The sequence below is a fragment of the Terriglobales bacterium genome (genome assembly GCA_035651655.1).
In the GTDB taxonomy this organism is placed as follows: domain Bacteria; phylum Acidobacteriota; class Terriglobia; order Terriglobales; family Acidobacteriaceae; genus DASRFG01.
Genome location: DASRFG010000003.1, coordinates 1 through 57671, shown reverse-complemented (window position 1 = coordinate 57671; position 57671 = coordinate 1). Strand labels below are relative to the sequence as shown.

Annotated in this window: 54 protein-coding genes and 2 pseudogenes; 28 read left to right on the top strand and 28 right to left on the bottom strand. The window is 57.5% G+C overall.

The window, feature by feature from the left end:
• Nucleotides 1-131 precede the first annotated feature (131 nt).
• The gene (locus VFA76_02590; protein ID HZR30727.1) at nt 132-2786 is read right to left on the bottom strand and encodes a diguanylate cyclase; all 2655 of its coding nucleotides are present in this window, start codon (nt 2784-2786) and stop codon (nt 132-134) included.
• Between the two features lie 142 nt (nt 2787-2928).
• Here VFA76_02590 and VFA76_02585 point away from each other — a divergent pair, with 142 nt between their 5' ends.
• The 5 genes from VFA76_02585 to lexA all read left to right on the top strand — a co-directional run bounded on the left by VFA76_02585 (nt 2929) and on the right by lexA (nt 8146).
• On the top strand, nt 2929-4311 hold the full coding sequence (locus VFA76_02585; GenBank protein HZR30726.1) for an amino acid permease: 1383 nt from the start codon (nt 2929-2931) through the stop codon (nt 4309-4311).
• Nucleotides 4308-5501, top strand: a complete 1194-nt coding sequence (locus tag VFA76_02580) for an aminotransferase class V-fold PLP-dependent enzyme (protein HZR30725.1) — start codon at nt 4308-4310, stop codon at nt 5499-5501. The genes VFA76_02585 and VFA76_02580 overlap by 4 nt, the downstream gene beginning before the upstream one ends.
• A 99-nt stretch (nt 5502-5600) precedes the next feature.
• Nucleotides 5601-6851 carry a GIDE domain-containing protein gene (locus VFA76_02575; protein ID HZR30724.1) on the top strand — a complete coding sequence of 417 codons (1251 nt, stop codon included), beginning with the start codon at nt 5601-5603 and terminating at the stop codon, nt 6849-6851.
• A 17-nt stretch (nt 6852-6868) separates the two neighbouring features.
• Nucleotides 6869-7441 carry a LemA family protein gene (locus VFA76_02570; protein HZR30723.1) on the top strand — a complete coding sequence of 191 codons (573 nt, stop codon included), beginning with the start codon at nt 6869-6871 and terminating at the stop codon, nt 7439-7441.
• A 48-nt stretch (nt 7442-7489) separates the two neighbouring features.
• A complete protein-coding gene (gene lexA / locus VFA76_02565) occupies nt 7490-8146 on the top strand; it encodes a transcriptional repressor LexA (GenBank protein HZR30722.1) in 657 nt (218 codons plus the stop codon).
• 62 nt (nt 8147-8208) lie between these two features.
• Here the strand turns inward: lexA and trxA are convergent, their stop codons facing one another.
• The 3 genes from trxA to VFA76_02550 form a co-directional block, all read right to left on the bottom strand.
• Nucleotides 8209-8541 carry a thioredoxin gene (gene trxA, locus VFA76_02560; protein ID HZR30721.1) on the bottom strand — a complete coding sequence of 111 codons (333 nt, stop codon included), beginning with the start codon at nt 8539-8541 and terminating at the stop codon, nt 8209-8211.
• Nucleotides 8542-8861: 320 nt separating this feature from the next.
• The gene (locus VFA76_02555; GenBank protein HZR30720.1) at nt 8862-9266 is read right to left on the bottom strand and encodes a DUF4870 domain-containing protein; all 405 of its coding nucleotides are present in this window, start codon (nt 9264-9266) and stop codon (nt 8862-8864) included.
• Between the two features lie 250 nt (nt 9267-9516).
• The gene (locus VFA76_02550; protein ID HZR30719.1) at nt 9517-9732 is read right to left on the bottom strand and encodes a hypothetical protein; all 216 of its coding nucleotides are present in this window, start codon (nt 9730-9732) and stop codon (nt 9517-9519) included.
• Between the two features lie 22 nt (nt 9733-9754).
• On the opposite strand from VFA76_02550, the gene VFA76_02545 reads away from it, so the two are divergent.
• Complete coding sequence (locus VFA76_02545) at nt 9755-10573, top strand: FliA/WhiG family RNA polymerase sigma factor (protein HZR30718.1); 819 nt, start codon at nt 9755-9757, stop codon at nt 10571-10573.
• 1746 nt (nt 10574-12319) lie between these two features.
• Nucleotides 12320-12742, top strand: coding sequence for a hypothetical protein (locus tag VFA76_02540; protein ID HZR30717.1), 423 nt, complete (start codon nt 12320-12322; stop codon nt 12740-12742).
• 52 nt (nt 12743-12794) lie between these two features.
• Here VFA76_02540 and VFA76_02535 read toward each other — a convergent pair whose 3' ends face one another.
• From VFA76_02535 to VFA76_02505, 7 genes and pseudogenes are all read right to left on the bottom strand, one after another.
• The gene (locus tag VFA76_02535) at nt 12795-13049 is read right to left on the bottom strand and encodes a glutaredoxin family protein (protein HZR30716.1); all 255 of its coding nucleotides are present in this window, start codon (nt 13047-13049) and stop codon (nt 12795-12797) included.
• Nucleotides 13050-13114: 65 nt separating this feature from the next.
• Nucleotides 13115-14149, bottom strand: a pseudogene (gene ada / locus VFA76_02530) (bifunctional DNA-binding transcriptional regulator/O6-methylguanine-DNA methyltransferase Ada).
• Between the two features lie 641 nt (nt 14150-14790).
• Nucleotides 14791-17235: an ATP-dependent Clp protease ATP-binding subunit gene (locus VFA76_02525; protein HZR30715.1), complete on the bottom strand. Its 2445-nt coding sequence runs from the start codon at nt 17233-17235 to the stop codon at nt 14791-14793.
• 248 nt (nt 17236-17483) lie between these two features.
• The gene (locus VFA76_02520) at nt 17484-18197 is read right to left on the bottom strand and encodes an ABC transporter ATP-binding protein (protein HZR30714.1); all 714 of its coding nucleotides are present in this window, start codon (nt 18195-18197) and stop codon (nt 17484-17486) included.
• A gap of 222 nt (nt 18198-18419) precedes the next feature.
• Complete coding sequence (locus tag VFA76_02515; protein HZR30713.1) at nt 18420-19733, bottom strand: FtsX-like permease family protein; 1314 nt, start codon at nt 19731-19733, stop codon at nt 18420-18422.
• A gap of 51 nt (nt 19734-19784) precedes the next feature.
• A complete protein-coding gene (locus VFA76_02510; GenBank protein HZR30712.1) occupies nt 19785-21659 on the bottom strand; it encodes a chloride channel protein in 1875 nt (624 codons plus the stop codon).
• 3 nt (nt 21660-21662) lie between these two features.
• Complete coding sequence (locus tag VFA76_02505; GenBank protein HZR30711.1) at nt 21663-22124, bottom strand: MarR family winged helix-turn-helix transcriptional regulator; 462 nt, start codon at nt 22122-22124, stop codon at nt 21663-21665.
• Between the two features lie 197 nt (nt 22125-22321).
• Here VFA76_02505 and purB point away from each other — a divergent pair, with 197 nt between their 5' ends.
• The gene (gene purB, locus VFA76_02500) at nt 22322-23659 is read left to right on the top strand and encodes an adenylosuccinate lyase (GenBank protein ID HZR30710.1); all 1338 of its coding nucleotides are present in this window, start codon (nt 22322-22324) and stop codon (nt 23657-23659) included.
• A 6-nt stretch (nt 23660-23665) separates the two neighbouring features.
• On the opposite strand, the gene VFA76_02495 is transcribed toward purB, so the two are convergent.
• From VFA76_02495 to VFA76_02480, 4 genes are all read right to left on the bottom strand, one after another.
• Nucleotides 23666-24583 carry a GAF domain-containing protein gene (locus VFA76_02495; GenBank protein HZR30709.1) on the bottom strand — a complete coding sequence of 306 codons (918 nt, stop codon included), beginning with the start codon at nt 24581-24583 and terminating at the stop codon, nt 23666-23668.
• A 50-nt stretch (nt 24584-24633) separates the two neighbouring features.
• Entirely contained in the window at nt 24634-25050 is a 417-nt protein-coding gene (locus VFA76_02490; GenBank protein ID HZR30708.1) for a hypothetical protein, read from the bottom strand.
• Between the two features lie 128 nt (nt 25051-25178).
• Nucleotides 25179-26156 (bottom strand): threonine/serine dehydratase, encoded by a 978-nt coding sequence (locus VFA76_02485; protein ID HZR30707.1) that lies wholly within the window; start codon nt 26154-26156, stop codon nt 25179-25181.
• Between the two features lie 8 nt (nt 26157-26164).
• Nucleotides 26165-27697 (bottom strand): ATP-binding protein, encoded by a 1533-nt coding sequence (locus VFA76_02480; protein ID HZR30706.1) that lies wholly within the window; start codon nt 27695-27697, stop codon nt 26165-26167.
• A gap of 478 nt (nt 27698-28175) precedes the next feature.
• Here VFA76_02480 and VFA76_02475 point away from each other — a divergent pair, with 478 nt between their 5' ends.
• Nucleotides 28176-28340 (top strand): hypothetical protein, encoded by a 165-nt coding sequence (locus tag VFA76_02475; GenBank protein ID HZR30705.1) that lies wholly within the window; start codon nt 28176-28178, stop codon nt 28338-28340.
• 265 nt (nt 28341-28605) lie between these two features.
• Here VFA76_02475 and larB read toward each other — a convergent pair whose 3' ends face one another.
• Together larB and VFA76_02465 are read right to left on the bottom strand one after the other, a co-directional pair.
• The gene (larB, locus tag VFA76_02470) at nt 28606-29352 is read right to left on the bottom strand and encodes a nickel pincer cofactor biosynthesis protein LarB (protein HZR30704.1); all 747 of its coding nucleotides are present in this window, start codon (nt 29350-29352) and stop codon (nt 28606-28608) included.
• A gap of 105 nt (nt 29353-29457) precedes the next feature.
• The gene (locus VFA76_02465; protein HZR30703.1) at nt 29458-31188 is read right to left on the bottom strand and encodes a ChaN family lipoprotein; all 1731 of its coding nucleotides are present in this window, start codon (nt 31186-31188) and stop codon (nt 29458-29460) included.
• Between the two features lie 135 nt (nt 31189-31323).
• On the opposite strand from VFA76_02465, the gene VFA76_02460 reads away from it, so the two are divergent.
• The 8 genes from VFA76_02460 to VFA76_02425 all read left to right on the top strand — a co-directional run bounded on the left by VFA76_02460 (nt 31324) and on the right by VFA76_02425 (nt 36505).
• Nucleotides 31324-31929 (top strand): UbiX family flavin prenyltransferase, encoded by a 606-nt coding sequence (locus tag VFA76_02460; protein HZR30702.1) that lies wholly within the window; start codon nt 31324-31326, stop codon nt 31927-31929.
• Between the two features lie 300 nt (nt 31930-32229).
• Nucleotides 32230-32811 carry a hypothetical protein gene (locus tag VFA76_02455; protein HZR30701.1) on the top strand — a complete coding sequence of 194 codons (582 nt, stop codon included), beginning with the start codon at nt 32230-32232 and terminating at the stop codon, nt 32809-32811.
• A 165-nt stretch (nt 32812-32976) separates the two neighbouring features.
• On the top strand, nt 32977-33450 hold the full coding sequence (locus tag VFA76_02450; protein HZR30700.1) for a helix-turn-helix domain-containing protein: 474 nt from the start codon (nt 32977-32979) through the stop codon (nt 33448-33450).
• Between the two features lie 94 nt (nt 33451-33544).
• The gene (locus tag VFA76_02445; protein HZR30699.1) at nt 33545-34147 is read left to right on the top strand and encodes a DinB family protein; all 603 of its coding nucleotides are present in this window, start codon (nt 33545-33547) and stop codon (nt 34145-34147) included.
• Between the two features lie 43 nt (nt 34148-34190).
• Nucleotides 34191-34625: a DoxX family protein gene (locus tag VFA76_02440; protein ID HZR30698.1), complete on the top strand. Its 435-nt coding sequence runs from the start codon at nt 34191-34193 to the stop codon at nt 34623-34625.
• Between the two features lie 25 nt (nt 34626-34650).
• Nucleotides 34651-35832, top strand: a complete 1182-nt coding sequence (locus VFA76_02435) for an exo-alpha-sialidase (protein HZR30697.1) — start codon at nt 34651-34653, stop codon at nt 35830-35832.
• Between the two features lie 24 nt (nt 35833-35856).
• The gene (locus VFA76_02430; protein ID HZR30696.1) at nt 35857-36156 is read left to right on the top strand and encodes a MoaD/ThiS family protein; all 300 of its coding nucleotides are present in this window, start codon (nt 35857-35859) and stop codon (nt 36154-36156) included.
• 115 nt (nt 36157-36271) lie between these two features.
• Nucleotides 36272-36505 (top strand): hypothetical protein, encoded by a 234-nt coding sequence (locus VFA76_02425; protein HZR30695.1) that lies wholly within the window; start codon nt 36272-36274, stop codon nt 36503-36505.
• Nucleotides 36506-36529: 24 nt separating this feature from the next.
• Here VFA76_02425 and VFA76_02420 read toward each other — a convergent pair whose 3' ends face one another.
• The 3 genes from VFA76_02420 to VFA76_02410 all read right to left on the bottom strand — a co-directional run bounded on the left by VFA76_02420 (nt 36530) and on the right by VFA76_02410 (nt 38388).
• Nucleotides 36530-37018: a YciI family protein gene (locus tag VFA76_02420; protein HZR30694.1), complete on the bottom strand. Its 489-nt coding sequence runs from the start codon at nt 37016-37018 to the stop codon at nt 36530-36532.
• Between the two features lie 474 nt (nt 37019-37492).
• Complete coding sequence (locus VFA76_02415; GenBank protein ID HZR30693.1) at nt 37493-37918, bottom strand: NUDIX hydrolase; 426 nt, start codon at nt 37916-37918, stop codon at nt 37493-37495.
• Nucleotides 37915-38388: a hypothetical protein gene (locus tag VFA76_02410; protein ID HZR30692.1), complete on the bottom strand. Its 474-nt coding sequence runs from the start codon at nt 38386-38388 to the stop codon at nt 37915-37917. Before VFA76_02410 ends, VFA76_02415 begins: the two co-directional genes overlap by 4 nt.
• A 208-nt stretch (nt 38389-38596) precedes the next feature.
• Between VFA76_02410 and VFA76_02405 the strand changes: the two genes are divergently transcribed.
• Nucleotides 38597-38923 carry an antibiotic biosynthesis monooxygenase family protein gene (locus tag VFA76_02405; GenBank protein HZR30691.1) on the top strand — a complete coding sequence of 109 codons (327 nt, stop codon included), beginning with the start codon at nt 38597-38599 and terminating at the stop codon, nt 38921-38923.
• Nucleotides 38924-39051: 128 nt separating this feature from the next.
• Complete coding sequence (gene ligD / locus VFA76_02400; GenBank protein ID HZR30690.1) at nt 39052-40938, top strand: non-homologous end-joining DNA ligase; 1887 nt, start codon at nt 39052-39054, stop codon at nt 40936-40938.
• Between the two features lie 14 nt (nt 40939-40952).
• On the opposite strand, the gene VFA76_02395 is transcribed toward ligD, so the two are convergent.
• Entirely contained in the window at nt 40953-41969 is a 1017-nt protein-coding gene (locus tag VFA76_02395) for a hypothetical protein (protein HZR30689.1), read from the bottom strand.
• 256 nt (nt 41970-42225) lie between these two features.
• Here VFA76_02395 and VFA76_02390 point away from each other — a divergent pair, with 256 nt between their 5' ends.
• Entirely contained in the window at nt 42226-43050 is an 825-nt protein-coding gene (locus VFA76_02390) for a hypothetical protein (GenBank protein ID HZR30688.1), read from the top strand.
• 265 nt (nt 43051-43315) lie between these two features.
• On the opposite strand, the gene VFA76_02385 is transcribed toward VFA76_02390, so the two are convergent.
• On the bottom strand, nt 43316-43537 hold the full coding sequence (locus VFA76_02385; GenBank protein ID HZR30687.1) for a hypothetical protein: 222 nt from the start codon (nt 43535-43537) through the stop codon (nt 43316-43318).
• Between the two features lie 173 nt (nt 43538-43710).
• Between VFA76_02385 and uvrA the strand changes: the two genes are divergently transcribed.
• The gene (gene uvrA / locus VFA76_02380; protein ID HZR30686.1) at nt 43711-46533 is read left to right on the top strand and encodes an excinuclease ABC subunit UvrA; all 2823 of its coding nucleotides are present in this window, start codon (nt 43711-43713) and stop codon (nt 46531-46533) included.
• Nucleotides 46534-46665: 132 nt separating this feature from the next.
• Here the strand turns inward: uvrA and VFA76_02375 are convergent, their stop codons facing one another.
• Nucleotides 46666-47088 carry a hypothetical protein gene (locus VFA76_02375; GenBank protein HZR30685.1) on the bottom strand — a complete coding sequence of 141 codons (423 nt, stop codon included), beginning with the start codon at nt 47086-47088 and terminating at the stop codon, nt 46666-46668.
• Between the two features lie 232 nt (nt 47089-47320).
• Here VFA76_02375 and VFA76_02370 point away from each other — a divergent pair, with 232 nt between their 5' ends.
• Complete coding sequence (locus VFA76_02370) at nt 47321-48064, top strand: PhoU domain-containing protein (protein HZR30684.1); 744 nt, start codon at nt 47321-47323, stop codon at nt 48062-48064.
• A gap of 18 nt (nt 48065-48082) precedes the next feature.
• On the opposite strand, the gene VFA76_02365 is transcribed toward VFA76_02370, so the two are convergent.
• From VFA76_02365 to VFA76_02355, 3 genes are all read right to left on the bottom strand, one after another.
• Nucleotides 48083-48823, bottom strand: coding sequence for a class I SAM-dependent methyltransferase (locus VFA76_02365; protein HZR30683.1), 741 nt, complete (start codon nt 48821-48823; stop codon nt 48083-48085).
• A 68-nt stretch (nt 48824-48891) separates the two neighbouring features.
• Complete coding sequence (locus tag VFA76_02360) at nt 48892-49938, bottom strand: SIS domain-containing protein (GenBank protein ID HZR30682.1); 1047 nt, start codon at nt 49936-49938, stop codon at nt 48892-48894.
• Nucleotides 49935-50867 carry an ROK family protein gene (locus VFA76_02355; GenBank protein HZR30681.1) on the bottom strand — a complete coding sequence of 311 codons (933 nt, stop codon included), beginning with the start codon at nt 50865-50867 and terminating at the stop codon, nt 49935-49937. The genes VFA76_02360 and VFA76_02355 overlap by 4 nt, the downstream gene beginning before the upstream one ends.
• A 268-nt stretch (nt 50868-51135) precedes the next feature.
• Here VFA76_02355 and VFA76_02350 point away from each other — a divergent pair, with 268 nt between their 5' ends.
• Nucleotides 51136-52239: a hypothetical protein gene (locus VFA76_02350; GenBank protein ID HZR30680.1), complete on the top strand. Its 1104-nt coding sequence runs from the start codon at nt 51136-51138 to the stop codon at nt 52237-52239.
• A gap of 15 nt (nt 52240-52254) precedes the next feature.
• Here the strand turns inward: VFA76_02350 and VFA76_02345 are convergent, their stop codons facing one another.
• Both VFA76_02345 and VFA76_02340 read right to left on the bottom strand, forming a co-directional pair.
• On the bottom strand, nt 52255-52971 hold the full coding sequence (locus VFA76_02345; GenBank protein ID HZR30679.1) for a PilZ domain-containing protein: 717 nt from the start codon (nt 52969-52971) through the stop codon (nt 52255-52257).
• Nucleotides 52972-53134: 163 nt separating this feature from the next.
• Nucleotides 53135-53848: a lipid-binding SYLF domain-containing protein gene (locus tag VFA76_02340; GenBank protein ID HZR30678.1), complete on the bottom strand. Its 714-nt coding sequence runs from the start codon at nt 53846-53848 to the stop codon at nt 53135-53137.
• 184 nt (nt 53849-54032) lie between these two features.
• Between VFA76_02340 and VFA76_02335 the strand changes: the two genes are divergently transcribed.
• The 5 genes and pseudogenes from VFA76_02335 to VFA76_02315 form a co-directional block, all read left to right on the top strand.
• On the top strand, nt 54033-55046 hold the full coding sequence (locus VFA76_02335; GenBank protein ID HZR30677.1) for a VWA domain-containing protein: 1014 nt from the start codon (nt 54033-54035) through the stop codon (nt 55044-55046).
• A gap of 204 nt (nt 55047-55250) precedes the next feature.
• Nucleotides 55251-55730, top strand: a complete 480-nt coding sequence (locus VFA76_02330) for a hypothetical protein (protein ID HZR30676.1) — start codon at nt 55251-55253, stop codon at nt 55728-55730.
• Nucleotides 55702-56220, top strand: a complete 519-nt coding sequence (locus tag VFA76_02325; GenBank protein HZR30675.1) for a L,D-transpeptidase family protein — start codon at nt 55702-55704, stop codon at nt 56218-56220. Before VFA76_02330 ends, VFA76_02325 begins: the two co-directional genes overlap by 29 nt.
• Before the next feature lie 39 nt (nt 56221-56259).
• Nucleotides 56260-56910: pseudogene (locus VFA76_02320) on the top strand (RHS repeat-associated core domain-containing protein).
• Between the two features lie 6 nt (nt 56911-56916).
• Nucleotides 56917-57671: RHS repeat-associated core domain-containing protein (locus tag VFA76_02315; protein ID HZR30674.1), on the top strand; the 755-nt coding region annotated here is incomplete at its 3' end.

The window sequence follows — 57671 nt, the reverse complement described above, 5'->3', positions numbered from 1 at the left end:
CCAGCGACTCGGCTTTAGCCGCCGAGGTCAACAACCGGAGCACCCGCCACCGTGGAAGCCCACGGCTTCAGCCGTGGGAATCGAAGCGTCAGTATGTGGGCTTTAGCCCCTGGGAAATCAGAATCGCCAGCTTATGCCACCGCGCTCACATCAAAGGCGCAGGCCAGAGCACAAACCTTTTTCTCCGCGTTGCTGCGAGCACCCTCGAGTGCGGCTTCCACTCGATTGATCGCCTCGGTCACGATGTCGCATGGGTCGAACTGTGGCCTGACAACCAGTTCAGCAATACCGGCGCTGATCGGCGGCAGCGTGTCACGGCCCGGCAGATGAATGTCGTCCAGCAGCTTGCGCAGCTTGTCCAGCGCCATCATCGCGCCCTTCTCCGGAGTGTCGGCAAGAATGAGTGCGATGGTAGTCAGGTCGTAGAGCACACCCACGTCCGCTTGCCGGATGTGGGTGGAAATGATCTGTCCAACCTGACGCATCATGGTTTCAACCGCGGGCTGTCCGAACTCCCGCACCATGGACGATCCACGCCCGAATTCCATCAGCATTAAGCAAGTCGGTGAATTCTGTTGTGTGGCGCGCTTTACTTCCGAGAGCAGCACATCAATGTACGAGGAGCGTTTGAGCAGTCCCGACTTCTCATCAGTAACCGACAAATTACGCACCAGGCGGCGCAGCCGGGCATTGTGCAGCGCCAGAACAATCTGTTCGCTCAAACTGCGCAGCACCAGAACGTCGCTGGAGCGCCACGCGGACGCATCTTCCGCCTGCAGAATCAGGACACCAACATGCTCCTGGCCGTCCAGAAGAGGCAGTGCGAGGAATGATCCCCCGCCCAGCGTCTTTACCACATCTTTAATCTCGGCCATCTCGGGTGCGTTTTTCGAATCTGCTACAACCATGGGCCCACGCAAAATCGAAGCATCGTGAAGCGCCGACATTAACTTCACTCTCTCCGGCAGTTCCGAGGCATTCACCCCCGGAGCTACATACTCCAACACCAGGGTTGGCGGCTTACCGGGCGCGCGCAGGCCGGCAATGGCGCGCACCGTATTCCACTGCGTGCCAATTTCGTTCACCGCCACCGTCAGCACGGATTTAACGTTCGCCTGCTGGTAAAGACTGCGGGTGATCTCAGTTACGCGGGCAAGATTCTTTACTTCGGAGTCGTCGCGTGGCCCCGCAGCGCTGGTTTCAAAGATCGAAGCTTGCGGCGCGGCAGACCTTGACACGTTCTCCGCCGGTTTTGCCGGAGGTAGTGTCGCGGCGGCCGGAGCTGCAGCAGCGGCCGCGGCCTTGGCTTTGCCCGCCGGGGCGTCCGGATAATGGGGCACCAGCCCAACATTCATGTAGAGACGCTGCAGTTCCTCGTTGCGCTCTTCCTCATGCGGAAACAGTTGCTGAATTCTTTCCAGCCGCTCCAATGCTTTGGAGCGCATGCCATACTGCACCAGTATTTCCGCCTGCAGCATTAGGTCCTGCAGCATGCTGGGCTCATCAGGTTCGTCGCGTTTGGCCGGCTGTTGCTGTATCTCTTTGGCTTTGTTGACTACGCTGAACCGAGTGGCAATGGCATTGAGTCTCTGCTCATCAATTTTTCCGCGCAGCATTTCCAGCCGCTTTTGATGTCCGGGCTCATACGCGTCCACTTCCGCGGCGCGATCTAAACAGTCCCCTGCTTTGTAGAAGTTCCCCGCGGCGTAATACAAATCGAAGAGTTTAATCAGCGTCTCGCAATAGTCGTGCTCGCGGTTGGCGGCGTTAAAAAGCTCAACCAGATATTCCAAGAGTTCCGAAGAGCTGGGCCGGAACTTCTCAACTACATCCTTCATCAGGCCGATGAACTCGCGCCGATTGCCTTTGCGACGCTGGTGCTGTTCCAGTTTGCGGGCCAGCGCTACCGCCTCTCCATCCTGCTTGGCTTCCAGGAATGCGGCGATCAGTTCGACCATTTCCGTCATCCGCGCGGAGTTCTGTTCGAACAGTTCCCACAGCACCGGCTCGGCTTGAACTAATTGCCCGGTGTACCAGAGCGCGTGGCCGTAAAGATCTTTCACTTCCGGGGTTGCAGTGGCGCCTCCCGTTGCCAGTGGCTTGAGGACTTCCAAGGCTTCAGCAGCGCGGCTTTCAAAGATGAGGCTTTGTCCATAGGCCACAGCCGCGGCGGTGCTTGCCGGGTCGGCATGGAAGGCACGTTCGTACCAGGGGGAGCTCTTTCCCCCGGACTGCGCTTCCAGCGCTCCTACTTTCAAAAAGAATTGGCTAGCTCTTGCGTTGTCTCCCAGTTCGGAGGCTAATTCCGCGGCCCGCCAGTAGTTCTGTCCGGAGGGATCAAGCGCGATTATGTGTTCCAGGACGGCCAGCGACTTCTTGCTGTTGTGCAGCGCGCCATATCCGGTGAGCGCCGCCTCGAAGGCCTCTAATGCTTCCTTCTTATTACTGGCTTCTATGAATTGCCCATAACGGAAGCTCTGTTCGCAGGTCGGACTGCCGAAGCGCACCAGCTTCTTATACGTAACAATTGCCTTAGCGCTGTCTTTGGCTTCCGCCTGGCGTTGGAATAAATCTCCCAGCAGCGCGGCCGCCTCCTTGGGACAATTGCTGGAAGCGTATAGCTCCGCGGCCGTTTGGCGGATAGCGTCATTGTCTGGATCTTCTTGCAAAATCGCGAGATATTCCTCCAGCGCAGCGCTGGTCTTCCCTTTTTGCAGGAATTTTTCAGCGCGTTCGCGGCGTTTCGCGGTATCGACTTTTTCGGGACGGCGGCCGAGGTCCAGCATGGGTGCCCTGATGTTAGGGGAGACAACTGATTTTGGCAGATGCGACGGCCAGCGGCAATGCACTCAGACACCCATCACGTTACCAAAGTGTGGATCGCTCTTCATTTTGGAATCGGCCCGCGCTTCTGATATATGTCCCTGAATGGCAAGCACCTACGGAGCTTCCTCCCCGCGACAGGAGCCTGAAAAGGAAGCCGGGCTCAGGCACCAGCTCAGCGCCGCGCAGATGACCATGGTGGGGGTAGGGGGCTCAATCGGTACGGGGTTGCTGCTGGGTTCGGGCGCCGCCATCAAAATCGCCGGTCCGGCGGTCATCATTAGCTTTATCGTCGCCGGCCTGATCACCTGGACGGTGACCATGGCTTTAGGTGAGATGGCCAGCCGGCACCCCGGCGCAGGCTCCTTCGGCCTCTACGCCGAGCTGTACCTGAATCACTGGGCCGGCTTTGTTTCCCGCTACGCATATTGGATCGGAATCGCAATTGCCGTGGGTGGTGAACTGGTCGCCTCGGCCACCTACATGGGTTATTGGTTCCCTGGCGTGCGTGCCACGGTTTGGGTGATTGTGTTCGCCGCCGTGCTGCTGTTGATCAATCTTCGCCAGGTCGGCGATTACGGTTGGTTTGAGTTTTGGTTCGCCATGGTCAAGCTGATGACCATCATTGCCTTTATTGTAATCGGCGGCGCTTTCTTGCTCACGGGACGCGTGGCCGCTCAATACACCGCCCATGGTGGGTTCTTTCCGAATGGGAAGCTGGCACCCGCATTGGCCATGGGATTCGCGCTGTTCACCTTTGCCGGCATTGAGATGGTCGCGATTTCCTCGGGGGAATCGAAATCGGTGAAAGAAATTCCGCGTGCCGTGCGCAGCACCTTTGGCCTTCTGACGTTCGTTTACATGTGCGCCATCGTGATTCTGGTCGGCGTCATGCCCTGGAATGGCGCCGGGGTCACAGAAAGCCCGTTTGTATCTGTCTTTCGCCTGGCCAGACTTCCAGCTGCGTCCCACGTGATGAATTTCGTGGTCCTCTCAGCGGCGTTGTCGGCAGCGAATGCCAGCCTCTATGTTGATTCGCGAATGCTGTTCTCCCTGGCTCGCGACGGCTACGCGCCCGCCGCATTTGGCCGGCTCACCGGCGCCGGATCACCACTGCTCGCGCTTTTGGTCTCTGCCGTTGGAATCCTCATTGCAGCGGGCATGGAAAAATGGGCTCCCGACTCGGCATACATTTATCTGATTTCCGCTGCTTTATTTGGGATAATCCTGACCTGGTGGATCGTTCTTGCAGCGCACATCTCGTTTCGGCGGCGGCTTTCTTCCGCGGACTTGAATGCGCTTCCTATGCGTTCACCGGGCGGAAGTGCGCTTTCAGCGGCAGGTTTCGTGGCCATGATCGCCGTGATGGTCGGCACCTGGTGGACCACGCGGCTGATCGTCATCAGCGGAGTTCTCTACGTCGTAGTACTTTCCGCGGCCTTTCTCCTGGTGAAGAAAGGCCTCCAGGAAAGTAGAATGAAGAAATGAGCGCGGACCATAAAAACCGCGATGGGCGTAGCGACGACCTGCTGCGCTATCGTCCCGAGTTCCCTATTCTCGACCGCACTACTTACCTGATCAGCAACTCGTTAGGCGCCATGCCTCGCGGCGTCTATGATGCACTCCAAAATTACGCTGACACCTGGGCGACACAGGGCGTGCGCGCCTGGGACACCTGGTGGATGAAGGCCGCCGAAATCGGCGATCAAATCGGCACACTGATGAACGCTCTTCCCGGCAATATCGCCATTCACCAGAACGTCACTACCTGCCAGGCAGTGATCGCGTCGTGCTTTGATTTTTCCGGTCGCCGCAACAAAGTCGTTTACAGCGACTTGAACTTTCCTTCGGTTATGTATTTCTGGGAAGCTCAGCGCGAGCGGGGCGCCCGGGTCCAGATGGTCCCGACTGACGACGGTATTCATGTGCCTACCGAGCGTCTTCTGGAAGCCATTGACGAGAACACATTGCTGGTGCCGATTTCCCATGTTATTTTTCGCAGCGCTTATATCAACGATGCGCGCGCCATCATCGAGCGTGCCCACCGCGTGGGAGCCCACGTTGTTCTTGATACCTTCCAATCACTGGGCACAGTGCCGGTAGATATCCAAGCTCTCAATGCGGACTTTGCGTGCGGCGGAGTGCTGAAATGGCTGTGTGGCGGCCCCGGCGTGGCGTACCTGTACGTGCGCCCGGATCTTGGGAAGAAGTTAGAGCCCAAATTCACCGGGTGGATGGCCCACCAGCAGCCTTTCGCCTTCGAGATCGGGCCCATCCGCTACACCGATCCGCCGTATCGTTTTGTGAATGGCACTCCTAACATTCCGGCTCTCGCCGCCGCAGCACCTGGCTTGAAGATCATCGCCGAGGTCGGAGTCGAGAAGATCCGCCAAAAATCTCAGCGGCAGACCGCGCGACTCATCGAACTTGCCGATGAGCACGGCTGGAAGGTGAACACACCTCGTGATCCCGCGCAGCGCGGCGGCACAGTTTCCATTGACATGCCCGACTCCAAAGAGGTCTGCGCCGAACTGCTAAAGCGTGACATTCTTGTGGACTGGCGACCCAAGGCGGGCGTCCGTATGTCGACGCACTTCTACAATACTGATACCGAACTCGAAGCCGCCATCTCCGCGGTTGAGCAAATTCTGCAGTCGCGTTCTGCACTGGCGCGTTAGCGTTCTCCACCTCTGCGGACAACCACGTTACGAAAGTCAGGTTCGACGCGCCCTTGGTGCGTGCATTCAAATTGAATCTCGCGCACCATGGGGCGGTAAATGTGTGCTCCGTTCAACCTCGCGATGCTGTATACCAGCGGCTTCGACCCGATTCTCTATGCGGGGGTTGGCGCTCCGCTCGGCGTATATCTCTTCTACCGTGGTTTTCGCATGCTACAGCGCAAGCGTCTCATCATGAACACACCGCAATGCAAGATCCGCAGTGCTGCCATGGGCCTGGTCGAGGTAAGCGGCCTGGCTACCGGGCCTTACACCATCACCGCGCCGGTCACGCAGCATTCCTGCTTCTACTATCGGACGCTGGTTTGGGAGTTGAAAGAATCGGGCAAGAGCAACAGCTGGCAAAAAGCGCACGACGAGAGCCTGCACACTCCGTTTTTTCTCGATGACAATACCGGGAAGCTATTGGTGGATCCCACCGGAGCTGACATGGAACTGCACTGCGACTTTAAAGAGGAGTTTCGCCACTCGCTCCTCGCTGATGACGCCATCCCGGCTTCCGTCGCTCGCTTCCTAGTGTCCCGCGCGATCATTACTCAACGTCCGCTCAAGGTTGAAGAATACTGTCTGAAACCCAAAAATGCGGTCTTTGCTCTGGGAACACTGGCACAAAATCCAGGAATCGAAGTCAGCATCAGGGTTTCCGAAGCTAATGGGGCTGGCCAATTCCCAGTCACGTCAAACGCCAGTGAATTAGCCGGTGCGCAGCAACGCAATCCGGCTGAGAACGTTCCCATCAATGCCAGGAGCACTGCAGACGGCCTAACATTCAACAACACGCACGGCCAGAAGCCACCTCGTCCCGAACCCCCAGTTGACGACGCCGAACGGCGGCGCCGTGAGCTCTTTACCGCCGGCTTATTGGGAGTGCCCGGCCCGGTTCATGCCCCGCAGCCCACACCTCCACGGCCGGCAGACGAAGCCGAAAAGCACCGTCGTGAGCTAGTAATGGCGTCCTTGTTCGGCGTCCCCATGGCAACCGGCACAGCGGCGGTTACCACAGCACCTGCGGGTACGGGCACAGCAGCGGCGCCCGCAAAAGAAGCACTGCCCGCGGAACTGCAATCACCGCTGAGTACAGCCTTGGCTTCCGGCCACCAAGAATTTGACCTCTACCCGCCGGTAGTGCTTATGAAGGGCAAGCACAACCCGCATTTCTTCATTTCCTGGCGAAGCGAGCGCGAGGTAATCTCGGAATTGGGATGGAAGTCCGCGTTGTACATCTGGGGTGGGCCGGCCCTGACCCTGGCTTGCGTTGCCTTGGTGCTGATGCATTTGGGTTTGCTGTGAGAATTTAGGAGGACCGGATGAATCTAGTAATCGTGCTGGCGATGTTGTTCGCCGCCATTGGAGTCGGATGGTATGTGGTCACCATCTACAACGGCTTAATTGAACTGAAGAACGATATTGATAAGGCCTGGTCGAACATTGACGTCATGCTTAAGCAACGGCATGACGAACTCACCAAGCTGATCGAAGTCTGCAAGGGCTACATGGAATTTGAGCGCGATACCTTCCAGAAAATTGCCCAGGCACGCTCGCTGTTCGCACAGGCTGCCACGGTGGACCAGAAGGCCCAAGCCGACCAGAGCATGACGTCAGCACTGCGCGGTCTTTTCGCGGTCGCTGAAAATTATCCTGATCTCAAGGCCAACAATAACTTTCTGCAGTTGCAATCACGCATAACCCAGCTCGAAAGCCAAATTGCCGACCGGCGCGAGTTCTACAACGACTCCGTAAACACCTACAACATCCGTATTCAGCAGGTGCCGGACACGTTCGTGGCAGGCTTCCTCACCATGAAACCGCGGACTATGTTCAAGGCCGAAGGAGCCGACAAGGCCGACGCGCCCTTGACGTTCGGAGCCACCGCTAAATAGGCCTGCCTGTAGCGGACGGCAGCCCCTTGCCCACATCGTGGATGGTTGTTGACATTCGCCTTTTATTCGCTCACAATACGGGCAATGTCACTCACCCGCAAACAGCGAGAGGTCTACGAATTCATAGACCACTTTGTGCAGGAGCACCAGCACTCGCCTTCCTTCGAGGAAATCGGTAGAGGCCTGAAGCTGAGCTCGTTGGCCACGGTGCACAAACACATCAGCAACCTGGAAAAAAAGGGGCTCCTAAAGCGCGATTACAACCGCAGCCGGTCCATTGAACTGCTGGCGCCCCGTGGTGGGTTGAAGCACGTGTTGGGTTGGAACTCGGGTTCCGTGCTGCCGCTCGTGGGCCGCATCGCCGCCGGCCGGCCGCTTGAGGCAATGGAAAATCCGGAGACCATCTCGCTGGCCGACTTTACCCGCTCCAGCGAAGTCTTCGTTCTTCAAGTCAGCGGTGATTCCATGCAGGATGAGGCCATTCTCGACGGTGACTTTGTGCTCATAGAAAAAACCAAGGTCGCCCGCAACGGCGAAATCGTGGTGGCACTTGTGGATGGTAGTGACGCTACTCTCAAACGCCTCTACAAAGAAGGCGATAAGATCCGGCTGCAGCCCTCGAACGCCGCTATGCAGCCGATCATGGTGCCGGCTGCGGCGGTGCAGATCCAAGGCCGGGTGATCGGGGTCCTTCGTAAGTATTGATCGACGGGGTACAAAAACAAAAAGCCCGGCCGAAGCCGGGCCAATCTCCAAGCAACTAATGCTTAACCGATGTGCTTGTCCAGGGCCTTCTCAATCGTCTCTTTGGGCACATATCCGACGATCTGTTCTCGAACCTGCCCACCCTTGAACACCAGCAACGTGGGAATCCCACGAATGCCATAGCGCTGCGGAGTGGCCGCGTTTTGGTCCACATCCATTTTCCCTACTTTGACCTTGCCGTTGTATGCGCTCGCCAGCTCGTCCACGATCGGAGCCAAAGCCCTGCATGGGCCGCACCACGTCGCCCAAAAATCCACCAACACCGGCTGGTCGCTTTTCAGCACCGCCTGATCGAAGTTCGAATCGGTTACCTCAAAAATTGCCTCTGTCGCCATTGCCTCTCCCTTGGTGAGCTGGGCCACTAATTTCCTGGGCCGCTGCCTATCCTACCACTAGCTTTAGATGCAGAGAACCATTCCAGGTCGCAAAGCAGGATTTCTGGCAATGGATTGTGGGGCTTGATCTAAGTTTCGCTGTGACGGGGATTTAGCGGACAAATTAAAAGCGCCCTGAACTTTTCAGCTCAGGACGCCACGGCAGCCCTCCCCCAGAACTGCCAAACTACAACCCGGATATTAAGGCGGCCTCCAGGGGGTGTAAACGTCACGAAAGTAATCAGCGAGGAGTAGCTTGAAATGCGAAAAAAATGAGCCGATTATCGAGCCAAGCCTTCAGCGATATCCCCCGCCAGAGGAAGTTTGAAGCGTTCCCCTTTATAAGCCTTGACCATACATACAATCCAAAGCACGAAGCTGGCGATGCCAATTAAGGCGAATAGCGGGCCAGCCACGCCCAAGTGGCTCCAGCCATGCATTCCGCCCATCCACCAGCCGAAGCCGAAAACCGCTGCCAGCAGAATTCGTAGGATGTGGATCCCTCCGAACACCACGATGGATTGTGCCGCGTGAAAACGCACGTAAGGACGGCGGTCCAGAAAATAAAAAATCAGGCCGGTGAGCCAGCCTAGGGAGTAGCTGAGCAGCGCGGCAAGGTTTTGCGAGATGCCCGAGCTGGGGTTCTGAGTAACTGGCGTCGGATTACCGGGCTGCCCCGGTCTCAAGCCTGATTGTCCCTGCCCACAACTGGGACAAAACTGGGTTGTGTCCGAAATTTGAGTTCCGCACTTTGTGCAGAATGCCATGGTCATCTACCCCCTGTTCGCCGATACGATACCTGCATCTGCCGTTTTACACCAGTTTTTGTGGGCAAGCTTTGACCTCAACTCCAGCTTCAATGAAATTCCCAATTCACTCCTGCGCTCCTTTTCAGGACAACGGGCCCGCAACGGCCCTTTCGAGTGATTGCGTCAGCTAAGGCAATACACAACAATCGAAGGCGTCCCTCATTAACTCATTCTCATGCGCATTCTGGTGGTAGAAGACGACCTTCCCTTGGCCAATTTTGTGCGCCAGGGCTTGGAAGCCGAAAGTTACACGGTTGATGTAGTGCATGACGGCGAAAGCGCCTGCGCTTTCGGAGGTGCTGGCGCTGAGTGGCCGGCCTTGCCCGGCCCGAAGAACCAGCACGCACATTTCATGAGGAGGCTTAATGATCAGCGCCACCGCGTCCGGGAAATCCTCGCTTCCGGCTGCCACTGACGATAAATCCGAACGGATGTTGGTATCGAACATTGACCTTGTTCGGCGAATAGCAGGTCGTATCCACCAGCGTGTGCCCCCCTGCGTCGAGTTGGACGATTTATTCCAGGCCGGCATCGTCGGTTTGATTGATGCTATTCGCAAATTCGACGAACGAAGACACGTTCAGTTCGAACATTACGCACAATTTCGCATCAATGGCGCCATCATTGACAGCCTGCGCGAGCTCGACTGGAGCCCGAGGGCCCTGCGCCGTAAGGCACAGGCCATGGCTCGCGCCCGCGACAAACTCAGCACCTTGCTTGGCCGCGCACCGGACGATAGTGAACTCGCTGCCGAAATTGGATTGGAGCTGCATCAATTTAATAAATTGATTGCCGATTTGAGAGGACTCGAGTTATGCAGCTTTGACTTCGAGGAGGTTACGCAGGAAGGTAAGGAAAATTGTCAGGACTATGCGGACCCGCGTGCAGTCAACAGTTACGCACATTGTCTCCAATTCGAAATGAACACATTGTTGGGCAGTGCGTTATCCGACTTATCTATTCAGCAACAGAACATACTGACTCTCTATTATCGCGATCAACTGACAATGGCGAAAATAGGGAAAAGTTTGGGCGTATCCGAGTCGCGCATCTCCCAGCTACATTCCGCAGCAATCCTGCATTTGCGCTCACGGATTGAAGAGTTACTCAGCGCAGGTGCTTCGGCATCTACGAAGAATGCTGAAACATTGGAAAACGGAGAAGAACAACCCGCCTGTCAGTGACCTCGGTCACAGTCAACTCGTGCCACCTTGCAATACATTTCTGAGCAGTAAACACCTTGGCGACCACTCATCAAAAGGAATCACATTGACGAATAACCGGGCACAATTGGACAGAAGGGCGCATCCTCGATACTTGGTGACCGATTCAATCGGAATGCGCGTTCGAATATACCAAAGGGACTGCAAGCGGGAGGATCTTGGCCTAGGAATAGAAATTAGTGAAAAGGGCCTGTGTGCCAGCTTATACCTGCGCTTGATTCCGGGAGAAATCGTCAAGCTAACGTACGAACTGGCATCCACTCTCATTGGTGGCGACGCGATCATAAGGCACAAGACAGCTTTCCTTTACGGATTTGAATTTCTAAACCTGCCCTTGCAGCAATCGCTCGAGATCGTGAGAGCTTGCGCTTCGCTCCAAAAATATGCCGGCTGTGAGCTGTCCAGAGAGGCCCAGAAGGTTTCCACCTTCTGGCGTTCCTCCTGACATCGAGCTCCCAAACCGATACCGATCGGTCCTATCCGTAAGCACTACTGAGATGTAGGGCCTTTAGTCCCACTCGTTCCCATTCTGTAACATTTCCTCAAAATAAGAGACATTGTCACTGACACTGATACGTCCATCTGTAATCATGCCGCTAAGAACCCACAAACCACTTGACCACAGGAGCTTTATGTCGCTTGCTTCTGATGATACGGCCTTTGCAATTGGATATGTGAGGAGGATGCGCGGTGGGGCTCAGGCACACCTTCTCCACTGCTCCGATGGTTGTTATTACGTCGTGAAATTCTCCAACAACCCACAGGATGTGCGAGTCCTGGCGAACGAAATGTTCGTATCAAGGCTTGGCCGAGCACTCGGACTTCCGGTGCCTATCGCAAAAGTGATAAACGTAAGCAGGTCCTTTATCTCTAGTACGAACGGGCTCACTATCCAGAAAGGGCATAGTTCCGTGCCCTGTCGGTCAGGGTTACAGTTTGGATCACAATACGTCGTCGAACCAATGCAAGGGAAGGTGTTCGATTTCCTTCCGCCAGGCATGTTTGATAGCGTCCGGAATATAGAGATGTTCGCCGGAATGCTAGTACTCGACAAGTGGACGTGTAACTGCGACGCTCGACAGGCAGTTTTTTGGCGCAAGCAACACCAGCAGAGATATACGGTTGCTTTTGTTGACCATGGATATTGTTTCAACTGCGGGGAGTGGAACTTTCCGGACAGCCCCTTACGCGGTGTATACCAACAGCACGAGGTTTATGACCGAGTGCACAGCATGGATTCATTTGAGCCTTGGCTCGCACGGATAGAGCATTTGGGCGCAGATTCGGTAGAGGAAATGGCTTCCTCGATTCCGATTGGGTGGTATCGGGGTGACCGAAAGTGCCTCAAGCTGCTGACGGGGCGCCTGGTTCGCCGAAAATCGGAGTTGCGTCGTCTGATCGAGGACATACCGTACTCCAGCTTACATCCATTTCGGAATTGGCAGACATCTCGGCACGAACTGGAGCTGCTAACTAAACTGCATCTTGGTAATTAGTGAAGTGGCGAAGTGACTACACAGTGGCCGAAATTAATAAGCAGCGTGCTGCCGTTTCAAAGGAGTGCAGGCAATTGCGAACGCAATTGCCTGCAAGCGTCCTTGTCATAAACCAAAACAAATTCCTTTTTAACAGCTTTTCAAGGAGTTGTGACCGTCGTCACTGCCGAGCGTTTCTAGAACGGGTCATTATCACGACCTGGAGGCTGTGATGAATTCTCTAAAAAGCACGAACGACAGTAACACCCTGAACCGACTCACGTCAGAGATCCTACTAAGCCACAAATACATGACTCGCCTGGCCGAGGAGAGTGGCATCTCGTGGTGCTACTACTATCTTCCGATATCGCCCAAACTGTCGTTATTGGGTGGGGGGACATTTGTCAGCACCGAAAACAACGCTATTGTCGATAATCTCGATCTCTTGAAGTATGCGACTTTAGAAGATTTCTACCGTGCTCTTCAAAAAAACCTTACCCTGCTGCTCCCTATGATGAGAGCACACCGAAAACGCCTCAGCTCCAGGATAGAAATCATCAAACAGCTGCTGCCCTTGGTAATTAGCCGCGTGCCACTGGTAGATCAACGAGGAAGGAGTTGCGAGGCGGCAGGAACGAAGTCACGCGTCGCATAAAAGAACCTAGGCCACATCAGACCGGGTCCTTCCCCTGAGTCACAAGCGCTCATCAGCCTTCAATGCCCAGGAGCTGCTTCATCTCCTCATAGAGGAAACCCTCTCCGGGACGGTAGGGCTGCACCCATTGGCCATTGATTACGAACTGAGGAATTGCGCGCTTGCCCGTGTTCTTGATGACCTCTTCGGCAGCGCCGGGCGTGGTCTCAATATTGATTTCCCTGTACGCGATGTCGTACTGCGCGAGGAACCGTTTGGCTTCGCGGCAGTCCGAGCACCATGGGGCGGTGTAAACGACGAGCTGCATAGGTTAGTAGATTCCTCCAAACCAGCTCCGGATGCTGGTTCCGGGGCCAGTGCCCTTTCGTTATCGAGCAGCGATTTCTTCCGCCGCACTCCCCAGCGATAGCCTCCCAAGCCGCCATCGGTGCGGGTCACGCGGTGGCACGGAATGAGGACTGCCACCGGATTTGCGGCGCAAGCGCGGGCCACAGCCCGGTGCGCTCGTGGGTGTCCGATCCCGGACGCGATCTGGGCGTAGCTGCGCGTCGCGCCCGCAGGAATCGCCCGCAGCGCCTCCCACACCCGGCGTTGAAATGCCGTGTAGTGTAGGTCCAAGGGGACCTGTGCGCTGGGCCGCCCGCTTATTCCTGCCATAACTTCTTGAACCCATTGCTTCAGGTCACTTCCACCCACTTCGATTTCGGCGGCAGGATATTCATGCTGGAGACCGCCGATCAACTCATGATCTGAGCTCCCAAAGCGTACCGCGCAAACTCCGCGGTCGGTCGCCGCCACCAGCAGCCGGCCCAGGGTGCACTCGGCGGTCGCGTAGCGAATGCGCATGCCTTGTCCACCGCGGCCATAGGTCGCAGGAGTCATTCCCAATGCTCCGTTGGCGCGCTCGTAGAGCCTGCTGCTCGAGCTGAACCCGGACTCGTACATCGCGGTGGTCACGTCTTCGCCCTTGCGTAATCCGGACTTCAAGCGCGCAAGCCGGCGCGATTCTGCGTACTGACGCGGCGTAATCCCCAGCCGGCGCTTGAACGTCCGCTGCAGATGAAACGGGCTGTACCCGGACACCCGCGCCAGGTCCGCCAGGCTGACTTTGCCGTCGAGGTGGCCATCCATGTACTGGCAAACTTTGTCTATTACGTCGGCCGCGCCTCCGGCCAGCGCTTGCTTGGGATGGCAGCGCCGGCACGGCCGGAATCCGGCGCGCTCAGCCGCTGCAGTTTCAGTGAAGAAGAGTACGTTCTCCGGCTTTGGCCGCCGCGACGGACATGACGGCCGGCAGTACACGTTGGTCGAGGTCACGGCAAAATAAAAACTGCCGTCGAAGCGGGCGTCGCGGGCGGTGACCGCCTGCCACAGCTCGGGACGTTTCTGCACTTCCTGCTTCTGCATTTCCGACGATGTAGCAACTGCGCTCATTACGCTATTCATAATACGCAAAGACTATGGCGAAAGGGAGAGGGCTGCTATCCGGAAGTTGCGCTCAAAGTGGGACCGGAATTCGCAATGTGCCCAACCAGGAGGCGAATTCCTAGGGGGGAGTTTGGGGTTGCCAGAATTGCACCATCGTCTGGCCGCGAGATTACATCTTGGTGCTCAGCGGGGAATTGCGGTGACGAGAGTTCCTCAGCGTCACTAAGTTTACGTGCCCGCGAAAATTGCCCTCGGCATCACTAAGTTTCCATGCCCGCGAAAATTGCCCTCAGCATCACTAAGTCTCCATGCCCGCGGAAATTGCCCTCAGCATCACTAAGTTTCCATGCCCACGAAAATTGCCCTCGGCATCACTAAGTTTCCATGCCCGCGAAAATTGCCCTCAGCATCACTAAATTTACATGCCCGCGAAAATTGCCCTCAGCATCACTAAGTTTCCATGCCCGCGAATCCAGCCGCGGAGCGGCGGAACAGAATTTAGCCCAGGGCGCAAGCCCTGGGTACGGCCCGAAAAGGAAAAGAGCCCCGGAGGGGCGACACCCCAAAACAAATCAGCCGCCATTGCTGGCGGCTGAATAATGTTAGGTGCTGACGAACTGCTAATTCGAATACAACAGCACGCCTTCGTTTTCCTTGGAGTCCACTGGCCGATAGAACAACTTGTCGTTCTCCAGGAAGACTTCGATAAACGCGGGCCGCGTCTGAATCGTGCCCTGGATGAGCGCCTCGGACAGCGGGTCCTCGATGTACTTCTGCAGGGCCCGGCGTAGCGGACGCGCGCCGTAACTGCGGTCTACCAGGGTCTTCTCCAGGATCCACTTCTTGGCCTCGTCGGTCACCGTGACCGTGATCGAACGTTGCGCAAGGTTCGCATTCAGCTGGCTGACCATAAGCTCCAGAATCTGGATCAGGTCCGCATCGGTCAGTGCCTGGAACAGGATCACTTCGTCCAGACGGTTGAGGAACTCGGGGTTGAAGGTGCGCTTCACCTCGTTCTTCACCAATTCCTCTACCTTGTTGGAGATGGCCTCTTCCTTATCATGCTGGAAGCCCAGACCGGTGCGCTTCTGCAAGTGCCGCGCGCCGATGTTCGAGGTCATGATGAGAATGGTGTTCTTGAAGTCCACCGTATTGCCTAGACCATCGGTGAGTTGTCCATCTTCAAAGACCTGCAACAGGATGTTGAACACATCCGGATGCGCCTTCTCGATTTCATCCAGCAGTACAACGGAATAAGGAGCGCGCTTCACCCGCTCGGTGAGCTGGCCACCCTCTTCGTATCCTACGTATCCCGGAGGCGAGCCGATCAGCTTGGAGACCGAATGCTTCTCCATGAACTCCGACATATCAAAGCGGATTAAAGATTTCTCGCTGCCGAACATGAACTGCGCCAGGGTTCGCGCGACTTCGGTTTTGCCGACGCCCGTCGGTCCCAGGAACAGGAACGAACCAATCGGACGGTTCGGGCTCTTCAGGCCGGCGCGCGAGCGGCGGATGGCGCGGGCCAGCGCGGTGATGGCTTTGTCCTGCGAGATCACCCGCTTGTGCAGCTCTTCCTCAATGCGCAGCAGCTTCTGCGTTTCTTCTTCTTTGATCGAGGTGATCGGAATACCCGTCCAGCGTGAAACCACGTCTTCAATATCTTCCCGATTTACAACTCCGGTCGAAGACTCATCCAGGTGATATTTCTCGCGCAGGCCGCGCAGGTTCTCGCGTTCTTTACGTTCTTCATCGGAATAGAAGCGTGCCTTCTCGAATTCATGATTGGCGATCGCGTTCTCCATCCGGTGAACGATAAATTTCACTCGCTTTTGCGCTTCCGTAATCTCTTCCGGCAGAGAAGTCTGCCGCAGTTTCACGCGAGCGCCGGCTTCGTCAATCAGGTCAATGGCCTTGTCCGGCAGGAAGCGATCCGGAATATAGCGGCTGGAGTGCGTCACCGCGAATCCAATGGCTTCGTCGGTATAGCTGACCGCATGAAACTTCTCGTAGCGGTCCTTTATGCCGTAAAGAATTTTGGTGGCGTCAGACTCGTTCGGCGGTGGTACCTTCACCGACTGGAAACGCCGCTCCAAAGAGCGGTCCTTCTCGATGGATTTGCGATACTCACCCGGGGTGGTCGCGCCAATGCACTGAATCTCACCCCGAGACAGCGCCGGCTTCAGAATATTTGCCGCGTCCAAAGAGCCCTCGGCAGATCCCGCTCCCACCAGCGTATGGAGCTCGTCAATGAAGATAATCGCGTTCTGCGATTCCATCAGCTCTTTCATGATGGTTTTGAGACGCTCTTCGAACTGTCCGCGGTATTTGGTGCCGGCAACGATCAGGGAAAGGTCGAGCGCCAGAATGCGCTTATCAGCAAGAAATGATGGCACTTCTCCATCCGCGATGCGCTGCGCCAAACCTTCAACAATCGCCGTCTTGCCTACACCAGGTTCGCCAATCAGCACCGGATTGTTCTTGGTGCGGCGGCACAGAATCTGAATCACGCGCTCCAGTTCGCCTTCGCGGCCTACTAGCGGGTCGAGCTGTGTATCCATCGCGGCCTGGGTCAGGTCGCGCGAAAATTCGCTCAGCAGCGAGGACTCACGTGAACGCTGCGGCTGCGCTTTTTCCTGGGTGGTGCGAGCAAGCTCCTCACGGATGGTTGACAGCCTCAGCCCGCGCTCGTGCAGGATTTCAGCGGCGAAACATTTTTCTTCCCGTAACAGTCCCAAAAGCAGGTGCTCGGTTCCAATGTGCTTGTGGGAGAGGCGCTCGGCCTCCTCGGCAGCGTAAGCCAGGACGCGCTTGCACTCATTGCTGAGCGGGAGGTCCACCGAGGTGGAAACCTTCTCCCGAATCGTGGTATGCCCTTCAATCTGCTTGCGGATGGACTCTACCGAGGCGTGCGAGCGTAGGAAACGATTCGTCAGGGCCTTGTCCTCGCGGAGCAAGCCCAGCAGAAGATGCTCTGTCTCAATGTAAGGGGAGCCGAACTGGCTGGCCTCGTACCGCGCAAAGAAGATTACTCGTCGCGCTTTTTCCGTGTACCGTTCAAACATGTTCTGCCCTCTCCCAAGCTATCCCGCTTCCCATTTCAGGAAACCGGAACCTCAGGAACCTTCCCTGTAGAGTAAAGCAATCCAACTGCCAACCGGCAAAGCTCAAATTGCTGTAGTTAACAACCCATTCGCGTGTCGCGGGATAGTGCCCTTCAGTTAGACAGCAACCGCCTGCACCAGACCTCGACTTAATACCCTGATTTGTCCTTCCTCTAACTTCATTCTAATGCCTGACGCAAGTAATTCGGTCAAACCGGCAGCGATTGCGGAGCAAGCTCTTCCATTCGACCACGTTCCAATCGCAACACCCGGTGGCAACGCCGTGCAAACGCAAGATTATGAGAGACGATTAGAGAGGTAAGTTGAAAGTCGGCGTGCAACCTGGCGATCAACTCAAACACCGACTCGGCGGTGCGATTATCCAGATCGCCGGTAGGCTCATCGGCCAGCAGTAATTTCGGCTGCGTTACCAAAGCGCGGGCCAAAGCCACTCGTTGCTGCTCACCCCCTGATAGCTCCCCAGAACGGTGATGCCCTCGCTCGCTAAGCCCTACTTCATGCAGCCACTTGGAAGCTTCGCTCTCTGCCTCACCCGGCTTACATCCCCGTAAAATCAGGGGCATGGCCACGTTCTCCAAGGCGGTGAATTCGGGCAGTAAATAATGGAACTGCCAGACAAAGCCGATCTCGCGATTGCGAAACTCCGCGGCTCCATCATCTGAAAGCGAACGCAGCTTCAAGTTGGCGAAGTATACGTCACCCTCAGAAGCCCTATCAAGAGCGCCGACGATGTGCAGTAAGGTACTCTTTCCGGCACCCGACTCGCCCACAATGGCAAGCATCTCGCCCTTCTTCACCTGAAAGGACAAATTTTCAAAGAGCACCAGGTCAGCGGTTCCAGACCGGAAGACCTTCTTCAGGCCTTCGACCCGGAGCAGATCTCTCTCTTCAATTGGATGCAAACACACTCTCCAGCGTCACAAATTCCGCCGCTCTGAAGCAGGCAACCCTCTTTTTCGCCGTACCATTAGGTTGCCTGTCTCATTAAAGCATGCCGGAGCACGTACCCGTTGCCTCCCACTTCCCACATCTGTTGTATGCCAAAAACTGTAGGACAACTCGATCCCCGAACCAAGTAACTCCGGTCACAAAATGGGTCAGGGGAAGCGAGATAACCAACACCCTCACTCGTAGCGGAGAGCCTCTGCCGGCAAGACTCGGGACGCCGACCAGGAGGGATAGACGGTAGCTACAAACGACACACCCAGGGCGACCAGGCTCACCAGAACGCCGTCCTCTACCCGTGGGGAGAACGGAACATAATCAATGGAGTACACCTCAGGTGACAGCGATACCAGGTGATAGTGCCCACCGACCCAGGAAAGAATGTAGCCGAGGAACAAACCCAGAACTGTCCCCACCACCCCGATCAGCACTCCCTGGCTAATGAACAGTCGCCTCACCTGCGCCTTGCGAGCACCCATGGACATGAGCACCGCAATATCGCGGGTCTTCTCCATGACCATCATGGTGAGCGAGATCAGAATGTTCAGGGCGGCCACGAAAACGATCAGCCCAATAGTGATGAAAGTAACCACTCTTTCCAAGCGGAGCGCTCGGAAAAGCGCCCGGTTTTGTTCTATCCAACTAGTGGACATGAACCCCTTGCCGGCCGCCTGCTCCAATTGTTGTGCAATGGTCGAGGCGCTGTAAATGTTGTCAACCTTGAACTCGAGCACGGAGACGATGTCGCCCAGCCCGAAGAGGCTCTGTGCATCCGCAAGGCGAATAAAAGCCCACGAAGTGTCGTACTCATAGAAGCCCGATTGAAAAATCCCTGCAACCCGAAACCTTACAAACTTCGGCGCGATCCCGTAAGGGGTCAGCTCTCCCTGCGGGCTGGTGACCGTCACAACTGAGCCCACAGTGGCGCCCACGGAATCGGCCATGTCCTTGCCCAGAACAATCGGTGGCATCGCCCGCACCCGCTCGCGGGTGGCTTGCAAAGAACCAGGTTTGGATGAAGACACGGCAGAACCGCCATGTTCCGGCTCTGTTTCGTCATCGGGGGTGCTTTCGAGGGCCTCGGCGGAGCCCACCTTGATATTAGAAAGAAGATCGCTGACCTTACGTTCCTCGACCGGCACAATTCCTTTGAGCAGCGCCCCCTGCGCGCGAGCGCCACGCGAGACTAATACCTGCTCGTAAATCGCCGGGGCGGCGGCCACGACGTGTGGCTGTTTGGATAGTTTCTCCATCAGGGCTCGCCAGTCGCGAATACCCTCGTTTGCCACCCGCATCAGGTTGATGTGCGAGGTCGCCCCCAGTAGCCGCTCCTGCAGGTCCTTGCGAAAGCCATTGGTTATGGCGAGGGCGACAATGAGCGAGGCCACTCCGGCGGCAACACCCGCAATGGAGATCCCCGTTATGACGCCGATAACCGCTTGACGGCGCTTCGCGCGCAAGTAGCGTGTGGCTACGAAAAGCTCAAAACGCATAATTGTGTCTAAGTTGGATTATAGCGACTTGGAAAAAAGGAGAGGTTAAGCTCACTCCCGGTGTGGCACCTGAGGCGTCACTCCGAACCGCTTGATCCATCCTGGCTCCCGCACCAACTCCTCCTCGAGCCGTCGAACGCGTGCTGCCATGATTCCGGAACGTCCCAGGTAGCCAACCAGCTTGCGAGCATCCTCGCGGCTCACCACCGGTAACCTGCCAATATCATTGCTCAACATCTTGGCGGCGGCGTCATGAAGCAATTCGTCCGGATAGGTCACCACTACTCTGGTGGTGCCGGCCTCGAGAACCGCCATCCTGCCTTCAGGGTCCTTCTCCAAAGCTCGCAGCACGTCCCCTCGCGTAATGATTCCCACCAGCCGTCCTTCTTTATCCAGGATCGGCAAGGCCTGATGGCGTACAGCCACCGGATCGCGCCGCGCAATACGTTCAGCCAGTTCGGAAATCGTCATCTCGGAGGGGATGCCAACGGGCTCACCGTCCATCGTCTCTGCCACCGCGACCTGCTGAAGAATATCTGCTTCGTAGTCCTGATGAATACGTAAGCCGCGGCGCGCCAGCTTTTCCGTCATGATTGAAGTACGGGTGAACAGCATTGCAATCCCATCGGCAACGACGCACACCAACATCAACGGGAGGACCGCGTTGTAGTCGCGGGTAATTTCAAATGCAAAAATAATGAAGGTGAACGCCGCCCTTGAAGCAGCCCCGAACACCGCTCCCATGGCCACCAGGGCAAAGGCGCCGGGAGCAAGATGAGCGCCGGGAAACGTAATGTCCGCCAGCATGGCAAACGCGCCACCCATGGCCGCGCTGCTCATGAACATGGGCGCGAGCAATCCCCCCGAAGTTCCCGAGCCCAATGAAACGATCAGGGCGATGCCCTTGAAGATCATCACCAGAATCAAAACCTTCAACGCAAGGTGATTGTTCAGAATGTCGCTGATGGTGTCGTACCCGACGCCTAAAACTCGCGGCACAAAATAGCCGATGATGCCCAGTCCCAGTGCTCCGATTGCCGGCCACCACATTTCGTCCACCGGCAGTTTCTCGAACATATCTTCCACCCAGTAGAGCGACTTGCTGAAAGCGACCGCCGCTACTCCGCAAAGAATGCCGAGCACCAGATAAAACGGCAGTGCCGTTGGGACCCCAAAGTCAACCGCGCCGACCGCGAACATTGGTCCGTTGCCGAGCACCTGTAGGTGCACCGCCGTCGCCAGTGTGCTGGCGATCACGAGTGGAATGAATGATCGCGATTTGAATTCGAACAGCAGCAATTCAATCGCCAGGATCACGCCCGCAATAGGTGTATTGAATGTGGCCGACATGCCCGCTGCTGCGCCACATGCCAGCAGCACCTTACGCTCGGCAGCAGTGGTGTGCATCACCTGCCCAACCAGGGAGCCCAGCGCGCCCCCGGTCTGAATAATCGGACCTTCCGCGCCGAACGGGCCACCGGTGCCGATTGCAATTGCTGCCGAAAGCGGTTTCAGAATGGCGACTCGCGGCTCGATCTTGCTGCGGTTCACCAGGACCGCTTCCATAGCTTCCGGAATCCCGTGTCCTTTGATCTTGGAGCTTCCGTACTTGGCCATAATCCCGACGATGATGCCGCCGATCACCGGCGTGATAATGACCCATGGCCCAAGGGTGTTCAGGCGGGCGCTGCTGAAGTCCCAGGCGATGCGGTGAAAAAAGAAAAGATTGGTGAAGAAGCCGATGAGCTTGTACAAGACAAAAGCCACGACTCCCGCCAGCAGTCCAATGCCTGCCGCTAATAGCGATACCGTCAGCATTCGAAACTGCGCCGGTTGTCCGCCCAGCCTGCTCAGTTCCTGGGCGGCGCCCGCATTCCCCGAATTGCCGCCGACATGTATTTCCTGTCCGTTTGTCCCGGTGTTCAACACCTATTTCCTTTTCTTCTTTGATTGCTTGGCCGATTCGCTGCGGGCGCCATCCATCACCCGCTTCAATGCGCCCAGCAGATCGGGGCCGGCGGTGCGCAACTCTTCGCGATGATGCAGCGACAATTCCTTCAGGATCTTTTCGCCTTTCGGAGTGAGGGAGAGCAAAACCTCGCGACGGTCAACTCCACCGCGGTTTCGCTTGACCAACCCATGTGCTGCCAGCCGGTTCACCAGCTCGACAGTGCTGTGGTGCTGGATCTGCAAGCGGTCAGCCAGTTCGCCGATCCGTGGCCGGGCGTTTGCAGGAAGGCCTTTCAATGCCAGCATGAGCTGGTGCTGACGCGGTTCCAAGCCAGCGCCTCGCGAGACCTGCTCGCTGAAATGCATGAACCGGCGGATCTGATACCGGAGCTCCGCAAGCGCTTCGTAATCCGCCGGTGTAATTTCGAGTTTTTTGGCCATAGTGCGATATGTCGTATATGGTATCGTATCACGATATAATTTAAGAAAGTTGAATTTTTATTGAAAGATTGTGCGGGGGGGGAACCAAGAGCAGGATGCCGCCTCCCTGCCCCCGGCGCAACGCTGGCACCATTCCATCATTCCATTTAGAATCCTCTGTCCCGCGGCAATTCCGGACAGATGACGGAGGCGACCTCTTGATTGCGCGTTATACCCGGCCCGAAATGGGTCGGATCTGGAGCGAAGATAATCGGTTCCGTACCTGGCTTACCGTGGAGGTAGCAGCCACGGAAACCCTGGCCGATGCCGGTCTTGTCCCCAAAGACGCCGCCCGCGCCATTCGTGAGCGTGCCGATTTCAATCTCGACCGTATCCACGCCATTGAGGCCGAGGTCCGCCACGATGTGATTGCTTTCACCACCGCGGTCGCGGAGATCGTTGGGCCCGAAGCTCGCTGGTTCCACTACGGTCTGACCTCAAACGACGTCGTGGACACCGCTCAGGCGTTGCTCATCGGCCAAGCCTCAAGAATCATCGCCCAGGATTTGGCCGCGCTCGCCGCGGTGCTCAAGCGCCGCGCTTTTGAGTTCAAAGACACGCCTATGGTCGGACGCACCCATGGGGTCCACGCCGAACCGATCACCTTTGGCCTCAAGCTCGCGAACTGGTATTCCGAGGTGACGCGTGACATTGCTCGCTTTGAGCGCGCAGCAGAAGAGATGCGCGTCGGCAAGTTCTCTGGCGCAGTCGGCACCTTCGCCCATCTCAGCCCGGAGCTAGAGGAAAAAATTTGTGAGCGGCTTGGATTGCAGGCTGCCGCGATTTCGTCCCAGGTCATTCAGCGTGACCGCCACGCCAACTACATGGCCACCCTGGCGGTGATCGCCTCCACGCTCGATAAAATCGCGACCGAAGTGCGCCATCTGCAGCGCACTGAAGTCCGGGAGGCGGAGGAATTTTTCAGCCCCAAGCAAAAGGGCTCTTCCGCGATGCCGCACAAACGTAATCCTGTGACTTGCGAACAAATCAGCGGGCTGGCGCGCGTGGTTCGCTCCAATGCTCAGGCGGCCTTTGAGAATGTTCCACTCTGGCACGAGCGCGACATCTCGCACTCCTCGGTGGAGCGCATCATCATTCCCGATTCCACCATCCTGACCGATTACCTGCTGGCCAAGACCACCCATCTGATTGACACGTTGCTTGTCTATCCCGAACGCATGCTCGCCAACCTGGAGAGTTCCGGAGGACTGGTGTTCAGCGGGCAATTGTTATTGGACTTGGTGGAGCACGGCGTTTCACGTGAGGACGCGTACCTCATGGTGCAGCGTCATGCTATGCAAGCCTGGCAAGAGGGTCTCAACTTTCGCGAACTGGTGATGAAAGATAAGAGCATCACCAGCCGCGTGCCACGCAATCAGATCGAGCGCGCTTTCGACCTCAAGCGCCAGCTCCGCAATGTTGACAAGATTTTCGCGCGCGTATTTCCGGAAGCCGCAACCTCGAAGAAAACTGCAAAAACCAAGCGCCGCGCCTGAGACTCCTCAGCAAACTCCCAATTCCGCAGCCTGGCTCATGGCCAACACCACGGTTTGTGCCATGCGCTGGATCACCGCCACATCGCCTTCATCGAAGGCAAATGGCTGGGTGGCAAATACTTCGACGATGCCAATGGTCTCGCGCTCGTACTGAATGGGGGCCGCGATAATTGAGCGAATTCCCAGGCGGCGGCAGCTCGCCGCGTCCACCCGGGGATCGCTGTCGGTATCGTCGCAACGCAAGCTGCGCCCCGTCCGCACGCACTCTCCCGAAAAACCTGAGTTCACATCCAGCAACGATCCCAATGCCGGCGCGGTCGCTCCTGCGTTGGCCCGGCAGATCATGCGGTTCTTATAGGAGAGCGCAACCGCCGCACCGGTACCACGCGTCAGCGCGCGGGCGCGTTCCACAATCAGGCGCAGCGCCGCGTTCAGGTCCGACCCGAGCGACGCGAATTCGTACTGTACCGTCGCGGAGGCAGGCGACTGCTCGCGATTGCCGGCCCCAAAATCGGGTTCAAGGGTGAGTGCCATAGGCTCGTCCCGCAAATCTTTAGCGTCGGACGGCATTGCCCCGGGTGCTTCCATCGAGAATTTCGGCGCCTTACGGCTCGGTCGGGCAGCATTCGCGGTGAGCCATTGCTTGAGCCGTTCCTGCGCATCTTTTGGCAGTTCAGAGAAGCGCACGCCGGCACGTCCAAAGGCGTCCGCCCACGCGATATAGCCCGTGGTTTCCAGATTGGTAATGGGCTCAGGCAGGTTCAGGTTCAAACCAACCCGGCGCTTTGATTTAACCGGTGCCGAGGTTTGCATGGACATTCCCTGTTCGCTCAAGTCCAGGATCATGCCGCCTGTCACGCCATCGAAGCTGGCGAATGCTGGGGCGTGCACCCGTTGCCGCACCCAGCGCCTGCGTTCTGGCATCTGCTCCGCGCCTGCCACAAGTCTCCTTACCCGTTCCCAGGGATTCAAATTCATAAGTCGGCCAGCACTAAGGCAGAATCCTCCGCGGCATCTGAGGATTGCGTATCGTTCATCCGCAAACGTTCACTTTCGCTGCGCACAATCGCTACCGCAGTGCAGAATTTTTGTTTTTCGGAGTCTCGCTTCTGGCGTACCGGACGGCAGTGGCACACGAACCGCACACCCGGGGAGCGCAGTGTCGCCGGAAATAAGAACACCAGCTCCAGCCGCGACTGCCATGGAATATCTGTTTCGGTGGCGAAACACAGCCCATCCGGCGAGGCGTTCTCCACCGTCGCGGTGGTCTCGCGCGGGCCATGGTCCCAGTACTTCACTGTGGCCGGCTCATCCACTGCGAACCGCTCCATGCGGCGACGCTCGTGCTGCGCGCGTGCAGTTGAGGCCGCATTCTCTTTGGGTTGGAGCATGCGCTTCTCCTTTGCCTGGGCCCTGGCACAATTCTGCTTCTCCCGTGATTTTGAGAGGAAAAAATAACGCCGGGAAGTGCTTTAGCGGGTTCCCCGGAATCTGGGGAGACAAGTCAGCAAGCTTAAATTCAGCTCGCCTTTTTTGTGGAACTGCTGAAATCAACCGCGGTGGTGTTGCCACCGCACACCAGAATCCCAACTTTTTCGCCGCGCTCTGGCGGATATTTGCCGGAGAGGACGGCTGCGAAAGCCGCGGCGCCTCCGGGCTCGGCGACTACTCGCAGCACATTCCATAGTGCCGCCTGAGCTGCCTGGATCGCCTCGTCAGGCACCAACAGAACATGGTTCACACATCTCTGCGCCAGGGGAAACATCAACTCGCCCACGCGCTTGGGAGCCAGCGAATCGGCGGCGATCCCTCCGGCTGGAGAGTCCACCGGATGGCCTGCTTCCAACGCCCGAGCCAGCGTCGGCGACAGTTCCGGCTCGACGCCTACAACCTTTACCGCGCCTCCATACCAGGCGGCAATTCCCCCGATCAGCCCGCCGCCACCCACCGCTACCAGCAGCGAATCCAATTCCGGATACTGTTCCTCGAACTCCAATCCCACGCTGCCCTGTCCCAGCAGCGTCTCCACCTGATCGTAGGCGTGCACCTCGAGCGCGCCCGACTTCTTCGCCCACTCCTGGCTCGCGGCCAGGGCATCAGCATAGCGCTCGCCGGTGATCACCAACTCCGCTCCATACCCGCGAATCCGTTCCATCTTCGACGGCGAACAAACCGTTGGCACAAAGATGCGCGCCGGCTTTCCCAGCTGCCTTGCCACATACGCCACCGCCGCGCCGTGATTGCCACCCGATGCTGCCACCACGCCTGCCGCGGGAACGTCGCGCATCAGTATGTTGGCAAAGGCGCCGCGCGGCTTAAACGAGCCCGAATGCTGCAGCAACTCCAGCTTCAAAATCAGCTTGACGCCGGCAATACCAAATTCCGCGCCATCCACCTCAACGATCGGTGTCCGCCGGACGTACGGCCGGATCAACTGATACGTGCTGGCGATCGTCTTCCGATTGACCGCGATCTCGGCTGTGGTTCCGGTTTGCATGCTGAGAATCAGCTCGCCTGGCTGGCTGGGCTGGGAACCGCAACGGTTACCCCCGGCAAAAAGACAGAGAAGCAGGTGCCGCTATGTCCCTCGCGGGTGCTGCTGCGCATCCTGATGTCGCCTCCGTGCTTGCCTACAATGCCGCGCGTGATCCAAAGTCCGATGCCCGTTCCCTTCTCTCCTTTAGTAGTAAAGAAAGGCTGAAAGAGCTTCGCCCGGTTTTCCGCCGGCACGCCCACACCGTCATCGGCCACGGATACCCGAATTCCCCGCTTCTCAGGATTCCGCCAGTCGCAGCCTTGCGCTACCCGCACCGTCACCACTCCGCCCTGGCGGACCGCCTCCAGCGCATTTCTCACCAGATTTGAGAACACCTGCCGCAACTCGCCGGGAAAGCCTTGGATCTCGCCGCGAAAGTCATAGTGCCTCACAACCCGGATGTCGTCGAAGCGGATATTCCGTTCGTAAAGCGCCAGCACGCTGTCCAGCACTTCAGACACATTCACCCCGACAGCGCTAGGCGCCTCGCGGTAAAAGGTGAGTGTGTTCTTGGTGATCTGGCCAATACGCCTGAGCTCTTCGCGCGCCGTGCTTAACAGTTCCTTGGCGCGAGGTGTGGTGTTCGCATCCCGCAGCAGCAGGTGAAGGATGCCACCAATCGCTTCCAGCGGATTATTGATTTCGTGGGCGATGGTCGCCGCCAGCCGCCCCACGCTGGCCAGCTTCTCGCTCCCTTGTAATGCCTCTTCCGCCCGCCTGCGCTCGGTGATATCGCGCTGCGTACCCCAGGCGCGGAGCAGTTTCCCGTTCTCCACCACGCCCACCAGGTTGTTCAGAAAGTAGTGAGTGTTGCCGTCCCGGTCCCGCTCAAACGACTCCGCCTCGCTCAGCCGATATCCGGAGCGAATGAACGCCCGCAGATACTCCACATTGCGCGGATCGGAGCGCACCAGGAAGTCGCCCACTCGGGCGCCCCGCAGTTCGGCAGCGCTGTTGAACCCATACATACGCGCCAGCGCCTCATTACATTCAGAGAGGTAGGCGTAGCGGTAAAACCTTTCTATCTGTTCGTCTTCGGATATATCTGTCGGCAGCGGCTGCTCGCCTTCAAAGCACCAGATGCCCTCGGAACTGTTTTGGATGAACGCGCCGTAGCGCTCTTCACTGCGGCCCAGCCGGGTTTCTGCCCGCGACCTTCTTCGCGCGATGCTGGCAATCACTATTGAAGCCCCCAAAAACCACGCCAGCCCGATCAAATCTGCTCTACGGAACGACCACCCTAGTCGCGGCGGAAAAACATAGACATCCAGGCTGACCGCCGACAGCACCGTCGCCAGCAACGCCGGGCCGGCGCCTCCGAACCAGGCCGCCCCCGCCACCGCCAGCAGGAAAGCCGGCGTCTCCGCCGAAGGCCGCAGCGGCGCCAGCAGCATGGTGACGCCCAGGGCAGCGCCACTCAGCGCCACTGCCGCGCCATAACGCACGTACCACAGTAGCTGTTCAGGGATGGCAAGCAGGGGAGTTCTGGATGGGGTAGCCATTCTTTGGTTCTGCCGCCTACCTATATTGTGCCCTCAGCCTGAGGAAACGCAACTGGGTTTGCTTTTGTTTACTTTTGAATTGTCATTTTGAGCGCAGCGAAGGACCTGCTTTTGGTCGGTCGCGGGAGGGCGTTTCCTAACGAGTAAACTTTGATGCGCTGCGCGCCCACTCCTCCCCCCGGCCGCTCTTTGGAATCAGAGATTTAGCGAGAAATTCCGGCCAGATCTTTGGGTTTTCGGGAGTTATAGGCAAGATCTAGAAAACGTGGAGGTTGCGCCTCAGAATTTGGATATCAAAGAGCAACGGCGGGGGCCGTTCCGAAAACGGAATTGGTACGAGCAGTGTGACGAAGTGCACGGGATATTTGTAAAGGAAAAAGGCTGTGAGTAGGATGGGACGGCGCAAACAGGCGATTCGCAATTACCGGATGCCCCAGTCATCCTGAGCGAGTGGCGACGAAACAAAAGCGCCACGAGCGTGAGCACCTTGCATTTGCGGGCCCTTCCCACAGCGGCTGAAGCCGGTGATCTTTTGCCGCAATTGGCGCGGCTGAAGCCGCGCCCTTCCACGGTAGTGCGAGGGTTTTCGTGGGTCGCGCTGGAAGGCGCGCCCATTCAAAACCACACCGCATCCGACCTGTGATCGCGTAAACCGGAAGTGAGCGAGGCGAGCTCACAATAGTGCGAGGGTTTCCGTGGGTCGCGCTGGAAGGCGCGCCCATTCAAACCACACCGCATCCGACCTGTGATCGCGTAAACCGGAAGTGAGCGAGGCGAGCCCATCGGTAGCGCGAGGGTTTCCGTGGGTCGCGCTGGAAGGCGCGCCCATTCAAAACCACACCGCATCCGACCTGTGATCGCGAAACCGGAAGTGAGCGAGGCGAGCCCATCGGGCAATTGAAAGCTGCTCACAGCCGATTGATCAACGTCGCAACGTAGCCTGCGCCGAAGCCGTTGTCGATGTTGACGACGCTGACGTTGGACGCGCAGGAGTTCATCATGCCGAGCAGCGCGGCCAGTCCTCGAAATGAAGCACCGTAGCCAACGCTGGTGGGGACGGCGATCACGGGCACGCCCACCAGGCCGCCGACCACGCTGGGCAGCGCGCCCTCCATGCCGGCGCAGACGATCAGCACACGCGCGCTGGTGAGTGTGCGGCGATGGGCCAGCAGGCGGTGAATACCGGCGACGCCGACATCGTAGAGATGCTCGACGTCGTTGCCCATGATCTCGGCGGTGGTGACCGCCTCTTCGGCGACAGGAATGTCGCTGGTGCCGGCGGAGATGACGGCGATGGTGCCCTTGCCGTACTTTTTTTTGTCGCGGCGCAGGATGGCGGCGCGGGCCAGCGGGCGGTACTCGGCGGCGCGTGTCTTCTTCTTGATGGCGGCGAATTGTTGCTCGTCGATGCGGGTGGCGAGCACGTTGGTTTTTTGGCGGGCCAGCCGGGAGAAAATTTCAGCGACTTGGCGCGAAGTTTTGCCTTCGCCCAGGATGACTTCAGGCATACCGACGCGCAGCAGGCGATGGTGGTCCACCTTGGCGAAGTCGAGGTCTTCGAAGGGAAGATGCCGGAGGCGCTGGACGGCGTCGTCGGGAGAGAGGCGGCCGCGGCGCACCTGATCGAAAAGTTTGAGGAGGGCAGCGGAGGTCATGCGATGGTTAGGGTAACAGAGGGGATAGTTGCAAGTTTCCCCGAAGGATGAGGTAGCCCCGGGAGTACGACATAAAGAATAGTTGGTTGGTGCGCCCCTAAGGGGCTAGATCGCTGCCTTTTTCTTTCTTGAGCCGTGAATCTTTCGCACCACGGCAAAGTATGTTTCCGGCGCGCTGCCCAGGCGGTCAAGCTTGCGCATGAAGAGTGACCGCAGAAAACGCTTGCTGATGCGGCCCGCGAGGTAGGCGTCGTAAAGCTCGGTGCCCATCATGTAGCCGAGCCGGCGGGTGACGTACTCGAATTTTGCTCCGGTGGCGCGCACGCCTTCCTGCACCAGAGCCGGAAGGTCCAGGTAGCGGCGGGGCGCGGTCTCGTAGTCTTTATGCATCACCAGAAAATCAATGGTGCGCATGTATTCGGCGTAGCTGTAGATGGTCTTCTCTTCAATCTCGGCGGGCGACTGTGTGTACAGCGCGTACAGGTCGGACTCGCGCACCGGCGGCCGCGCCGGATACAGAATGCGCGAACCAAAGTATCCCAGCGCCTGCTCAAGCACGCGAGTGTAAAAACGATCTTTGGGATCTACTCTGTGGGAATCTGCTTTGGATTCCACAAAACGATGGCCGTTGCCGTTCGAGTTGATGTCATTGTTGCCGTTCCAGCGTCGCACCGAGCCGCGGCAGGCGTGATGCAGAAAGCGGGTGGCCTCCTCAGCGACATGCATCATCTGGAACTCGCGCACGTAAAGCGAGTTCACGCCCGGCAGATAAACCGTGCCGTATTCTTCCAGGCGAGCGCGGATGGACCTGCGGTCAGGCTCGCCAGCGATCTTGCGCTGCAAAATACGCGAGAGCCGTTCATCTTCGCGGCAGCAGACTTCCGGCAGCAGGTCAACCAGGAACTTGGGCTGGCGACCGTTGTGCGAGGAGCAGCTGTTCATATTAAGGAAGTGCGCCAGACTGTCAATCAGGTTATAAACCGTGGGAGCAAAGTCGGGCGCGGCGGCGGACTCGCGCGTCCAGCGATCGAGGCAGAGGCGGTAGCTCTCGTATTTTTCCAGCGGGGTGGAGTTGAAGACGCACACCGCATCTTCGTTCACTCGGACCGCCTCGACACGCTCACGACGCTCGCCCGCGGCCTTCCAATAGAGCGGATCAATGTTCTGCAGCACGGTGAGCACGCGGTCTTTGGGCAGGCGTTGGGTGAGCAGTTCGGGAATGTGATTGGGGGCCAGATGCGATTCGCCGAACAGAACCAGGACCTGCGCGCCGGCGTAGCGCGAGCGCAGCTCGGCAATTTTTTCTACGGCGTGGCGATCTCGCGCTGCAATCTTGCGGAGATCGAGCCGCGGCAGGCAGTCCAGCCCGTAAACCGGAACATTTGCCGAACGCGCGCTCTGCAGCAGCTCGTAAAAGGGTTCCCACAGGTAGCCCCACTCGTAATCGAAGTGCAGGCGCTCGCGCAATTCGTCTTCATCAATTTCGCCGGCCGCCCACTCATCCAGAATGTGCTGGTCGCGCGCGAAGACGGTCTCCACTCCCAATATCAGCGGCCGCTTGCCGCCGGCGAGCTCCTCAACCAGGCGAGCAGCGTAATTCTGCGAAGCCGGAAGCGCATGGTAGTCGCCTAGCAGCAGCACGTCGGCGCTGCGAAATAGCGCCTGCAACTGCTCACGTGAGAGGACCGATTGATACGTTCTGAATGCTTCGTTGAAATCGCGAAGATACTTGCGGCGGCTATTGGGATCGGAGGCGCGGATTTCGCGCTCCACCTGCACCAAAGCTTGCAGTTGCGCGGCACTGCGACGCGATCGCAGGGTTGAAGTAGTAGCCATGCTTTCTTTTTAGGAGTGCTGTCCTTCGCAGCTGGCAGGGGACCGAAGCTGCGCGTCTTGACTTGCGGGACTCACACTCCCTATGCTGAGGTCTCCAGGGGGACCTCGGAAGACCTTCCTCCTGTTGGATGCCTCTTGCCCAACTCCGTGGCAGCCCAGAACCTTACGATTGCCACCACCGGCGCCAGCGGCTCCTTATTCTTAAGGCAACTGCTGCTGGCGGCCGAGCGCGACCCGCGAGTCAAAACCGTAAACTTTATTGCTTCCGATAACGCCCTGCGGGTCATGGCCGAGGAGATCGGAATTCGCGGCCGTAACCAGCTTGTAAATCAGCTACTTGGAAAAGCTTCCCGCAAAATTCAGCAGCACGCCAACGCCGATATCGGGGCCAACGTGGCTAGCGGTTCCTACCCCGCTGATGCCATGATCGTGCTCCCTTGTAGCGTGGGAACCCTCGCCAGAATCGCCAACGGTCTTGCCATCCACCTTATTGAGCGCGCGGCTGACGTCTGCCTGAAGGAGAAGCGCCCGCTGGTGCTCTGCGTACGCGAAACCCCGCTCAACAAGATCCACATCCGCAACATGTACCGGGCCGCGGACGCCGGAGCGACTATCTATCCGCTCATCCCTACTTTTTACAATCGGCCCAACGACTTCGAAGCTGTAGCGCGGCAGTTCGTCTGCCGTGTGCTGGCCCACATCGGCCTGCCTCAACCCGATGCGTACCAATGGAAAGGCTGAGCGAGACCTAAGTGTAGGTAGCGCGGAAGGACATTGGCAGATGTCAGGGGGACATGTACGCCGGGATAGCGTAGGGGCAGGCTGCCCGGGCGAGCTTCGTTCGCCAGCACAGCCGAGGGCGCCTGTGCCCGCGCTGGCTTCTGCTCCTGCTGCTCTGATCAGCGAAAATGAGAGCTCCTCATACTTCCAGACGTGTTAACACTCATTGTAGCCAGCAAACCTTTCCCTAAGGGTGCGAATCGAAAACTCAGTCCCTAGAATTTTGGCCATCCCCCACTTCGTCCAAATTGGAGGATAACCATGAAACTGTATAGACACTTTTCCGCTTCGATCATTGCACTGGGCTTTGCATTCTGCCTCTCGACGCTCAGTTTTGGTCAAGTCGGCGCAATGGCGATTTTCGATCAGTGGCTAGATAAGCATTCAGACGTCAAAGCTGATCTGACCAAAGACCCAAATAAGATCAACGATCCCGAATATCTGAAAAACCATCCCAACCTGAAAGCCTACCTGGATGCGCACCCTCAGACCAGGGACCAACTCCGCGCCAACCCCAGCGCTTTCATGCAGGCTGAAAAGGCGTATGAGAAGAATGAAGACTCAGCCGCTTCTTCACCCGCACCGAAGGATGACATCACCAAGAGCGAACTGCGCAATTGGAACGCGTACCTGGATAAGCATGAAGATGTGCGGAATGATTTAACCAAGGATCCCAACCTGATCAACGATCCAGCGTATCTACAGAAGCGCCCCCATCTGAGAGCTTTTCTGGAAGACCATCCCAACACGCGGCGCGAACTCAAAGAAAATCCCAAGCTGTTTATGAGTCGCGAGAACGCTTACGACAAGGCAGAAGACAAGAAGGGCAACGACAAAAAGTAACGTAGCCTGATTGGCTTTGTGCTAAATGAAAAGAGGCCGGACTTCGGCCTCTTTTTTTTTTTGCCTGCCAAATCCCTCATTCACGGAAGTGATACCCAGCCGAAGATCACTTGCATTCTGCAAGTGATATCTGATAACGTGTCGCACTTGGCAGGAAGTCCCAGTTTGAAACGTCGGTCCGGTTGTCCGGTAAGTATCTCGCTGGAGAGTTTTGGAGATCGCTGGTCGCTGCTGATCATCCGTGACCTCATGGTTCGGGGCTTTCGCACGTTCAAAGAGTTTCAGGAAGGCGGCGAAGGCATTGCCACGAACATCCTGGCTGACCGCCTTCATAAACTCGAAGCGGCAAAGATCATTACCGCGGAAGCCGAGCAGGCGGACGGGCGACGAATCAATTACCGGCTGACGGAGAAAGGCATTGACCTGGCCCCGGTCATTTTGGAGCTGCTCATTTGGGGCGCACGGCACGAGCAGACCGGAGCTTCATGTGCTCTGATCGCGAAAATGGCGAACAATCGCGAAGAAGTGCTGGCCGAAGTTCGCCGACGATGGCGAGAACGGGACCCTACGCCGCTGCTACCTAAGCTCGCGGGAGGCAGCATTACACATAATCTCGGACGTAAGCGACAGAATGCGTGACCGTCCCCATTTGCTTGCGTCTATAACGGGTTGTTATATTCCCAAGTTCTAAGGGCCAGTTGGGTTTTTTGAATATTTCTACGGAGGAAACGCAATGAAGAAAGTTTCACTGCTCTTAGGCACGTTACTATTTCTGGGCAGCATCGCATTCGGCCAGGCACTCACGCAAGCGGATCGCGAAAAGGCTGAGAAGTACCTGGAGAAAACTCGCGATGGCGTGGTTGACGCCACTGAGGGACTTTCAGAAGCTCAACTGAAATTTAAACCGGCGCCCGACCGCTGGTCGGTGGCGGAAACGCTCGAACACATCGCCCTGGCCGAAGATTTTCTCATGCAAAACATCGCCGAGAAGGTCATGAAAGCGCCTGCCGCCACCGCCAATCGCGACGTTACAAAAATTGACGCCATGGTGATTGCCATGATTCCGGACCGCAGCCACAAGGCACAAGCGCCGCCACAACTAGTGCCCACCGGGCGTTGGACTCCAGCCGAGACCCTCGACCATTTTCAGAAGAGCCGCGCCAAAACCATAGCGTTTTTGCAATCAACGCCGGACTTGAGAGCGCACGTGACCGACAGTCCGATTGGCCAGCAACTCGATCCATACGAGTGGCTGCTGTTCATTGCAGCGCATAGCGAACGCCACACCAAACAGATCGCGGAAGTAAAAGCGGATCCCAACTTTCCCAAGAATTAACATTGCAGCAAAATCGCCTGAGCGGCGCATCTGGAGGAAATTCATGCAAGCAGCAACCCAAATGGCTCCAGTTTCACAGAAGAAGCTGTGGGCGGGACGCATCATCAGCGCGCTACCGGCACTGTTGCTGATTTTCAGCGGCATCATGAAAATTATGCGGCCGCCTTCGGTCATGCAGGGATTCGCTCACGCTGGGATTCCGGAGAGCCATGCCATCCCGATTGGAATCCTCGAGATCTTCTGCGCGGTGGTGTACCTGATTCCGCGTACCACGGTTCTGGGAGCAATCCTCATGACCGCTTACCTCGGCGGCGCTACCGCTACTAACGTACGCGTGGGCGATTCGGCGACTGTGATCACGGTACTGCTTGGAGTGCTGGTCTGGATAGGATTGTACTTGCGGGATGAACGGCTGCGTCCGCTGCTTCCGCTCCGCAGTTGTCCGCCAATTCAGGCCAGAGAATTTCCGCAAAATTAATAAGCCAATAAAGAAGGAGTGAGTAATGAGTAAGGTACGGGTTCTAGTGGGCACACGCAAAGGCGCATTCATTCTTACGGCGGACGGCAAACGTCAAAAATGGGACGTGAGTGGCCCGCATTTTGCGGGCTGGGAGATGTACCACGTGAAGGGATCGCCCGCCGACCCCAATCGCATTTACGCATCGCAGACTAGTGGCTGGTTCGGGCAGATCATTCAGCGCTCCGATGATGGCGGCAAAACCTGGCATCAGCCCGGAACGCCGGCCGGTCAAGCGCCGACGCCCGGCCCGCCCCAGGCCGAAAGCAACAAGTTTGTTTACGACACTTCTCCTGAAACTGGTAAACCGCTCACCACGCACCAGTGGTATGACGGCACGCAGCATCCCTGGGAGTTCAAGCGGGTGTGGCATTTGGAGCCGTCGCTCAAAGATCCGGATACGGTTTACGCAGGAGTGGAAGATGCGGCGATTTTCCGCTCGACCGACGGCGGACAGAACTGGAAGGAACTTTCCGGACTGCGTGGCCATGGCACCGGCCCCAAGTGGCAGCCGGGAGCTGGTGGCATGTGCCTGCACACCATCATTCTGGATCCGAAAAATCCCAAGCGAATTTACATAGCCATCTCGGCTGCGGGCGCTTTCCGCACCGATGACGGCGGCAAGACCTGGAAGCCTATCAACCAGGGTCTGAGGTCGCAATACATTCCCGACCCCAAAGCCGAGGTCGGCCACTGTGTTCACCACGTGGCCATGCATCCTTCGCGGCCGGATGTCCTGTTCATGCAGAAACACTGGGACGTGATGCGCAGCGACAACGCCGGCGACTCTTGGAAAGAAGTCAGCGGAAATTTGCCGACTGACTTTGGCTTCGTGATTGACGTTCACGCGCACGAGCCTGAGACCATCTACGTGGTGCCGATCAAGAGCGATTCGGAGCACTTCGTGCACGAAGGCAAGCTGCGCGTGTTTCGCAGCCGCAGCGGCGGCAACGAGTGGGAGCCGCTCACCAAAGGCCTTCCTCAACGCGATTGCTACGTGAACGTGTTGCGCGACGCCATGGCCGTGGACTCGCTCGATTCCTGTGGCATATATTTTGGTACCACCGGCGGCCAGGTGTACGCATCCGCCGATGCCGGCGACAGTTGGAATCCCATTGTGCGCGATCTTCCGGCGGTGCTTTCGGTTGAGGTGCAGACGCTGGCATGATTCGCAGCGAAACGTGAGATTGATATGGTCCGAGTCACACTACCGCCACATCTGCGGACGCTGGCGAAGCTCGACGGCTTCGAGGTGAAGCTCGAAGTGCAGGGTCCAGTCACGCAGCGTTCGGTGCTCGACGCGCTCGAGGCGAGTTATCCGATGCTGCGTGGCACCATCCGCGACCACAGCACGCAGCAGCGCCGTGCTTTTCTGCGGTTCTTCGCCTGCGAGGAAGATCTCTCCCACGAATCGCCGGACGCGCCACTTCCCGAGGCGGTCGCGTCGGGCAAAGAGCCGCTGATCATCCTGGGGGCAATTGCGGGAGGGTAGCGCTTATCATTGACTGGATTCTTAAACGAATGGCGGTAAAGCGCCTGTTTTCGCCACATTCCGCATGGCACTACTAGTAACCAACGCTGCCTGCTGATTAGGCGTATGATGAGGTATGTCTTACGCCACAGAACGCCTCACCAGCCTTCGTCAAGAAATCACAGATTTAAGAAACATGAACACTCAGTATTCAGCGCAGAGCGCGCACAGCCCGACCGACAAGTCGGCGCTGGAAGAGCGTGCCGGCCGCCTGCTGCAGATCAAGCAGGAACTGTCAGCCATGCTGAATCATTCTGACAATCCCGCCATCTGGTGGGACAAAACCCGCAAGCCCACTCGCGCCGCCTAGGCGCGTCAAACCCCCAGCGGCAAATCAGGAAGCGCGCTTTTCCCTGTTTTTCTGGTCGGCAATTTCCGTCCGCAGGCGGTCCTCTTGCTCCCGCAGCTCAGGAGTGAACTCGGCGCCGAAATCATCCGCCTCGAATATAGGACGGACTTCGATCTCGGTCCCGCCATCGAAAGGAGCGCGCTTGAGCCACTCGAGGGCTTCGTCCATTGACTTCACTTGCCACAGCCAAAAGCCGGCGATCAGTTCGTTGGTCGCGCCAAACGGTCCGTCAGTCACGGTGCGCTTGTCGCCTGAGAACTTGACGCGCTTGCCCTTGGAGCTCGGGCGGAGCCCCTCGCCGGCTTGCATGATGCCGGCCTTCACCAGCTCTTCGTTGTACTTGCCCATCGCGGTAAGAATTTTGTTGTCCGGCATAATGCCGGCCTCGGAATTTTTGTCCGCTTTGACGATCACCATCACTCGCATCGTTATATGTCCCCGATTAATCAAGATTGTCCAACGATTATCTGCCAAAAGTCGGTGCTCTGGCAGTAAACCACAGCTTCAACTCTGGATTTGATTCTTTTCCCTCACACGTATTAATCTGCTTTCAACGCGGAAAGGAGGTGGTCCAATGTCAAGTTGTGATGACGGGAGTAGACCTAGCGAGGTGGCTGAGACTTAGGGCGTTTCGCTCTGACTAGTCTCGCCGACTACCGGTTCTTTGGGAATTCGCTCCGGAGTTGATCCGGAGACCGGAGTTTGCCGCGGGGGCCACGTTTGAGTGACACCCCTAGGTCAATCCCAACAGTACACCGGCGACCCGCAAGCTGCCGTTCGAGCACTCGCATCGAGAGCGCGTGCACGGACGGAGGGGCTGCGGGTCGTTTTATTTTTGAAGGCCGCCTGAGTAGGGGCAGCCGCGCCGGCCGCCCGGGCGAGCCACGCTTGCCAGCACTGGCGAGGGCGCCTGTGCCCACGTATTTCCGGACTACGTGTGCCCTGTGCTCAGGAACGGTCCAAGGCTTTCCGGATGACGGCGGCTGCGGGATCGGCGATAGAAAACGATTCCAGCTCTGCACCTGTGATCCAACGAGCTTCGGAGGCATCACCCCCGGCGCGCATCTCGCCTGAGAGTGGCCGGCACAAAAAATCTATCAGCACATAATGAAACTGCGTCCTGCCCTCGGAATCCTGAAGAATACGATCAAAGACTTCCAGCACCTCTCCCGGTTCAACGGTCAGGCCAGTTTCCTCAAGCGCCTCGCGAATTGCGCCAGCCCGCAGGGTCTCGCCCAATTCCAACACACCTCCCGGAATGGACCACTGGCCCTTGAGCGGCTCGTTCACCCGCCGGACCACAACAACTCGCCCCTGATCCACAATCACCGCGCCAACTCCGACCAGCGGCCGGTCGGGATAGTCCCGCTTCACGAGAAGAACCCACGTGGATCAAGGTCCACGATCTTCCATCCCTTGCGGCCGGGCTCGAATTCGAAGCGGATTTGTCCCTGCGAGTGCAACGGCGGAATACCGCCGGATGTTGGCACGCCCTCCATTTCAAAATCAGCCAGCGCAATCCCGCGGCCATTCTCGTTCCAGGTCTGAGTGATGTGGTAACGGACACGAAGATCCTGATACTGGCTGAAAAATGAGCGGAGCTGATCGCGGAAGGCGTTGTAGTTCGGCATCTTTTCGCGGTCGAAGGTCTCAAGCATGTCTTCCAGGCTGCCGCTTTCGAGTGCAGATCGAAGTTTGTCGAGCAGCCTGGTGGCGACCGCCGCGGAAAAGTCATTCGCAGCCGGCGATGGTTGTTTCTGCGAAGACAAGGCTCCGGCCGCAGCCACCATGACCAGCAGCAATGACACCGTGGTGATCCAGCAACCCGGCTGACATTTATTCATGCAGGTGATTGTAATCAAGTGCCTTGTTTTGAGGGCGGTGAGAGTTGCCGATGTGCAAAAGTCGCCCCCCAACAAGGTCCCCCGAAGCATATAATTCGTAAGTCGTATCCTACTCACCAACCGGCATAACCAGCCTTCCCCGCCGTGTTGCTAGCGCTCGAAGACTCCGGCGGGCCGACTCCAAATTTAACTCTGAAAGGAGACGGACGTGTTTACAAGAATCGTTGAATGCACGGTAAAAACAGAGAAGCAGGAAGAACTCAGAAATAAGCTGCGCAGCGAGGTGGTACCCATACTCCAGAAACAGTCAGGGTTCGTGGATGAGATCAGCCTGGTTTCGGACCGTGATCCCGAGCGGCTGGTAGCGATTAGCTTTTGGCGTAACAAAGATGACGCCGAACGCTACAACCGCGAGACCTTCCCGCGAATTCTGGACATCATTAAGCCGTTATTGAAAACCACTCCCAAGGTCGAAACCTACAACGTGGAGGATTCGACCGTGCACCGCATTGCAGCGGGCAAAGCTGCAGCTTAGATAATCCCGGCACATCCCATCTCAATTCTGAAGCCCGGGTGTGCCGGGCTTTCTTTTTTGTTGTACATTCCTCTGGCATGCCATCAGCCCAGGCGGACGACTCCCAACCCACAGGCATCTAAAACTGCATGGCGCTCGAAGAATATAAGCGGAAACGGCGGTTTGAGCAGACGCCGGAACCGCCTCCCATGTTGGCAAAGGGCAAGGGCAACCGCTTTGTGGTGCAGAAGCACCGCGCCACGCGCCTGCATTACGACTTCCGCTTGGAGATGGACGGGGTGCTCAAGTCCTGGGCGGTGCCCAAGGGGCCGTCACTGGATCCCGCCGATAAACGACTGGCGATGATGGTGGAGGACCATCCGGTTTCCTATTTCGATTTTGAAGGCATTATTCCGCCGGGAAATTACGGGGCGGGCACGGTTATGGTATGGGACGTCGGCACTTGGGAGCCGCAGGGCGATCTGCACGCCATGCTCGAAAAGGGCGACCTGAAATTCGTCTTGCACGGGCAAAAGCTCAAGGGTGGTTTTGTGCTGGCGCGCATGCGTTCGCGGCGTCCGGGAAGCAAAGGCACGGAGTGGCTGCTCATCAAACACCGCGACGAGTACGCCGTTCCCGGTTACGACATTGATAAGTACGATTACTCGGTGCTCAGCAGGCGCACCCTGGATGAGATCGCGCGCGACGAGGGATCGCGCGAGTGGAAGAGCAGTCGCCCAGCCGCGACAGGAACTTCTTCGGCGAAGAATGCATGGCTGGCGGACTCCATCGCCAAAGTTGATCGTAAAAAAAAAGTCAAAAATCAAAAGCAAAGCAAAACCGCCGAGGAGGCGGAGGACGCCCCGGAGCCCGCGCTAAGAGCAAAAACCGCAAGAGCAGAATCTAGGGCGGCAAAGGGCGATGGTACCGCCGCCGTCAAGAGTTCCACCTCCAAAAAACCCGCACAATCGGTGAAGCCTTCCTCAATCATGAAGAGTCTGCAGGGACTCAAGGGCGCGAAGAAGGCGGCCATGCCGCGCACCATCCATCCCATGCTGGCAACACTAGTGGACAAGCCGTTCGATGATCCCGCATGGCTGTTCGAAATCAAATGGGATGGCTACCGTGCGATCGCCTTTTTGGAGGATGCGAAGGTCCGCCTGGTATCGCGCAATCAGAACGATATGACGGGGCAGTATCCCGAACTGGCGCAGCTGCCGAATTACCTTCGCGCGACCACGGCCATCCTCGACGGCGAAGTCGTCGCTCTCGACGAAGAGGGCCGACCGTCGTTCAGCCTGATGCAGCAGCGGACCGGAATCAGCGGTGATGGGCGGCGGGTCAAGCCGCGTGGTGGCGAGGTGCCCATTGTTTACTACGCATTCGATCTGCTTTATCTGGAAGGCTACGACCTGATGCGTGTGGACCTGGAGGACCGCAAACATTTACTGGCCGAAATTATTGCCACCTCAGAACTGTTGCACTACTCCGACCATTACTTCGAGCACGGTGCTGCATTATTCAAGGCGGCGGGCGAGCGCGGGTTGGAGGGCATCGTCGCCAAACGGCGCAAGAGCTGTTACGAACAAAAGCGCAGCCGCGAATGGCTGAAGATGAAAATCACCAAGCGGCAGGAGTGCGTCATCGGGGGCTACACCGATCCGCGCGGAAGCCGCGAAAACTTCGGCTCGGTCGTGCTCGGCCTTTACGATGACAAAGGCAGGTTGATGCACGTGGGCCAGGCGGGAAGCGGATTCACCGAGGCCACTCATGGCCAGATGTGGGAACGCCTGAAGAAGCTGCAAACCACTAAAAATCCCTTTGCCAATAAAGTGGTGAGCACGCGAGGCGTGCATTGGGTGAAGCCTGAACTGGTGTCGGAGATCAAGTTCAGCGAGTGGACCCACGAAACCGAAGATGGCGGAGTAAAAATGCGCGCCCCGGTGTTCGAAGGCCTGCGTTTCGACAAGTCTCCACGAGAGTGCGTGCTGGAAAAAGAGAAGCCAGCGTTGGCGACCAAAGAATCGGTAGGTTGAACGTCTCTGGTGAGCTACTTGATATCTTTCATCGGCAGCAGAGAGCCGTAATCCTGGCCATTGGGCGCAACCGCGCGGGCAACTACCGCACTGAAAGCCTCTCGCAGTTCTGGATACTTGCTAACCATGCCTTTGATTACGGCCATGTTGTCCTGAAAAACCTGGCTGGTATCCGAGATGTCCGGCACCAGATATTTCACCACCAAGTCGAGTTCATTGTTGACCGGCACGGGAAACACCTGGTTCAATTTAAAACTCTTCGTGCCCAGCATTTGATCAACCGGGCCGCTGGTAGGCAAATCCTTGGGCGCCACTTGCTGAGTTTCATCGTAAATCTTGTCCAGCTGGGGCGTGCCCATAAAGGTCACGGGCTGCATCAGTTGCCTGGCCTGGACGTAGTACATATAAGCGTTGATGTTCTGCCCTTTGGACTTAAATTCTTTGGCCTTGTTCCAATACCATTGCGAATCGTGCCCGGCGATGGTCTCCGGCTGCACGAAATAACCCGCCAGCTTCCAGTTCGCTCCTGCTTGCTCGAGGATCATGGAGACGCTGTATGTGCCATTGGTCGCCTTTACGTCCTGAATAACCAGCGCGTATTTGCCGGGCGCCAAGTTAGGAATGGAAAAACCTACGCGGTCGGGCGAGTTGTAGATGCCACAATAAAAGTCTGCCCGTGCCTCGACCACGGGTCCGGTCTGCGCCAGCAGGAATGGTGGACGCACCGTCGTCTGAGCGCTGGAAAAGTTCTGTTTATTCTCGTTCACCGCCGCCTCTACCCCACCGAAATCCGAAGCCAACGCCGATGTCGCATTCTGACGCAAGGAGACGGAATCGCCGTGGGCAGCCATATCGAAGTAGCGCTTGGCCGTGCTCTCCAGGAGGGAGCGAGTGGCGGGATCCATCTCGCTGGCCAGTTGGCAGGTCATGGCAGCGAAGCCGGGGATCGCCAAAAGTACGACGCCCAGTACTATCTCCGCCGACCGCCTGCAACTCCAGTCTTTCTTTACACTTCGGTGGATCACACTCATTTCCGGTTCCTTCTTTTGCGGTGGCGATTCTATCCTTACGATGCCAAATTCAGCTACCCAGATGCAAGTCAGCCGGTTGCAACGGCGTCTCAAAGGTAACTTCCGACCTTGGCCCGATTTGGAAATTCCCGACGAACAGCGCAAAAAGCCGACCCGTGAGCGTTCTATATACCAGTGCTAATATCTAACTGATTGGACGTTGATCTTGTCACTTAGTCAAATTGCTGTTCTTGCCCTTGGCCTCACGGCGGCTCTTATGCCGTCCGGGGCGGCTGCCCAGAACCCAATCGGCCGCAAGGTCGTGCGGATCCGCAAAGTTAAGGCAAAAGCTGTGGTCGCACCGAAGCAGCCTGAACCTCAGCCGGAGCCGACGCCACCCCCGCCGCCAACCCCTGAGCAGATGCCCGCACAACCTCCGCAAGTCAGCTACCTGAATGGGCAGCTGACGATTATCTCTCAGAACTCGACCTTGGGAGACATTCTCTCAGCGGTGCGTAATCGCACAGGGGCGGTGATTGAGATCCCTCCGGGCGCCGGCAGTGAGCGGGTGGCGGGGAGCATGGGTCCTGGTCCGGCGCGTGATGTGCTCGCGCACCTGCTGAATGGCTCACGTTTTGACTACGTGATGATCGCATCGCCTTCGGATCCTAGTGGCGTGCAACGCGTGATCTTGTCCCCACGCTCTGGCCCCAGCGCCGCAGGAAATACCGGGGGAAATACCACGGTGGCCAATAATCAGGTGCAGCAGCAACCTCAAATGGGAAGTGAGGTCCCCGAAGTACCACAGGAGGTGGAGGAGCAGCCGGACACGCCAACCGCGGAAGAACCTCAAGCGGAAGAGAACCCTGACGCGCCGCCCGCGGTCATGCAGCAGGAGAATCAACAGCAGTTTCCCCAGCAAGGCACCGTCCAGCCCGGACAGCAACCCAATATGCCGCAGGCTTATCCTGGCCAACAACCCGATCAGCAGGCCCCACCGGGACAAGCTGGTGTAAAGACTCCGGAGCAATTGTTGCAGGAATTACAACGGATGCAGCAGCAACAGCAGCAACAACCGCAACAGCCTCAAGAGCCGCAATAATAATAGAGCAAACTAGTCGCCGGCAGCGTGCTGTTGGACCAAGACGCTGGAGGGCGTCGTCTGCTGTGAATGTTGGCCGAAGAGATTAAGGATGCCGGTTATTAAAACGTAACTGGTCCAAATTCCAAAAGCCAGTGCGGCAGAAACTGTTAAGACCAAGATCGCGAAAGTTATAAAAAAACTCAAGGGTTCGGCCCGCCTTCCGTTGTCTGATGCCTTGCCACCTTTGGCAGATGTTCTCGTCCCAAGGTCAAATTCCCGTGCTCTACTTCTTCTTTTCCGCGTTCCACACTGTGCGGGAGACCGCCCGGCCGCAGAATGGGCAAAAATTCAAGCGGTACAGATTGGGACGCTCCTCCGGTGAACGCACCGCGTAGTCTGAATCCACCTCGTTCAGGAGGCGACCTCGCATCTGGCTGAGGGGAGCGTTGACAATCGCATCGCCCTCCACCGCATCTTGCAACATTTGGCAACAGTGCTCTGGCATTGAGCCACCATCAAGCATTTAAAGCAGATGGACAGCAGCAGTTGCCACTCTACCGCGCGTTGACGCTGTTGCTGGTTAGCAACTAAGATACATAAGTAGAGTTGTCTAACCTCACTTTCCACCTACTCAGAGGACCCGTCCACGTTACCAAAGGACAATAACGCCCGGGGACAATGGCGATTACCAAAATAACGGTGCGCGGAGCGCGCCAGCACAATCTGAAAAACATCAACGTTGAGATCCCGCGCAACGCCTTCACCGTGATCACGGGACTGAGCGGCTCGGGCAAATCTTCCCTCGCTTTCGACACTATTTATGCCGAGGGACAGCGCCGGTACGTGGAAACGCTTTCCGCCTACGCCCGCCAGTTTCTCGATCAGATGGAACGGCCCGACGTGGATGCCATTGATGGCCTGAGCCCCTCAATTTCTATCGAGCAGAAAACCACCAGCCGCAGCCCGCGCTCCACGGTGGGGACGATTACTGAGATTTACGACTACCTGCGGCTGCTTTATTCGTCCATCGGTGTGCCGCATTGCCCGAAGTGCGGGCAGGCGATCAGCCGGCAATCGGCGGAGCAGATCGTGCAGCGCGTCATGGCTCTCACCCCACAGGACCGGGTGATGTTGTTGGCGCCCATTGTGCGTGGACGCAAAGGCGAGTTCAAAAAGGAGATGGAAAAGCTCGTCCAGCAGGGTTTCAGTCGCGCTCGCGTAGATGGCGAACTGGTAAACCTGGAAGACGAGATCAAGCTCGACAAGCGCAAGAACCACACCATAGAAGTAGTGGTTGATCGTCTGCTGGTGAAGCCAGGAATCGAGCAGCGCCTGGAAAATTCCGTCAACACCGCCATGAAACTCGCCGATGGTCTGGTGCAAGTGGCCGTGGTGGGAGGCGAGGAGCAGCTTTACTCCGCGCGCCTGGCGTGTCCCAACTGCGGCATCAGCGTGCCGGTGCTGGAGCCGCGTTCGTTCTCCTTCAATAGCGCGTACGGCGCCTGCCCGGAATGCCACGGACTCGGCAGCAAGTACGATTTCGACCCGGCCAAGATCATTGTGGATTGGTCGAAGCCCTTGCTGGAGGGCGGCCTGGGGCCGGGCTCAGCCTCGTCCTACTTGATCCACATGCTGGAGATCACGGCCAAGGCGCACAATTTTGACCTGAGCACACCTTTTGAGAAGCTGCCGGAAAAAATCCAGAACCTGGTGCTCTACGGCGAAGAAAAGAACCGGGGCAATGGAGCACGCACCGGCTTCCGCGGCGTGCTGGCATATTTGAAAGATGCCGTCGAGGAGTCCACGTCCGATAGTTACCGCGAATGGCTGCTGAACTACATGTCGGCCACGCCCTGTCCCGTATGCCACGGCAAACGGCTTCGGCCGGAGAGCCTGGCTGTGAAGGTGAACGGCATGTCTATTGCCGAGTTCACCGCGCTGCCGGTCTCGCGTTCTCTGGAGGCCGCCAGCAAGATCAAACTCACTCCGCGCGAACAGGCAATCGCCGGAAGGATCGTGCACGAGATCAACGAGCGGCTGCAATTCTTGCATGCCGTGGGGTTGGGCTACATCTCGCTTGACCGTTCGGCGGCGACCCTTTCCGGCGGCGAGGGCCAGCGCATTCGCCTTGCGACCCAGATTGGTTCCCGTCTGCGAGGGGTGCTCTACGTTTTGGATGAACCTTCGATCGGCCTGCATCACCGCGACAATGGGCGACTGCTGGCCGCGCTGGAATCCTTACGCGATCTGGGTAATACGGTGCTGGTGGTGGAGCACGACGAGGAGACCATCCGCCGCGCAGATTATGTGGTTGATCTCGGTCCGGGAGCGGGACGGCATGGCGGCCAGCTGGTGGCGCACGGCACGCCGGAAGACATTATGCGCACTCCGGCGTCGCTGACCGGGCAGTACATCTCCGGGAACAAACAAATTGCCATGCTCCCGCAGCGTCGGCAACCCAATGGCGGCGACGTAACGGTGCTGGGGGCGCGGGAAAACAATCTGAAAAATCTGGACGCCAGCTTCCCGCTGGGAGTGATGACCGTGGTGACGGGAGTTTCCGGCTCCGGGAAATCCACTCTGGTGAACGACATTCTTTATCGTGCACTGGCCAAGCACTTGTATCGCTCGCGGGAGGAACCCGGCGCACACAAAGCGATTGTCGGCTTGGACGCAATTGACAAGGTCATCCAGATTGACCAGTCGCCCATTGGGCGTACGCCGCGCTCGAATCCTGCCACCTACACCGGTGTCTTCACGCAGATTCGCGACATTTACGCCATGCTGCCGGAATCGCGCGAGCGTGGCTACAAGGCCGGCCGCTTCTCCTTCAATGTTGCCGGCGGCCGATGTGAGGCGTGCCAGGGCGAAGGACAGCGGCGCATCGAGATGAATTTCCTGCCCGACGTGTACGTGGTGTGCGAGGTCTGCGGGGGTAAGCGCTACAACCAGGAGACGCTGGCGGTGAAGTACAAGGATTTTTCGATTGCCGATTTACTGGAAACGCCGGTCTCGGATGCACTGCCGGTGCTGGAAAACATTCCTCAGATCCGGCAGAAGCTGCAGACTCTCGTAGATGTGGGATTGGGCTACATTCACCTCGGACAGTCGGCGGTGACTCTCTCGGGCGGTGAGGCCCAGCGCATCAAGCTGGCGCGCGAGCTGAGCAAACGGCAAACCGGCAAGACTCTTTACCTGCTGGACGAGCCGACTACCGGCCTGCACTTTGACGACGTCAAGAAACTGCTCGACGTGTTGCACCGCCTTACAGACCTGGGCAACACGATCATCATCATCGAGCACAACCTGGATGTGATCCGCAACGCGGATTGGATCATCGACCTCGGCCCCGAAGGCGGCGAGAATGGCGGCCGCATTGTGGCCCAGGGCACACCCGAGCAGGTAGCGCGGCAGAAAAAGTCCTACACCGGCCAAGCGCTGGCAGAGTACTTTGGGCGTGGTATGGGCGCTTCCAGGCAGCCGGTCGCGGCTAATTTGTAACCTGGGCGTCTTTGCCCCACTCTCCACACTATTCCCTGCTCTTAGTGGCTATCAGCGGTAACTGATCTAAGAAAACCAGATAAGCCGCTAACAGGCGGTAGGTTTGGTAGTAGTCGTCATGAGTTGGGTAAGTCATTTCTTGAAGAGATTTTCGAAGGCCCTGCGCGCGTCATTCACTGGCACTGCGCCGCTCGATGTTTCCCGCTCCACCGCTACTTTCATTGCGTAAAACGTACAACTATTGGCAGCGTCTTTGCGGGTTATCCTTTCTGTAATTGCTTCCTGGCATTCGAAACGGCTGCCAGGATCAAAGTAGGTGCACTGCTTGCAGGAATGCAGCGCCGCGCTGCACTTGGGGCATGGCCCAGTTGGTTCCGTGCCAACCGGCAGCACGGTGCCGCACTGGGCGCATCGGGAAACCGATCTCTTGCCGGGCATCTGCAATTGACGCGGGCCGCCAAGATTGTCTTTAGGACGCGGCGGGGCTTCCTGCTTTTCGCGCGTTGGCTGGTTGCGATCCATGTAACCGTGCTGCCGGTACTTGCGATCCGACATAATTTCCTCTTTAGTCTTTTACTCTGTGTACCAAGTTATATCTTGTGGCTGGACTTGCTCTCCCGCAAGCAATCGGAAGAGTGTATTCCCGGTCGCAGCAAAGCGAAAGATCATCGACTCCCGGATGATCTGCTCCGCTTTTTTACGCGAAATTCACCGCCGTGTAACAGTTCCTTAACACTCGAGTGTTATTGATTGCACATTACCATGCACCGACATGGAGGCAGTAACCATGGCAGTACCGGCGGGGAAATTTCCATCAGATCGCGGAACTGAGCACTCCTATCTGGTGGGTCTGACATTGCGCGCCTGCGAGTTGGCGAAAACATCAGCGGGCAATGTTGCCGATGCGCTGGGCTCGAACTCGCCCGCAGTGTACGGCACAGTGGACGAATGCGAGAAGGAGTTGGACGCGCTCGATCGCGAACTCGATGAACGGGTCTGCGCAGCCCTTGCCAATACCTCTGAGCCCGAGCGCCGCGAATTGCTGGCCTGCATTCGCTTCATGACCGACCTGGAACGCATAGGCGACCTGATTTCTACCTTCGCTTCCGGGGCCCGCATCCTTGGCCGCCGCATGGAGAGCCGCGACATCCAAGACTTGATTCGCATGGCCTCGGTACTGGAAAAGATGCTGGGCGATGCTTACAAGGCGTTTGCCGGCCGCGATATCGACCGCGCCATCGCAATTTTTCGCGCCGACGCCGAAATTGACCGCCTGCGAAATCTGATGTTCGTCAGGCACGTAGAAAATCCGGAAGGCGAGGCGCACAGCGAGAGCATCCAAGTTCTCTTCATGGCGCAGGCCTTGGAACGTGCCGGCGACCACGCCAAGAACCTGGCAGAGGAAGTTTGCCACTTCGTGAGTGGCCACACCGTGCGGCACGTGCTGCGCAACAGCCAGAAATCCTACGAGCAGATGTTTCTGCAATGGCTTCGTGAGCGGCAACCGCAGAAGAACGGCGGCGGTGCATAGATTCGAGTACTCCCTTTCTTAATTGGGTTTTCTGCTGCGATAAACCGCGAATTGCAAAGTAGACTCCACCTGCTCAAGCAGAGGACTGCGCGCAAGCACGTGCTCCAGGACCGGATTGTGATAAAGCACATAAAATTGCCGCGCATGCTCGCGCAATGAGTGTTCAAGGTTGGTGATGACTGCTTCCAGTCCGGGTTCCGGCAGGGGATTAAACAGGAACAGCACAGTCGGCGTAGGCGGGAAATGAAATTGGCGTGCGTCTCCGCATTGCGACTCCACTCGAAAACATCGTTGGCTGGGACTGTTGAATCTGCGGATGTTGTCTTCCGCTACCCGGTGAAACTCGGGAATCAGCTCCACGCCAAGCGCTCGGCGGAACGGATATTCCGACGCCATGAGCAGGGCACGTCCCTTGCCCGAACCCAGATCAATAAAGTCAAATTCTTGGTACTCGATGTGCAGTTTGCTTAACGTCTCTTGGAATAGCGCTGGATCGCAGGGCTGGTAAGGACCGCCAGCCAGCACTCCCAGCAGATGCGTGCGCAAGCTGACCGTGGCGGCAGTGGTATGAACCTTGTAGTCGCAGTCAAACTCAATATCGCCGTAGCGCTGCTTGCGGCGCGCGGGGGTCGCATCGCGAACAAACTCCCACATTTCCCGGAAGAAGAGTTGGGCCGTACGCAGCAGCCCCAAACGCGAAAGATTGGTACGCCACCACTCGCGGATCGCCTGCCAGACAAGAGCTTGGCCGGTCTCCATTGTGAACTCGGCGCCCTTCAATTCAGCGCACCCCTGAGGCATCGAAGCTGACCACCGGCTGGGTTTCCCTACTCCGTGGCGGTGACCTTGGCAATGCGTTGGAATTTCCCCGCTTCAATTCCCTTGATCGCGGCTAGCGCGAGCGAAATCATTTGCGCCGGCAACATCTCCAACACTGGACGCGCGCCGTTTCCGCTCTCGGGCAACTTGGCGGCCGGTTGGTCTGAATGCGGGCCACAAAGGACGGCGCGCGCGCCTATTTTTCGAACGTCGCTGATCAGGGCGCGGTTCAGATCGGTGGTTTTGGAATCACCCTCGTACACCAAAACAAAGACTTCCGGACTGAGGATTTCAAACGGGCCATGACGCATGGCAGCGCTGCTCATCCCTTCAGAATGGACGCGGGTTGATTCCTTAATGGTGAGGCCGGCGGTCAAAGCTGCAGCCAGCGAGCTGCCCCGTCCTACGGTGAACAGATCGCGTATTCCCTCGAGCTCGGGGATAAGTGCGCCTACATGTCTTTCCCAGTTATTCAGGTACTGCTGCATGGCGTCAGCCGCTGCTGCAAGTTCGGCGGTGATGCGCTCCGGCTTGCCCTCACACAGCACCTCACCGATCCAGGCCATGGCCGCCACCGCCGCCACCCAAGTCTTGCACGAGACTGAAAATTCGTTGCCCGCGCGCGTGACCACCGCCGCGGTCGCGCGGGTTGCGAGGGGCGAACCTTCGGTGTTCGTGATTCCGATAATTGGGCCGCGCCGTTCAGGCATTTCGAGCAGGCGCAAAGTTTCGGCGCTTCTACCGGACTGCGAAACCGCAATCAACAGCGTCTCCTGGGTCAGGAGCTGCGGCATGTAATGAATGAGCTCAGAGGTTTCCGCCATCACGCTGGTGAACCCGTGCTCAGTTAGCCGCAGGTTCAGGGGATGCAACGCGTGGAAGGAACCGCCCATTCCGGTGAGCACGATGCGCTGATACTTCTCGCGATCCAGTCCCACCGCCAGCTCCTGCAATTTGGGAGTAAGTTGGAGACCGGCAAGCGTGTCACGCAAGGCCTGCGGCTGGGCCAGCAGGTCACGAAAGTATTGCCCTTGTATTACGGTTTTATCGCTCATTCTTTTCGTTCGCCGTAGCGGTTGTACCAGGCGCTGGCGGCGCCCACCACCCCGGTATCTGGGCCCATGGAGGCAAGCACGATCTCAGTCTTATAAGCAGGAACCAACGTGCAATTGGTCCGCACCACCTCGTGGATGCGGTCCATAAAAAGATGGGAGCTGCCCATAAGGCCCCCGCCAAGGGCAATACGATCGGGGCAAAATGACATCACCAGGTTAGCAAGCCCAACTCCGATGTAATAGCCTTCTCGCTCAACCGCCTTCTTGGCCAGAGGATCGTTCTGCTCCGCCATTTCGCAGATCATCTTCGCGCTCAGGCCTTCCGGCAGCCGGGCGCCTTTAGGTGCATTCGCTTTCATCCACGACACCATTGCGGGACCTGCTGCCATCCACTCCCAGCAGCCGTGGGCGCCGCAGTAGCATTCTGGCCCTGACGCCTCAACCACAAAATGACCTACTTCGGGATGGGCGCCGTCAACTCCGCGATAGAGCTGACCATCAAATACTATTCCGCCGCCGATCCCCGTGCTGATGGTCACATAAATAAAGCGGGTCTTTCCCTTACCGGCGCCCCATGCAGACTCCGCCAGCGCCGCAGCATCAGCATCATTTTCCACTGCCACGCGCACACCGAATTGGCTCTCCAGTGGCTTCATGATGTCAGACCCTTCCCAGGTGGGCAGGGTGTCCACCCGGCCGTAGATGCCGGTCCACGGATCAACCGGGCCGCTGCTTCCAATTCCTATTCCGGTGATGGGAGCATCCGCGGCGCGGGAGCACTCTTGCAACATCTGCCGCATACGTGCCAACCCATCGGCGAACCCGCGCTCGGCAGCCGTAGGAGATTCCATCTTGTGCACGATCCTCCCGTTTTCCGCCACCATGGCAACTGCAATTTTTGTCCCTCCGACATCAATGGCCCCAATCACCCGTGCGTCTTCCTTTCATTATCTGGAGACAGGAAATTCCCTGCACTCGGTCTCAAAAAAGAGTTCTCATCTAGTGAAAATGATGCAGCGTGGTCAACTGATTATTGTAGCTGAGCGGAAGAGTGAGAGTGGATGTGGAGGAACCGTTGGAATCAATATCGCTGCTCACCCGCTGTCCAATCCTGTGCATGCCACGTTTGACAGGCCTTTCGCGCCCGTCCTATACTGCCGCCCCGGTCGCATTTACACCCAGCCGATGAGGTATCCTATGTCCCGTTTTCGTTCCGCCGCTCTCGCCACGCTTCTGATTTGCGTCTCTGTCCTTAGCTTTTCCGCTGATCGCCATCCCAAGCTCACGCCGCAGCAGAGCGGTACCACCAATCGGCTACAGGCCATCAGCCCGGTTAGCGAACGAGTGGTATGGGCAAGCGGGGTCGGCGGAACCTACGCTCTGACTACTGACGGTGGAAAGACGTGGCACGCCGCCGTGGTTCCAGGCGCTGAGAGCCTGCAGTTTCGCGACGTGCAGGGAGTCAGCGACAAGGTCGCTTATCTGCTCTCGGCGGGAGTGGGCACCGACTCGCGCATTTACAAGACCGAAGACGGCGGGAAATTCTGGTCATTGCAATTCCAAAACACCGACCCGAACGGGTTCTATGACTGCTTTGCCTTTTGGACTCCGAAGCGCGGAGTCACCATGGCGGATTCGGTAGCTGGCCGTTTCCCCGTGATCCGGACGCGTGACGGCGAGACGTGGCAAGACATCGGCAACAATCTCCCGGCTGCCCAGCCCGGCGAAGCCGCATTTGCCGCGAGTGGCACTTGCATCGCGACCCAGGGCAGGAACCGGGCCTGGATCGGTACTGGCGGCGCCCAGAAGGCACGCATCATCGCCACCCGCGATGGCGGCGACTCATGGACCGCGTACAACACGCCCATCGTGCAGGGCACACCGACCTCAGGCGTAATCAGCGTGGATTTCCGCGATGCAATCCATGGCATTTTGGGCGGCGGAGAGCTGGTTACGCCCACCGAGTTCTCCAACAATATTGCGCGCTCGAACGACGGCGGAAAGACCTGGAAGCTGGCCACGCGCACTCCTTTTCCTGGCTCCGTATACGGGCTGAGCTATGTACGGGAAATCGGCCGTGGAGATGATGGGCACGGGCGCGCGGATGGTGGCGGCGCAAGCCATGCCGTAGTAGCTACCGGCCCGAGCGGCGCTGCCTGGTCGCCCAATGAAGGTAAGACCTGGTTTTTACTGCCGGGAGTTACGAACTATTGGGCCGTGGCATTCGCCAGCCGTCGCGCGGGCTGGCTCGTGGGCACGCAGGGACGAATTCTTAAAATCAGCTTTGATCAGCGGCGTTGAATTCGGTGAAATAGGTTACCGGGCGCCCTGTGCTCCGCTCTTGAGTGACTGGCGGAATTGGAACTGCCCTTCCAAGGTGTCCATCCAACTGCGAAAGATGAGTTCGCTTTCAGCAGCCACGTAGAGAAATCTCAGACCTGCCAATGACGGGTTGGTCCAGGCGACCACCGCCTTGGCGTTGAAAGTTCTCTCTTCCGTACTTGGCAGCTTTAACTGGATAGTAAGAACTCCCTGCAGTTCGATCTTACGGTTGAGCCGCACCGCCATTCCGCCTTCACTGATGTTGACCAGGTCCACGGAAATAGTCTCTCCCGTAGCGGTCTGGAGTTCTACCGGGAGGTCAACCGGATACCGGAAATAGCGGCGGTGCTCGCGCTCCATTCTGGCGAGCGCAAGATCGAGAAAGGAGCGCAGCCGTTCCTTTTCAACCGGCTTGCGCAGAACATAGTTCGCTCCCAGCGTACCGGCACTCTCTACGCTGGTAGTGCCGTTCACCACCGCAAAAATAGTTGCGGACTTGTTGGAAGGGCTATTCCTGATTTTACTGAGCGCTTCGCCACCGCCGGGGATGTCATCGCAATCAATGACCAGGCCATCCAGGTGACGCGTCTTACATAGATCCACGGCGCTAGCCGCTTCCCGCCGCAACTCCAGGTCAATGCTCAGGTCGGCAAACACTCCCCGCACAACCGCGAGTAAGGTTGGGTCCTGCGTGACAATAAGACACTGCATAGATGGAGCCCGCTTATCTCGACAACAGTCGAGCTGCGCCGCCACATAGCGCGCAACCCGAGCACTAGAACCCCGGCCCAGCTTACTTCATGTACAGCGCTTCGAAGTTAATTCCATGCCGCCTGTACCTCGCTTATCACCCCGCCGGCGACGGCATTCCAAGCTACTGCAGCGATTGTTTGTCTGACAGGTTCCGGGGCGAATGGTGATTCAACACCGCTACCAGTTCCCGTCCTGATGCCGGTATACCGACCCTTTGCTGGCGTACGATTTCGCGCGCGGTGATCTTCCGGCCGTACAGTTTCTGGTTGGCGCTATTGTCCTGACGCAGGGTTGAGCCTTCGAGCGAGATTCCCGCGAACAAACCCCGCGACCGTGAATACGAAAGTATTTCCGCTCGCATGACCACGTCGGTCGCGGCGGTTGCGGCTCTACCCTTGGGGCCGGCCGCGGCTGCAGCATCAGCGCCCAACTTTACCTTGCTCTTGAGTAACGAGTCCGCGCCGTGGGGGTTCATCACCAGTAAGACAAAGTCAGTGGCTTGCCCGCCCAGTTGAAACCCGATATTGCCGCCTTCCAGCGCATACATTGCGGGAGCGCTCCACGGTCCGGTGAAGTGCTGTCCGGTGCGGCACGTCATAACCCCGCGGCCATAGCTTCCGCCGATCCCAATGGCGAATTTCTTAACCGACGGCAATACGATCACGCACTCGGCGCGATCGAACAAATCTTTAGGTATGTTGTCCGGAATGTTAACAATTTCTTTGAGCACCTCACCCGCCTGCTTCACCCGATCAGATTCTTTTTCGTTGCTCCCGGCAAACAGAGTACCTGCTAGAAAGAGTACCAATGTCAAAGACATACACTGCCGTTTCATGAAACCTCCATGGGGGAATTCTCATCTTAAACTAAAGAAGAACGCGGGTAACGAAAGTTCGAGCCCCATATGTAACTTGGCAGCATCCCCCTCCCTATCCTAGAGTCTTTTTGTGGCACCCAAACTGCAGTAATTATCTAGACGGCATTGCCAGCTGCCTTAAACGGCAGAAAATGCACATCGAATGAAATTTTTGCCTCTCATCGCGCTGCTCGCCGCAACCTTGGGGACGCCCCTGTGGGAAACCCCGGCCCGGGCACAAAGCGCGGGGATGGCGGTTGCCTCTCCTTATCTGGCTACGGCGAGCACCGCCGTGACCGAAGCCACTCCGGAAGCGATGGACGAGCAGACCAACACTCCTCTGATCACCATCCGCAAGCGGGTGGATGAAGTGAGCGTGGTTTTCACCGCCACAAACAGCCACGGCAAATTTGTAAAGAATCTTTCACAAAATGATTTTTCCGTGCTCGACAATCAAAAGCCGGCGCAAAGTATTCTGGACTTCCGCGGCGCCACTGATCTGCCTTTACGTGTCGGCTTGGTGATTGACTCCAGTGGTTCGGTCAGTGCCCGCATGGGTTTCGAGCAAGAGTCCGCAATTCAATTTCTAAACCAGGTGCTGCGGCCGCGGACTGACAAAGCATTCGTAATCGGGTTTAACAGTCACTCCGTCCTGATGCAGGACTACACCGACAACGTTCTGCACCTCTCGGAAGCGGTCCACCGGCTGCATGACGGTGGCGGCACCGCTCTCTACGATGCCGTCTACCTGGCGTGCCGGGAAAAACTCCTGAAGAGCAGCGACGCTCAACCGGTTCGCCGCGCGTTAATCGTGGTGAGTGACGGTGAGGACAACCAGAGCGAGGAGCGCCTGGCGGACGCCATTCAGATGGCGCAACGCGCTGAAGTCGTGATCTATGCCATCAGCACAGACGATAGCGGCGTAATCATGCGCGGTGATAACACTCTGGAACAATTGGCGACGGCGACCGGAGGACGTGCGTTCTTCCCGTTTAAGATGAGCGACATTACTCGCGCCTTCAGCGCCATCCAAGAAGAACTACGCAGCCAGTATTCGGTTGCCTATAAGCCGGCAGAGTTCTCTCCCGATGGCCGGTATCACTCCATCGAGATCGTCGCCAACAATAAGAAGATCCGCGTGCGCGCCCGCCCCGGGTATTACGCACCACGTCAGTAGGACTGACTTTAACTCGATCCCTTTACTCTTGAGGTCAAACGAGCCGTCTCTTCTTTGTTCCGCACCCGGAACAAAAACGTTGTGGAATTTTGCGAAAAATCGGTGCCTCTGCTACGGAACGGACATAAGGTTCGCCGAGTACATGTGGAACAACATGCCCCATGCGACCATACCAGCAGCCATAGACGTTCCGACGGATCAGCCATGAAGAAAATCATCCTGTTTGTTCTCTGGAGTTGTGCTGCGTTCGCACAGGGCGTCAAGCCAACAGGTGCTTGGCTCCCGGCGCACATGAAATGGGAGCATGCTCCGCCGAGCGTCAATCCGAAGCTGGAGACGGGAGCGACAACCGTGCTCTACTTCGACGATCAAAAGCACTTCGCTGTTGTGGAGTGCGTAGTTAATCGAGAGTCGGGGCGATATACGATAAGCCATGGAGACGGGCAAGTCGTTTCCTTGGGTGAATGGGACGGGCAGTTACCCGGCCAGGTAAAATATCGGCTTGTTAGCAGGACGGTTCAGCGCGCAGGCGAGACCTTGCCCCGGCCATGGCGTGAGAAGAAACTGGCGTCCACTCCGAAGGGTTATCTCTTGTTCCAGGGAAAGCTGTATCACCACGTCGAGGACTTAGAGCCGAGCGTCAGAGAGCTGCTGCATGGCACACCGGAAGCGGCTTGGAAATAGTGGCACGCTCCTAGTGATCCTCGCGCTATGCGCGGTGAGCTGGGCAGCGGACAAGAGTACGGCAGCGAAGGCCGATCGCGTGGTGATCGTGAAGAGCACGCGCACGCTGACGCTGCTGAGCCACGGTCAGGTGCTCAAAACTTACAAAGTCTCGCTGGGACGTGGAGGCAGCGGAGCGAAGAGCCAGGCGGGAGATCGGGAGACGCCCGAGGGCGAATACATGATCGACTCCAAGAACGCGCACAGCCGTTTCCATCGTGCGCTGCATATCTCCTATCCGAACGCGCGAGATCGAGAACGAGCGCGCAAGCAAGGCACGAGTCCCGGAGGTCTGATCGAAATCCACGGCATCGAGGAGAAGTGGGCCTGGGTCGGGTCACTCCATCGGCAGGTGAACTGGACAGCGGGATGCATCGCCGTGACCAACCCAGAGATCGAGGAAATCTGGTCGCTTGTTCCAACTGGCACGCCGGTTGAGATACGGCCGTGAGGTTTTGAAAGAGAGAAGTCTGCTGAGCTTCTCGGATACGAGCACAATTATGACACTACTTACAATTATGCCGTATCCCGCTATGAGTCGTCCTCAACCGGGCGTTTCATGAGGCCGGATCCGGTGGGCGGGCTGTTTGCCGATCCTCAGACTCTGAACAAATACAGTTACGTTAGAAACAATCCTGTTAACCTCACCGATCCGACTGGACACGAGTTCCGGCATGGGGATGATATGAAACAAATCACGCTTCTTATTCTGCTGTTGATCGCGAGCATTCACGCTCAGAGCAGGCAAATGTCATCGAGTTCTGGAAGCACAATCACACTTTGTGCTCTGGTCGACCATGCGAACGAGTATTCAGGAAAGGCAGTACGGGTCCAGACAAGGGTCGTAAGTGGACCAGAGTTCTCAATCCTGCGTGACGACTCTTGTCCGCCAAAGGAGAACCCGGCATCTGGCAAGCACGACGTGGTTTTGGCGACGTTTGATCAGGATCATTTTGAGTTCAAGTCTCCTCTCAACAAAAAGTTGACGAAACTCCTTAAGAGGAACGAGCAGGCGGAGATTACTGCTGTAGGCAACTTCATCGATCCGGGCAAGGACATAGGCCATCAACTCTGCTGCCGATATGAGTTCCGAATTCGAGAGTTGATCAACGTCAAGGCCGCAGGGAGTGGACGACCTTAACGTACGATGCAAGCCCTTTTCAGCTGTGACGGATGGCTGTGCTTGCAGTACAAGTTCGCCGGCAAAGAACGGGATGCCGAGTCCGGCTTGGACAATTTCAAAGCAAGGTACTTCGGCAGTTCAATGGGCAGATTCATGTCTCCCGATCCTGCGGGGATCATGAAGCAGAAAGTCATTGACCCGCAGCAGTGGAACATGTACTCCTACGCGCGAAACAACCCGGTCCGCTTCGTTGACCCCACAGGTAAGTATCTGGAACTAAGAGGAGACGACGCGGCGCGAAAAAAGCAGCTCGAAGCGTTGCAGAAGGCAACGGGCGAGGCAGGTAGCTACTTGTACGACAACGCGGGAAAAGATGGAAAACACTACCTTGGAATCTATACGAACGGCCAAGACGGCAAAGGTCATGCCTTCGGAAGCATCAATGCGGTGTCTAACAAGCTGAGTGGAATTATCAATGACACCAAAGCGGGTGCTGACATCCAGTTTGTCAGTCCCGGCACGAAAATCATGGGTATCAGCATCGGTTCGGCTGACAAAGGCATGAGTCCAGCCGGAACGATGGCAATACCAGGGATCGCCCATATTTACGTAACGAGCGGTGATCTCGGGCATATGCCGGGGAACCTCATGGAAAATGGGAAACCAATCGAGGCCACTCTTGGAGAGGTCCTCGTCCACGAACTCGGCCACGTGGATAGCGTTTGGTATCACGGAGGCCAGGACACCAATGGAGACGCTGTGAGGATCGAAGATCAAGT

What these genes read in the sequence shown, in the direction of transcription:
- VFA76_02590 (HZR30727.1), bottom strand. Translation starts at nt 2,786, where the DNA reads ATGCTGGACCTCGGCCGCCGTCCCGAAAAAGTCGATACCGCGAAACGC.
- VFA76_02585 (HZR30726.1), top strand. Translation starts at nt 2,929, where the DNA reads ATGGCAAGCACCTACGGAGCTTCCTCCCCGCGACAGGAGCCTGAAAAG.
- VFA76_02580 (HZR30725.1), top strand. Translation starts at nt 4,308, where the DNA reads ATGAGCGCGGACCATAAAAACCGCGATGGGCGTAGCGACGACCTGCTG.
- VFA76_02575 (HZR30724.1), top strand. Translation starts at nt 5,601, where the DNA reads ATGTGTGCTCCGTTCAACCTCGCGATGCTGTATACCAGCGGCTTCGAC.
- VFA76_02570 (HZR30723.1), top strand. Translation starts at nt 6,869, where the DNA reads ATGAATCTAGTAATCGTGCTGGCGATGTTGTTCGCCGCCATTGGAGTC.
- trxA (HZR30721.1), bottom strand. Translation starts at nt 8,541, where the DNA reads ATGGCGACAGAGGCAATTTTTGAGGTAACCGATTCGAACTTCGATCAG.
- VFA76_02545 (HZR30718.1), top strand. Translation starts at nt 9,755, where the DNA reads ATGATCAGCGCCACCGCGTCCGGGAAATCCTCGCTTCCGGCTGCCACT.
- VFA76_02540 (HZR30717.1), top strand. Translation starts at nt 12,320, where the DNA reads ATGAATTCTCTAAAAAGCACGAACGACAGTAACACCCTGAACCGACTC.
- VFA76_02535 (HZR30716.1), bottom strand. Translation starts at nt 13,049, where the DNA reads ATGCAGCTCGTCGTTTACACCGCCCCATGGTGCTCGGACTGCCGCGAA.
- VFA76_02525 (HZR30715.1), bottom strand. Translation starts at nt 17,235, where the DNA reads ATGTTTGAACGGTACACGGAAAAAGCGCGACGAGTAATCTTCTTTGCG.
- VFA76_02515 (HZR30713.1), bottom strand. Translation starts at nt 19,733, where the DNA reads ATGCGTTTTGAGCTTTTCGTAGCCACACGCTACTTGCGCGCGAAGCGC.
- VFA76_02505 (HZR30711.1), bottom strand. Translation starts at nt 22,124, where the DNA reads ATGGCCAAAAAACTCGAAATTACACCGGCGGATTACGAAGCGCTTGCG.
- VFA76_02495 (HZR30709.1), bottom strand. Translation starts at nt 24,583, where the DNA reads ATGCCAGAACGCAGGCGCTGGGTGCGGCAACGGGTGCACGCCCCAGCA.
- VFA76_02490 (HZR30708.1), bottom strand. Translation starts at nt 25,050, where the DNA reads ATGCTCCAACCCAAAGAGAATGCGGCCTCAACTGCACGCGCGCAGCAC.
- VFA76_02485 (HZR30707.1), bottom strand. Translation starts at nt 26,156, where the DNA reads ATGCAAACCGGAACCACAGCCGAGATCGCGGTCAATCGGAAGACGATC.
- VFA76_02480 (HZR30706.1), bottom strand. Translation starts at nt 27,697, where the DNA reads ATGGCTACCCCATCCAGAACTCCCCTGCTTGCCATCCCTGAACAGCTA.
- larB (HZR30704.1), bottom strand. Translation starts at nt 29,352, where the DNA reads ATGACCTCCGCTGCCCTCCTCAAACTTTTCGATCAGGTGCGCCGCGGC.
- VFA76_02465 (HZR30703.1), bottom strand. Translation starts at nt 31,188, where the DNA reads ATGGCTACTACTTCAACCCTGCGATCGCGTCGCAGTGCCGCGCAACTG.
- VFA76_02455 (HZR30701.1), top strand. Translation starts at nt 32,230, where the DNA reads ATGAAACTGTATAGACACTTTTCCGCTTCGATCATTGCACTGGGCTTT.
- VFA76_02445 (HZR30699.1), top strand. Translation starts at nt 33,545, where the DNA reads ATGAAGAAAGTTTCACTGCTCTTAGGCACGTTACTATTTCTGGGCAGC.
- VFA76_02440 (HZR30698.1), top strand. Translation starts at nt 34,191, where the DNA reads ATGCAAGCAGCAACCCAAATGGCTCCAGTTTCACAGAAGAAGCTGTGG.
- VFA76_02435 (HZR30697.1), top strand. Translation starts at nt 34,651, where the DNA reads ATGAGTAAGGTACGGGTTCTAGTGGGCACACGCAAAGGCGCATTCATT.
- VFA76_02430 (HZR30696.1), top strand. Translation starts at nt 35,857, where the DNA reads ATGGTCCGAGTCACACTACCGCCACATCTGCGGACGCTGGCGAAGCTC.
- VFA76_02425 (HZR30695.1), top strand. Translation starts at nt 36,272, where the DNA reads ATGTCTTACGCCACAGAACGCCTCACCAGCCTTCGTCAAGAAATCACA.
- VFA76_02410 (HZR30692.1), bottom strand. Translation starts at nt 38,388, where the DNA reads ATGAATAAATGTCAGCCGGGTTGCTGGATCACCACGGTGTCATTGCTG.
- ligD (HZR30690.1), top strand. Translation starts at nt 39,052, where the DNA reads ATGGCGCTCGAAGAATATAAGCGGAAACGGCGGTTTGAGCAGACGCCG.
- VFA76_02395 (HZR30689.1), bottom strand. Translation starts at nt 41,969, where the DNA reads ATGAGTGTGATCCACCGAAGTGTAAAGAAAGACTGGAGTTGCAGGCGG.
- VFA76_02390 (HZR30688.1), top strand. Translation starts at nt 42,226, where the DNA reads ATGCCGTCCGGGGCGGCTGCCCAGAACCCAATCGGCCGCAAGGTCGTG.
- VFA76_02385 (HZR30687.1), bottom strand. Translation starts at nt 43,537, where the DNA reads ATGCCAGAGCACTGTTGCCAAATGTTGCAAGATGCGGTGGAGGGCGAT.
- uvrA (HZR30686.1), top strand. Translation starts at nt 43,711, where the DNA reads ATGGCGATTACCAAAATAACGGTGCGCGGAGCGCGCCAGCACAATCTG.
- VFA76_02375 (HZR30685.1), bottom strand. Translation starts at nt 47,088, where the DNA reads ATGTCGGATCGCAAGTACCGGCAGCACGGTTACATGGATCGCAACCAG.
- VFA76_02370 (HZR30684.1), top strand. Translation starts at nt 47,321, where the DNA reads ATGGCAGTACCGGCGGGGAAATTTCCATCAGATCGCGGAACTGAGCAC.
- VFA76_02365 (HZR30683.1), bottom strand. Translation starts at nt 48,823, where the DNA reads ATGGAGACCGGCCAAGCTCTTGTCTGGCAGGCGATCCGCGAGTGGTGG.
- VFA76_02360 (HZR30682.1), bottom strand. Translation starts at nt 49,938, where the DNA reads ATGAGCGATAAAACCGTAATACAAGGGCAATACTTTCGTGACCTGCTG.
- VFA76_02350 (HZR30680.1), top strand. Translation starts at nt 51,136, where the DNA reads ATGTCCCGTTTTCGTTCCGCCGCTCTCGCCACGCTTCTGATTTGCGTC.
- VFA76_02345 (HZR30679.1), bottom strand. Translation starts at nt 52,971, where the DNA reads ATGCAGTGTCTTATTGTCACGCAGGACCCAACCTTACTCGCGGTTGTG.
- VFA76_02340 (HZR30678.1), bottom strand. Translation starts at nt 53,848, where the DNA reads ATGAAACGGCAGTGTATGTCTTTGACATTGGTACTCTTTCTAGCAGGT.
- VFA76_02335 (HZR30677.1), top strand. Translation starts at nt 54,033, where the DNA reads ATGAAATTTTTGCCTCTCATCGCGCTGCTCGCCGCAACCTTGGGGACG.
- VFA76_02330 (HZR30676.1), top strand. Translation starts at nt 55,251, where the DNA reads ATGAAGAAAATCATCCTGTTTGTTCTCTGGAGTTGTGCTGCGTTCGCA.
- VFA76_02325 (HZR30675.1), top strand. Translation starts at nt 55,702, where the DNA reads ATGGCACACCGGAAGCGGCTTGGAAATAGTGGCACGCTCCTAGTGATC.